Genomic DNA, 51,566 nt, shown 5'->3' on the forward strand with positions numbered 1-51,566 from the left:
GGATAACGCCCGCCGAACCATTGGTATGTGCGGTGACGACCCGTCCACCACAAGCGTTTTCTTCATTGACTGCGATGGCAAAGGCACTCACCCTATCCATGGATTGAAAGTCTGCTGACAACTTGCCGCCCACCGTGCTGGCCTGTTGGTAGAGTTTATGTGCCCGCCGGTCTACGTTCAGATTTCCAGGCAGTTTGCCGGTGGCGACCAGACCGCGTTCAATGCTGGCCTGCATCACCTCCCATACCTGTAATAACTTGGCGCGGGTGGTGCTGGCATCCTGATACTTCATCTCGTTTTGCCATACCATCTCGGCAATGGAAAGCTTGTGTTGAGCACCTAGCCGTAATAAATCTGCCGCGCTGCCAAACCAGTAGGGCGCGCTTCGCAAATCCTTCACCACGTTGTCGGTTTTTGCTTTTGTGCTGGCGATGATTTCTTTTTCGTCCAGCACCGCGCCACCGCCAATTGAAAAATAGACATTGCGATGCAGCAAATCACCATCATCATAAAAGGCTTGCAATATCAGGCCATTAGGATGTTGCGGCAGGGTTTGCTGCGGATGAAAGACCAAATCTTGCTGGTAATCAAAGGGGATATCCAACTCGCCCATGAGCTTGAGATGCCCGGTGGTTTTGATTGACTCAACCAGTGGATCGATCGTTAGCGGATCGACCTCATCCGGCAGTGCGCCGACCAGACCCGCCAGTACGGCGCGGTCGGTACCATGGCCTATGCCGGTGAGTGCCAGCGAACCATAAAGGTGGACTTGCACTTGCGCAACTTGCTGCAGTAATTCACGGTGTTTGATTTCTAACAGAAAACGGTTCACCGCGCTCATGGGACCCACCGTATGTGAGCTGGAGGGCCCAATCCCGATGCGGAAAACCTCAAATACGCTGTAGTTCATCGTTCCGCGCCTGCCACAATGCCCAATCCATACGGCTCGGCACTGCGCTCCAGATATCGCCAGATGTAATCGGCAAAACTACGACGAAACAGCAGGCAATAGCCCTCCCCTTCGCGGTATAAATATAGCGACAGTTTGCCAAAAGTCGTACCGACCACCTTGCCTGACTTAAGTGCGTTGAGGTCATACACCGTACAGTGCTGCAGCACATCACTGGCTCGTTCTCCCTTGAGCAGTACCGAGGTATAGCCGCCGGAATTATCAACAACTTGGCTGTGAATACCAGTCAGTGCGTACGTCAATGCAGATTGCAAGGCTTCGCGTTGTGCGCGTTCACAAATGAGCAGCCACTCATCAGGGGACAACCAAAGAACAGCCCCCCATGACGTATATTGCAGGCCGCACGGTTGTGTGGGTAACTTTGTGTCCAGCGCCCGATTGGCTGCTTCGACAAACGCAGCATTTTCGGCATTGCCACGCAAGCTGATATACCCCAACAGCGATTTTTCGCTGATCCATGCGCCCTTCGAGGCGTTGAATGGTTCGGCACGGGCGGCAAGATTGAAATGCTGCAAGGGAGATTGCATGGATGGGTTGAATTCAGGTTCAAACATTGTGTCGCGCTCCTTCAGCATCAACAAATACGGAGGAAACCAGTTTGACCTTGGTGGCCTTGCCCTCAGCCCAGGCATAGAGCGTATCGCGCGCCGGGTCATCGCGCCGGGCAAAACCGTCTTTGACCAGCGCCATGGCAATGGATCTGCCCAGAAAAGCGCTGTGATAACTGGAGGTCACATGTCCCAACATCGGTACCGGAGGGGCATGTTCGGGCGATTCGATGAGCTGCGCGCCCTCCTTAAGCACTACGGCAGGGTCTTCCGGCACCAGACCAACTAGTTGCTTACGGTCACTACGGGCGGTGTCGCTACGCGCCAGCGAACGTTTGCCGATAAAGCTGAATGGTTTTTTCATACCGACAGCCCAGGGCATACCCAGATCAAACGGAGTAACCGAGCCATCAGTTTCCTGCCCCACGATGATGAAGCCTTTTTCGGCACGAAGTACGTGCATGGTCTCAGTACCATATGGCGTAATATCGAATTCAGCACCTGCTTGCATAAGCGCCTCCCATACGTAGTGGCCATAGCTGGCATCCACGTTGATTTCAAAGGCAAGTTCGCCCGAAAAGCTGATGCGATACACGCGTGCGGGGACACCGGCTACCGTGCCATCGCGCCAATCCATGAACTTGAAAGCCTCTTTGGATAAGTCAATGTCGCTGCATAACTTTGCCAATACTTCGCGGCTTTTCGGCCCTACCAACGCGGCGGTGGCCCAGTGGTCAGTGACCGAGGTCATATAGACTTCCAGCTCAGGCCATTCGGTCTGATGCCACTGTTCCAGCCAACTCATGACGTGGGCAGCACCGCCAGTAGTGGTGGTCATCAGGAAGTGAGTGTCCGAAATACAGGCGGTGACCCCGTCATCCATGACCATGCCATTTTCATCCAGCATTAAACCGTAACGGCATTTCCCAGGGACGAGCTTGCCCCAGGCATTAGCGTAAACACGGTTCAGAAATTCGCGGACATCTTTGCCTTGAATATCAATCTTGCCCAGCGTAGATGCATCCAGCATGGCAACGCCATTACGGGCGGCCAGGCATTCGCGATTGACGGCGGCGTGCAGATCTTCGCCGGGTTTGGCGAAGTACCATGGCCGCATCCATTGGCCGACAGTTTCGAATGCAGCACCACGGCTTTCGTGCGCGGCCTGCATGGCGGTGTAACGTCGAGGCTCAAAGGTGTCACCTACATGGCTGCCGGCCAATGCGGCGAATGAAACCGGCGTGTAGGCCGGGCGATAGGTGGTTGTACCGACTTCAGGTATGGTTTTGCCCAAGGCTTCTGCCGCGATGGCAAAGCCGTTGACATTGGATAGTTTTCCCTGGTCGGTACCAAAGCCGAGTGCCGTGTAGCGTTTGATGTGTTCAATAGAGCGAAAGTTTTCACGCACTGCGAGCTGAATATCTGTCACCGCAACATCATTCTGAAAATCAACAAATGCCTTGGCTCCATGACCTTCAGCCTTGCCATCAGGGATACGGAAGATCGCACGGGCGGGGATGGAAGGCACTTCATCGGTGCTTAAGGGCTGATGGGTATCTGCCGGCGTCTTGCCCAAACCAGTCAGGATTTCCTGCATCATCCCCTGCGTTTTTTCAAGGGCATCCTGCAAGCCAAAAACACCAGTGACAGCGCCTGTGCAATACACGCCTGCGGCAGCACGCCCATCTGCAGACGCGACAAAAGCAAGACGTGACTCGTCCCATTGCGGGCGTCCACCGTCATGGCAGAATAAATGTACGGTGGGCGATAAACCTCCTGAGCTGGCCAGTACATCACAAGAGATAAAGGGGCCGTTGCCAGTCGCCGTATTCTGCGAAGCGTCCAGTTTGACCAGCTGCGCACCTTTTACTTCACCTGAGCCTACCGCTTTAGAAATACCATAGCCGGCATACAGCTTGATTCCCTGCTTTTGAATACGGTTTGCCCATTCGGGGTTAATGCTTTCCCGCGTATCAACGATGGTGACTTCGACGCCGCCGCATGCAAGATCAACCGCACCTTGATAGGCGAGATCATTGCTGGTGAGGATGAGCGCACGCTGTCCACAGGCAACCCCGTAACGGTTGAAATAGGTGGTCAGGGCAGAGACTGTCATGATACCGGGCAAGTCGTTGTTGCCGAACACTAGCGGACGTTCAATCGCACCGGTTGCCAGCATCACCTGTGTGGCACGGATGCGGTGCATGCGTTCACGACGCTCGTCGGTCTGCCGCGCAGTGTGTGGCAGATGATCTTGCATCAGCTCTACCGCCTGAATCAGGTTCATGTCATGCAAGGCAAATGCAGTTGTCCGTTGCAAGATACTGACATTCGGCAAACTGTGTAATTCAGCCACGATCTGGGCGCTCCATGCCGCGGCACTCAGCCCACCAATATTGACATTGGGCATGGAGAGAAGATATCCACCCAGCTCTGCTTGATCATCGACAAGCAGTACGCTTAATCCGCTGCGTCCTGCAAGCAAGGCTGATAGTAAACCACAGGCACCGCCGCCAATAACCAGCAGATCAACATGATGGTGTTTGTGATCGTAACTGTCGGTATCGGCCTCCACGGGAGATTTACCATAACCTGCGGCTTTACGAATGATGTTTTCGTAGAAAGGCCATAATTTAACGGGCGCTTTGAAGGTTTTGTAGTAAAAACCCGCTGGCATGAAGCGCGAGAATTTGCCGCCTATACTTTTTAGATCAAAGGCAAGCGAGGGCCAGCCACTGGTACGTGCAGCGACCAGTCCATCGTACAGCTCAACCTGGGTCGCTTTCAGGTCGGGCGTGGTGCGGGCACCCACATCAATCTGCACCAGGGCATTGGGTTCTTCTGCCCCTGCCCCGATAATGCCGCGGGGGCGGCCATACTTAAAACTGCGCGCAACAAGCTTGACACCATTGGCAAGCAGTGCGGAGGCCAGTGTGTCACCCGCGTAGCCTTGATAGCTTTTGCCATCAAAGGTGAAAGAGATGGGACGCTTTAAATCAACGCGGATATTTTTGTGGAGAATTCTTGATCTCATGCGGTGGCCGCCTCTTTTTCTTCATATGCTGCACGCGCTTCTGCCAGGGTCCAGATGTCGGCTATGGCGTGGTTGGCAGTATTGCGTCTGATGACAAAAACCTTGCGGCAACCTGTACTGTGGCTCCACATTTCCCAGTGCCAGCCTTTGGGATTTTTTTTCATGAACACATAATCTCCCCAGGCTTCATCGTCCAGTTCTTCCGGCGCTGCCGGACGTGCAATAAAGGCCTCGCCAGCGTAGCTGAACTCTTCCTCTTCCCGTGCTTCACAGCAATGCGGACATCGAATCACAAACATGAGAACAACTCCTTAATTAATGCGCAACGCCAGCGGCGCCATGCTCGTCAATCAGGTGGCCGCTATAGAAACGGTCAAGCGAGAATGCGGCATTGAGTGGATGGGCTTGGTCGTTGGCAATGGTGTAGGCAAATACGTTGCCGGAACCGGGAGTGGCCTTGAAGCCGCCAGTGCCCCAGCCGCAATTGAAATACAAGCCCTTGACCTTGGTCTTGCTGATAATCGGGCAAGCATCCGGCGTGATGTCGACGATGCCGCCCCATTGGCGGTTCATGCGCACACGCGAAAACATCGGGAACAGCTCGATAATCGCTGCCGACGTGTGTTCTATGACGTGCGGGCTGCCACGCTGGGCGTAGCTTAAATAAGGGTCAATCCCGGCGCCAATCACCAGTTCACCTTTATCTGACTGACTCACATAGCCATGCACCGCATTAGACATCACGACTGTATCCAGAACAGGCTTGAGCGATTCTGATACAAAAGCCTGTAACGGATGGCTCTCGATGGGCATGCGTATGCCTGCCGCCTTTGCCATGACAGAGGAATGGCCGGCAGTCACACAGCCAACCCTGGATGCCTTGATGTAGCCACGGCTGGTTTGCAGGCCCTTGATGCTGGCGTTTTCAATATCCATGGCGGTGACTTCACAATTCTCGATGATGTCTACGCCATAATTGCTGGCGGCACGGGCAAAGCCCCAAGCCACCGCATCATGGCGCGCAACGCCACCGCGCGGCTGAAAGCTGGCACCCATAATGGGGTAGCGCGTATTGCCAGAAATATTGATCATGGGAATGCGCTCTTTGACTTCTGCCGCGGTGAGAGCGTAAGCATCAATCCCGTTGAGATTGTTGGCGTTGACACGCCGTTCAATGTCGCGCATATCCTGCAAGGTATGCCCCAGGTTGAATACACCTCGCTGGCTGAACATGACATTGAAGTTAATGTCTTCGGTCAGGCCTTCCCACAGCTTGAGTGAGTGCTCGTAGAGCAAGGCGGCTTCATCCCACAGATAATTTGAGCGAACAATGGTGGTGTTACGCGCCGTGTTTCCGCCCCCCAGATAGCCTTTTTCCAGTACAGCAATATTTTTGATGCCATGTTCTTTGGCCAGGTAATAGGCGGTTGCCAGACCATGGCCACCAGCACCCACGATCACTACATCGTAGGATGCTTTTGGCTCTGGGCTGCGCCATACCGGCTCCCAGCCTTCATGATGTTTGAAACCCTGTGTTAGCAATTTCCAAAAGGAATAATCTTTTTTCAAGCCAGCCGCCTCCGAAATATATTCTTGCGCTTAAGGGGAAGTGCTATTTTCTCGATTCGCAGGCTTTGAACTATGCTACATCAGACATTTTCTTTGCTTAATACGACACGTGTCGTTTTGGTCAAAATGGGGGGCGAATGGTGGTGCTGTGCTGACAGCTCGTTTTACCGGTATGGCTTAACACAATAAATCTGGAAACCTCAGTTTCACCACAGAAATGGAATGGTTCGCTTCGTTTCTGCTTCTTGTTAAATGTGGCTCCATTCCGGCACTTCGATGCCGTCTATGGAGCGGGACGGACCATTCCATTTCTGTGGTGCGGAATTTAGGGTAAAAAAGTCACCAGCATTGATTGATGCCAGTGACTAAATGAAGGTGTGTAGCAATACAATGCGACGCAATACTCAGGCCGCGCTATCTCATATAGATGCGTCGACGAACGAATTTGTAGATGCGTCGCCGAACGAATTTTTCAGGGGCATTGGGTCACACTGACGCCGTTCCATGCTAGGCGAACAGCCGAACAAAGCGCGGTAGGACTTGCTGAAATGGCAGGCGGATTGAAACCCGCAGGCGACAGTGATGCTCATGACAGACATCTCGGTTTGCAGCAGCAGCGCCCGAGCACGTCGTAGTCTGATGTTGAGGTAATACTGCATGGGAGTCACGCCGAGGGTCTGGCGGAACATACGTTGCAGATGGCGTTGTGATAAACCGGCCAGGCTGGCGAGTTCATCAAGAGACAGCGGTTCTTCAATATTAGCTTCCATCAGTGCAGATACCTCTATCAATGCTTTATGGCTATATCCGACACGTGCCGCAACGGGAATATGCTGCTGGTCTTTGCTGTCGCGTGCACGAACCAGCATGAACTGGTCTGAAATTTCGGCCTCCAGATTCTTGCCAAAACGTGCCGAAACGAATGCCAACATAAGATCCAGCGGCGCCGTTCCTCCTGCACAGGTGCAACGATCGCGATCAATGACGAACAACTCCTCCAGGGGTTGGATGTGAGGGAATTCTTCGCACAAGCCAGCCATATTTTCCCAATGAATCGTGCATTGGTAGCCATCGAGCAAACCGGCTTTCACCAACGCATAACTGCCTGTACAAAGACTTCCTAACCAAATATCGTGTTTGCTGACCTGTTTCAGAAGCTGAATAACAGCTGGGACAGTCGCAGCCTGCACATCGACACCGCCACAGACCAGCAGCATATCGGGCGTATTGGAGGTTTCCAGTGTTGTTGTTTCGAGGAATGAAAGACCATTGCTTGCTTGCACGGGTCGCCCGTCCGGCGTGATGACGGACCATCGGTAGGCTTCCTCCCCGAGGAGGTAATTTGCCATGCGCAATATCTCAATAGCATTTGAGAATGCGACCATCGAGAAGTTATTTAAGGTCAAAAAACTGACATGTTTGACCTGTGTCATTGTTTTGTAGGACATGTGGTCCCCTTGAATTTATTGCTATGTCTATCGCTCGCTCGCGTGTTCAACAGGCAGTGCGTAGTAACGTGGGGGGGGGGGTTAATTTACTACTACGAACCGTGATTCTTGTCAAATTCTTTTTTTCAGTTTCGCCCAGAAATCTATCGGACTTAGGTGTGTTTTGTTGCTTTAATATAATGAGCAATAAATTTGCGGCCAGTGTCTAGACTGCTGACATCTTCGCTTTCTCTAAGCTGCTGACTTTACTTCAGTTTACGATACAGGTATAAGAAACCGAGCACCATAGAACCTAACGAGGAGCAACACTAGGCAATACCCTTCTAACCATAATAACGAGGTAAGACTTATGACGTCACTCAGCTACGTCCCGGCAATTTTGGGAATATTCGGACTATTTTGTGCTTTTCTGGTTTACAACAAGGTCAAAACCCATTCACCCGGTACCGGCAAAGTGGTTGAGATCGGCGATCAGATTCATCTTGGTGCAATGGTCTTTATGCGGGCTGAGTATTCACGTCTCGCCATCTTCTGCCTTGTCTGCATTATTGCACTCGGTTTATCCGACTTGGGCTGGCATACCGCGCTGGCCTTTTTTATAGGTGCCATATGCTCGGCATCAGCCGGTTTCATCGGTATGTACGCTGCCACTAAAGCCAATGTCAGAACGGCCATTGCCGCCCGTGATAAAGGGGCGGCAGAGGCTTTGACCGTGGCTTTTTTCGGCGGCTCGGTCATGGGGCTGACTGTGGCCGCCATGGGCTTGCTGGGACTGGGTATTCTGTACCTGCTTTATGGCGGTGATCCCCATACTGCACATATCATTCACGGATTCGGGATGGGCGCCTCTTCAGTGGCTTTATTCTCTCGTGTTGGTGGCGGCATTTTCACCAAAAGTGCTGATGTCGGCGCTGATCTGGTCGGCAAGGTCGAGGCCGGTATCCCGGAAGATGATCCGCGTAATCCGGGCGTTATCGCTGACAATGTCGGTGACAATGTCGGTGATGTTGCCGGCATGGGCTCGGATATCTTCGAATCTTACTGTGGCGCGATGATCGCCAGTATTGCCATTGCATCCACCATGAGCGCAATAGCGGTCAGTCAGCTGGCAGACAGCCAGCAAACGCTGATGTTTATGCCGCTGGCGCTGTCCTCCATCGGCCTGCTGTGTTCAGTTGCCGGCATTCTGACAGTTAAAGTCTTTTCCCGGAAAAGCGCTGAAGTCGCGCTACGAATCGGCACCATGGGGGCTTCTTTACTGTTTATTATCGTCTCCTGGTTCCTGATAACCCTGCTTGGCGGTGAAACCAACCTCTGGCTTGCGGTATTGGTCGGCGCTGTCGGCGGCATTATTATTGGCCTGATAACTGAGTATTACACCGGTGGCGCGCCGGTCAGAAAACTGGCAGCCAGTGGTGAAACCGGCCCCGCCACCATTATGATCGGCGGTCTGGCTCTGGGTATGCAATCGGTGACTATTCCGGTCATTACCATCGCTACTATCATCTTTACCGCCAGCCATTTTGCCGGACTCTACGGTGTCGGCATTGCCGCTGTGGGCATGCTGGCAACCGTCGGTATTACCATGGCTATCGATGCTTATGGTCCGGTTGCTGACAATGCCGGCGGCATTGCCGAAATGGCGGGAATGGGTAAAGCCACCCGTGACATCACCGATTCCCTGGATGAATTGGGTAATACCACGGCAGCGATTGGTAAAGGTTTTGCCATCGGTGCTGCGGCGCTGGCAGCGCTGGCAATTATCAGTGCCTATATCGAAACCGTTAGTCACGGTGATCCCAATTTCGCCCTGCTCATCAATAACCCGGTGGTATTGATGGGCATGTTCCTCGGCGGTATTTTCCCGTTCCTGGTCAGCTCTTTGACCATGACAGCGGTCGGTGATGCCGCTTTTGACATGATTCATGAAATCCGTCGGCAGTTCAAAGAAATTCCGGGATTACTGGAAGGGACTGCCAAACCGGATACCGCGCGCTGCGTGGATATTGCCACCAAGGCCGCTTTGAACAAGATGATCCTGCCCGGGTCGCTGGCGGTATTAGCGCCGGTTGTCGTGGGTTTCGGCCTCGGCCCTGAAGCGCTGGGAGGTTTGCTGGGCGGTGCCTTAATCTGTTGTGTAATGATGGCTTTGATGATGGCTAATGCCGGCGGCGCCTGGGATAATGCCAAAAAACACGTTGAAAAAGGCAACCATGGCGGCAAAGGCTCAGATGTTCATAAAGCAACGGTTGTCGGTGACACTGTCGGCGATCCGATGAAAGACACCTCCGGCCCGTCGATGAACATTCTGATCAATGTAATGGCGATTGTCAGTTTGGTGATTGCGCCGCTGTTGATCTGAAGTCAACAACGACATAGCCCGCCAGGACGGGTTCCGTCATTCCCACGAAGGCGGGAATCCAGAAACAACAAGGCCACCTACGGGTGGCCTGACTTTCTATAATAGTTCCAGTTAAAAACGGGAGTATGACCGGCCTCTTTAGTCAACTTCCTGATTTCTGTCTTCAAGTAGAAATTTTCTCAGTTCCCTTTCTCCACGCATGACATAAAGGATAAAAACCTTTTTGCCTTCTATGCGATAGAACACTCTGCAAGGCCCAATGACAATCTCTCGATAGTCGGTATTCTGTAGCTCAGAAGGTGCTTTACCGGATTCAGGAAAATCTTTGAGACGCTTTGTGGATTGAAAAACTTGCCGAACTAACTTTTTTGCAGCGCTGGGCTTGTCCAACGCTATGTATTCAGCTATTTCGTTTAAATCGTTGAGCGCTGACTCCGTCCATATTATTTGAGCCATTTACCCATTTTCTCTTCAGCTTCCGATTCTGAATATACATGGCCTTCAAAAACTGCTCTTTCGCCCCGAGCTATACCTTCCAGAATACGCATTCTATTTTGCATAAGCTCATAATCTTCAACATCAACCAAATACGCAGAAGGTTGGCCATGCTCAGTAATCAGAACAGGCTCTTTAGTGCTGTGAAGATCAGCAAGTATTTTAGTCGCTTGCCGTTTTAGTGTGGTTACGAGTTCTGTTTTCATAAAAGTGATACTATTCTATCACTTTGGGCATTGCAATACTTTTTCAGCTAACACCGCAAATCACTGGCGGCAATGGTTTTCAAGTACTACGACCCCTTGATTCCAGAGTAAACAATATTCTCTATGGTCTTGCGGTTCGGCCTCTTGGCCTGTGTTGCGAGAACGTTTTTTGCATAGTCCAACACGGCTTGATGTTGACGACAGTTTGATTCGAACGACCAATTGGCAGCGCCCATTACCAAGATGTTGGCAGCGCCACTTTGAGCATCGAGATCGCCTACTTGATCGATAATCTTGTCAAGATAACCTGTGTCGCCGGTGGCAAAAAAGCTTGTCCACCAGATATCTAGCCTTGTGGGACTAATTTGAGCATCGTTCCACACGAATCGGGAAAACTCTGATTTATCCCGGGCAGCGATTGAGCGTGCTCCATCATCGAGCATTCCAAGATCCATGATCGACCAGCCGTGCTTCATCTGAACTTTGCCGAGAAAGACCGCCATCAGCTTTGCGGTCTCTTCTGTGCCTGTTGACAATTCCTTGAGATTTATACTGATCCCGACTTGGATCGCATCGAATTCGGCTTTGCTGGGTTTGGAGTAGAAAAACGTCATTCGCTGCCCGAGCTCCTCAATTGTGAGGTCCGTATTCTCAGCGTGTACCGGAACAAATGCTCCGAGGAGGGCTATTGTGAGCAGAATATTCTTCATCGTTTCTTTGTGTGGCTAACGCTTCATTCAGCCGACGCGTTAGCGGTCGGCTGCGATGGCTTGTTAGTTGTTGAATTTTTTGCCAAACCATAATCCTTAAATAGCTCAACAGTTTTTAGTGTCTTTTGACTCTCCGTGAGAGAGTTGTCACAGCTGATAGCATCAAGCTTCTGCAGGATTTCTTTGTTTCTTTTCAATAATCGAACTTGTTTTCTTCCTTCCTTCCAACCTTTAAATGCCTTGGGAATATGGATTACTATCCAGATAATGTCACGGAGAAACCACCATAAAAATATTAATGCCCCTATTGTTAGACATAGTGCGATTATCACTGAAATAAATGGCGCAAAAGTTTTAACGAATGAGATCTTCGTTTCGAACACAATTAAACCTAGTAAAACCGAGCCAAAAATAAGGCTGGCTGATAAGTAGAGAAGTCCATTTCTTCCAGGTTTCATGTTTTTCCTATGTCAACTAACGCCAAGCTCAGCCGAGGAGGCGTGATAGCGCCGACGTCGGCTGAAGCGACGTGTTGGGCGCCAAAGTTTCTGACCCGCGGAGGGACTCGATTGCCGGGTATCTCGCCGAGCACTTCGGCTTCCGCGCGTGTCGTTCTGTATTCGATCTCGCGCGTCAGTTCAAGACGTGACGTATTTCTCGAACAGCGCAACGCCATCGGCAATGTATTTATCTGCGCTTTTCCTACAGTTTGCCGTCAGTTCGTAGCGAGTCCTGGCCCGCCAAAGCAACGTATGCGGCATAGTCGTAAAGTGCAAACTGAGGCCCGCCTGTTCTCATCGACAGAGCAATTGCAGTCGATCGGATTCGCATCGAGCCTTGTTTTGAAACTTTAGTCCCGCATCGTTGCATGTCTTATACATTAGTTGAACAAACGTCCCGGCATTATTAGAATCGCTCAACGATTTTTGAGCGATTGGAAGTATCGCCATGCAACTTGTGTCGGCTTCGAATGGTTTCTTGCCGGCATTGAGCGCATCCATCTGGATTTGCGATCTATACGCTTGTTCCACATTCCCTGCAACGAACCATTTATCGCCGCTACTCGCGAAAGATTCTTGGCTCTTTGCAGAAGATTCGTCATTTCCGCAACCAGTTATCGCTGCGGTTGCGAACGCCAATATTACTGAATGGAGAATCTTGCTCCGTGAATTCTTCATATCGTTTCTCCTCTGTCGCTGGATCTGCCCTGTGACCGCGGTTTCTTTCTGTCCGTTGTAGTAGCTTGCGCACCAACAGCTTCAATTAAACCAGATGTTTCCATATGATATACCTTTTTACGCCCAACGCCCCGCGTAACGGGCTGGTTTGTAGCGCCAGCGGAAAACCAGTCCCCGTTGACGCGTTTGTTACGTTTACGCTCTACCGTAGAGCACGTCGTTTCGATGATCCCAAAAATCATGTAATGAGAACCGCGTCTTTATGATGAGCTCGATTATTCTTTGAAGGGATTCTTCGTCGAACTGAACGTACTCTTGATGCATACCATTCTTGGACATTTTTAGCCGAACGTATGTATACCCCTGGTCGTCTGTAGATTCCCAGTTGGCATGAACCACCAAATTTCTTAGACGTGAGGACTCCCTTAGATCGCTTAAAAGCTGTTCGTAGCCCTTTAACTCTCGGTTCAATCCGGTCTGGAAGTCGTCGCAGAAGCGCTTTAGAAGGTCAACTTTTGCCGAGTAATTCATTTTGTTTAAGACAATAAGCCCGGTCGAATCGGTTCTGTCTGTGAAGTTCTCACACAAAACCGAGTCTAAGGAGCTTTCCAGAGAATTGAAGTACATGACAATAAGACCGATCGACGGCAAAGCGTTATCTAAGTATTCCTCCGCCTTATCTTCATCCTCTACCTCGTGGTAGAGATGCTGAATAAACTCTTTCAATCTAGTTTTCATGGTATCCGAATCTTATGAAACGTAACGCTTCATTCAGCCGACGCGGTAGCGGTCGGCTGCAGTGACTTGTTAGCTATTACCTTTTTTTCTAAAAAAATTATAGCTGCCCGCCAGTAAAATTAAACTGAACACAACTAAATACCAAGCTTTAAACTCAATTAACGAGAGTTTAAAGGCAATAACTATTATCGAGAGTGACGAAAGAAATAAATCAAAACTGACTAGACCAAACAGAACGGAAATAGCGCCTATTATCATAGTCAGCATAACCAACATTGGAACAATGATGATCATAAGAAAAGATGATAAATCTCGATTCCCGTCTAAACTAGCAATCCAACCAAAAAAGAACATAGCCATCGGGCAAATAATGAATGAGAAGATATAGGAGTAATAGATTGCAGGTACAACTTTCTCTCTCCATGGTTTTAGGTAGTTTTTCATTTCACGTCCATGAGTTTATGAATAGCTAACGCCCAAAGCAGCGAGCGCCGCTTTTTGGCGTCCGCTGCCTTTGCTTGTTAGCGATGGAACATTTTTGCGGTTTTGACATTAGACTCACCAAGAACTCCCTTAAGCTGACTGGCTATTTTATCCATAGTTTCAAAGCCCTCCAGTTTAGTGATGCCACCACCTGAGCTGTATATGACTATAGATTTGATTTTACCGTGGATAGGCTGAAGAACAGCTTTAGTAATTCTGTTGACTTTCAAAGAGCGAGCCTCATTGAAATCAAATACAGATACAACTTCATGATTGATTTCTAGAGATATTTTGCTGTTATTTACTTCCCAGTATTTGAGTTCCTTGACTTTTTTAAAGCCTACATAGATCAAGAAAATACCAAATAAAAACTTCCAGTCATTTTCAATAACCATTGAATATGTGAGCATTATCCCGACAGTCAGAAAAGCCAAGCCAATGGCAATTATTTTCAATTTGGTACGTCTTAGAAATTTTTTATCGAGTTTGTATGTCATATCCGTACTTTACTTGTAGATCGCTAACGCTACATTCAGCCGACGCGTTAGCGGTCGGCTGCAGTGACTGGTTAGGCATTTCTGACTCCTTTCAGCTTTTGAACCGCAAAACCAAGCAAAATAAATATGAGTAAAATCTCTGACCATTCAATAATGATGAGATAAGCACTGGCCCCTGATAGTCCGAAGGCACTGTAATGGATGTAGATTGCAGCATTAACTAGCACTATAGCTAATGCGACCAAAATAGCTCTGGAAAGCACAGAAAACGGATAAAAAATGCTTAGCAGGTAGACCGAAAAACTCGCTAGTAATGTAATACCAATAAGACTGGCTAAGCTAAGTTTTAGAATCGCAATTAATTTTGATGAGCCAGTAGTGACATTGAGATGCTGAAAATAGAGTGATGCCCAAAACTCCATAAATAGGTTGTAGGCAAATGGTGCCACAATCAAGATGCCCACAAATACTGTACGTTTCCATGTACTTTCATTCATTGTTTTATATGCCTAACGTTCGCCATAACCGGCGTACAAAAGCAGAGCGAAGCGACGCTTTTGGACGTCCGAGTTGATGGGGTTGTTAGAGCTCAATCTATTTCCTTCCAACTGCGATGTATACAAAGCCACCATATACTTCTGTCATCGTTACGTTCTTGAAATACCTATTCATCACCTCCCACGGTCTTTGTTCTGTAAGGTCCAATGACACGCCAAACGGTTTGGTGATTGCGACGCCTATTTTTGCCATCCAAAGTGGCCAGCGCTCAGGCTTCTTGAGATCCAATATGACAAATCGGCCACCGCTGACAAGACTATTTGCTGCGCGCTTGATAATAGCCTCGTAGTCAGGAATTAGCGTCAATGCTAATGTTGAAATGACGCCTTTTGTGCTGGACGGGAAGACATATTTCGCTGCGTCACTCTGGACTAGTTGCACGTTTTCCCAACCACTTCGCTCGACTCTTTGTTTAGCCTTTTCCAGCATGGCATCCGTGAGGTCAACGCCAATAAGATGGCCGGTATTGCCGATCGATTGAAGTAAATATTTAAAGTTAAGTCCGGTGCCACACCCGATCTCGATTACGGTATCACCGACTTCCAGTGCTAGTTCCGACACCGCCATTTTTCGGTATTTCGTCTCCCGGAAGCCGATAAGATAATAGGCATTTGCCGAAAAGTCGTACCAACCGGCACGCTTCCGGTACAGGCCACGAATAGCTTCTTTGGTTAAGGCCATTGTAGTTGAGCTCTAACAGTGTGTTATACGGCATGCCGTATAGAACCTTTCTAGACTGCATGCCGTATAGATCATTTTTACATGGTTGACAGATAGTATCTGTCACCGCTAATTTCTTTACATATTGTCTTAACTATAAACGAAAGGATTCGTTGATGACATCCCAACAAATATCCCAAGTTATTCCTGCGGAGCTAGTCCAGCCACTTTTCAATAAAATCAATACATTAGCTAAATCACAGAAACATGCGCACTGGTATATGCGTAGGGTTGAGGAATACCTCTCTGTCCGTTCACGCCGCCCAGTGTCTGATCATACCGCTGATGAAATTACCGGCTGGTTTTCCGATCTAGGCCGCAAAGCCACACTAACCGATTGGCAGTTCAGGCAGTGCGTTGAAGCCGTTGGTATTCTGATGCGGGTTGCTCAGGCCCCAGCGTTCAAACAGGTAGATTGGAAATTCTGGTTGTCCGGCGGTAAGCCTCTCGAAACCAATCACTCAACGACCGGTCGTGACAACGCTCCGGTAAAGGCTGTTCTGCCTGCCGCGGATAATCCTCCACAGGTGGAGGGAACAGCCGAAGATTCCGAACTGCTTGACGCCTATATTCGGGCAGTTCGCGTTCAAGGATTGGCTTACAAAACCGAACAAAGCTACAGCATATGGCTGCGAAAGTACTTGTCTTTTTGTACACGACACAGCGTTGACGCACACAGTGCCGACACTGTCCGATCCTTTCTTGAGTATCTGGTGCTTGAGCGTAATGTGGCGGCCAGTACGCAGAATCAGGCATTGAACGCTCTGGTGTTCCTGTTCCGTCATGTATTCAGTACAGAGTTGGGCGAGCTCGGGGAGTTTGCTTACTCGAAGCGCCCCCGCCGTTTGCCAGTTGTACTGACTCGCCAGGAGGTTCAGGCGTTGTTGTCTCAAGTAAGCGGACGTAACGCGATGATGGCGTCGCTGCTCTACGGCACGGGTATGCGGCTGATGGAGGCTGTCCGGCTGCGTGTCCAGGATATTGACTTCGGCTATCGCCAAATTATGGTACGTAACACCAAGGGTAACAAGGACAGGGTAACGCCACTGCCGGAGCGTTTGATCGAACCTTTAATTAGGCACATGGAAAAGACCCGCCAGCTCCACGAGCAGGATCTGGCACAAGGATTCGGTGACGTGTGGCTGCCCGATGCGTTGAGTCGCAAATGGCCGAACGCGGCATCCAGTTGGGAATGGCAGTATGTGTTCCCCAGTGCTCGGCTGGCCGTCGATCCTCGCAGTGGCAAAACGCGGCGTCACCATATGCATGAGTCGGTATTGCAGAAAGCGGTCAAAAGCGCGGCACGGGCAGCAGGTTTGACCAAGCGCGTTAACTGCCACACCTTGCGCCACTCCTTTGCTACGCATCTATTGGAGACAGGTTACGATATCCGCACAGTTCAAGAATTGTTGGGGCATGCGGACGTATCCACGACGATGATCTACACTCATGTGCTGAACCGTGGTGGCGCCGGTGTACGTAGTCCTTTAGATCTGTGAACCCCATACCTCTTACCGGCCTGGATTTTTTGACCGACCACCAGCAGGACAGTCCTACGTATGACTGGGATGGATTGCCAGGATACAAATAATAAAAATTCGCTGAATATAATGAGCCATCATCATTGATGAAGATGGAAACTCAATAGCCTATAGGAAAAACCTTGCAAAACGAAAACGCGAATATCTCCCATAAAAAAGTCTGGGCGATTGCCGGCCCGATGATTCTGGCTAACCTGTCTACGCCGCTTTTAGGCATGGTGGATACTGCCGTGGTCGGTCATCTGCAGTCGCCGATTTATCTGGGGGCAGTCGCTTTAGGCACCGTGTTGTTTAGCTTTTTATTCTGGGGTTTTGGTTTTCTGCGTATGGTCACTACCGGCCTGACATCGCAGGCAAACGGCAAACAAGCTGAAAAGGAACTACACGCGGTACTGGTTCAATCGGGCCTGCTGGCGCTGATCATTGCTGCCTTGCTGCTGTTGTTGCAGTCGCCCATAGCGTGGCTGGCGTTTAAGTTGATTGATGGCAGTCCGCAGGTACTGGAACAGGCACAAATTTATTACCAAATTCGGATCTGGAGCGCACCTGCCACTTTGGTCAACTACGTTATTCTGGGCTGGCTGATCGGGCAGGAGGCTTCTCGTTCCGCGTTACTGATGGTGCTGGTGATCAATCTCAGCAACATTGTTTTTGATCTGCTGCTGGTCAATCAGTTTGGCATGAAAGCCGATGGTGTCGCCTTAGCTTCAGTGATAGCTGAATATACCGGTTTGCTGTTGGCACTGTTCCTGTTGAAAAAGCGTCATATTCACCTGGCAGGCATCAAACTGCTGGCAGAACTCAAACTCCTGCTGATAAACAGACAGGATTTAAACCTGCATGGCAATTTCATGCTGCGGACTTTGTGCCTGATTTTCAGTTTCGCCTTTTTTACCAATCAAGGCGCGCAGCAGGGAGATATTACGCTGGCAGCCAATATGGTACTGCTTAACTTTATTACCTTTATGGCTTATGTGCTGGATGGTTTTGCCAATGCCACCGAAGTCATGAGTGGCAAAGCGATTGGACGTAATGACAAGGCCCAGCTGAAACGCAGTTTGCTTCTGAATGGTTTCTGGTCGGTGCTGGTCGCATTATTGTTCAGCCTCAGTTATTACCTGCTGGGTGACGCTATCATTTCACTGCTGACCAGTATTGAGGAAGTCGCGGCACAGGCCGCAATCTATCTGCCCTGGGTGATGCTGGCACCGGTTATTGGGGTGTGGTCATACCTGTTTGACGGTTTGTTTGTCGGTGCGACACTGGGCCGGGAAATGCGCAATACCATGCTGTTTTCGACGTTTTGCTGCTATTTGCCGGCCTGGTATTTATTGCAACCCTGGGGAAACCATGGTTTATGGGCGGCGTTGATTATATTGCTGGCAGCGCGCGGACTTAGCCAAAGCGTTTATCTACCCAGGATTATGCGCGAGTCTGTCTAACAAGCAGATATAAAAAAACGCCCTGCCCCTAAGGACACGACGTTTTCAGTGATGGACAAGATCAAATCGGCTTATCGTTATCACCCCAGTTATCCTTGCTGCCGCGCCGATCTGCTTTGGTACGTCTGTCATCCTTGTCAGGTTCAAAGCGAATCATGTCACGCCGGTCATCTCCCGAACGGCGCGGACCTTTGCGACGCTCTTCTTCACCGGTGCGGTGCTTGTGAGCTTCTTCCTTCACCCATTCATGATCTTTGTCTGCCATCATTGACCTCCATTAATCTTCTAGCATTGAAACTACTCCCGCCGGGCCGGGATTGTCAATTAACAGGTTAAATGTTTTGGTTTCGCCGGTGAACGGACAGGTAAATGACAAATAATAAGCAGTAAGTTGCAGGTTGTCCTGCTGCAAAGGCTGTCCATAAAGCCTGTCACCGACAACGGGATAGCCCAGATAAGCGGCGTGACGTCGAATCTGATGTTTTCGGCCGGTTTCGATTCTGACATCCAGCAATGAGCGGTTGCGCTCGGCATCAAAACGTAATCTGGTGAAATAGCTGACGGCGCTGCGTCCATCGAGCGCTTCGTCAACGCGCAGCGGCTGCTGCTCGGTGGCCGTTGCCGGAAACGCGCCTTCTACCCATATCCGATAGCGTTTATCAATCTCCCGGCTCTGAAACAACGCAGATAAAGCCGCTGCAGCCTGCTTTTCATGTGCCACGATAATCAAACCGTTGGCCGCCCGATCCAGCCGATGCACCACAAAAGCATTACGTTGCGGCTGCAAATGCTGCTCCGCCCAGCGTGTCACGGTGCAATGATCGCCCCATTTGGAGCCTTGCGACAATAAACCATACGGTTTATTCCAGATACTGTACCGGCCCAGATCCGCTATCAGCTGCGGCGGCACCGGCTCACGCGCCAATACAGCCTGGTCATAATAAAGATGTAGCGTTTCAGATTGATGCAGGCTGCGTTTGGCCCGGCGCAGTCGCTGCGTTTTTTTGCCTTTGCTGATCCAGACAGCGCCTTTGAGCATGATGCTTTTGATCTGCTGCTTGGACAGGCCGCTTGCATCAGCCAGTAAATCAACAGCAAGAATCCCGTTACCGGGTACAGAAATATGTTTCTCAAAACGTTCAGCGTGATCAGACATTTTATGATTGGGCGCTTTGGCGTAGAATTTAGGGTCTGTTAACACTAATTGAATATCCGCTGCTGGAGGTCGTTTTTGTTCCCGGCAAGGCGGAAGGAGTGAAGTCTAGTGATTCTACACGAACGACTGACAACGCCGCTGGGGGCAAAAATGGCCCCAGCCCTACGGGTTGTGGCTAAAATTCCGCCACTTTTCGTTATTCGTCGCTTATTTAGAATAACTAAACCGCACTCCTCATGCCTTAATTGGCAAAATTTTAGTCACAACAGCGAACATTCAATTAGTGTTAACAGACCCTATTATTTAAACGGTGCGAGCTATGGTTATACCTGATTTCAAACAATTTTGCTTTGCTTTGCTGGCATTAGTGTTCTCTTTCTGCGCCAGTGCCGAAATATTCAAATGGGTGGATGAGAACGGCCAAACCCATTATTCCGAGCAACCTCCTGCCGGCCGGGCAGCAGAACAAATCGATGTTCCGCCACCGCCACCCATTGACCCAGAGAGCGCGCAAGAGGAAGTGGATGCCTTGATCGAAAAACAACAGGAAGAGGAGCGCCAGCGTCAGCTCGAACAGCAAAAAGCCGAAAAAGAAGCCCAGCAACAAGCGATTATTGATGAAAATTGCCGCATCGCCAGAGAAAACCTGCAAACCTACCAAAACAACCCCGGACGTCGGATAGTCGATGCTGACGGTAATGTCACCCGCATGGTGGAAGAAGAACGCCAGCAGAAAATGCAGGAATTTCAGCAACAAATAGACCGTTATTGCCAATAAGGAGAACGTTATGCCCTATCTCAATATTGTGACCAATCAGGAAGTCCGGGACCAGGCCGCCTTACTGAAAGCTGCCAGTCAGGCTGTATCCAAAGCATCTGGCAAACCTGAAAGCTATGTGATGGTTGCTGTCGAACAAAAAGCCAATATGCTGTTTGGCGGCACTGATGCCCCAACCGCAATTCTGGATTATCGGGCATTGGGACTGCCGGGAGACCGACAGGCTTTTTCTGACGCCTTGTGTACACTTATCAACGAACAGCTGGGCATAGACGGCGGCCGTGTCTATATCAGCATGACTGACTCCGAACGTCAGAACTGGGGCTGGAATCACAGCACTTTTTAACATAAAGCCAAACCATCATCTTTTGCGGGCACTGCTGAACATATTCAGCAGTGCCTATTATTACAGGAACAACAACAAAACATGCGCGCCTCTAACCTGCTCATTTCCACTCTGAAAGAAACACCCGCTGATGCCGAAATCGTCAGCCATCAGCTGATGCTTCGTGCCGGTCTGATTCGCCGTCTGGCTTCCGGGCTGTATACCTGGTTGCCGATGGGTCTCAAAATTCTCAGAAAAACGGAAGCGATTATCCGTGAAGAAATGGATGCTGCCGGCGCGCAGGAAGTCTTAATGCCCTCTGTGCAACCGGCAGAATTGTGGCAGGAAAGTCAGCGCTGGGAAAAATACGGCCCCGAGCTGCTGCGCCTGACCGATCGTCATCAACGTGAATTCTGCTATGGCCCCACGCATGAAGAAGTCATTACCGATCTGGTGCGCCAGGAAATCCGCAGTTACAAGCAATTACCAGTCAATTTTTACCAGATTCAAACCAAGTTCCGTGATGAAATACGTCCTCGCTTTGGTTTGATGCGTGCCCGCGAGTTTCTGATGAAAGATGCCTATTCGTTCCATCTGGATCAGGCATCCTTGCAGCAAACCTACGATGACATGTTTGCCGCTTATAGCCGCATCTTTTCCCGGATTGGTTTGGATTTCCGTCCGGTACTGGCTGACACCGGCAGCATCGGCGGCAATGCCTCGCATGAGTTCCATGTGCTGGCCAGTTCCGGCGAAGACGCCATTGCCTTCAGTGATAAAAGTGATTACGCCGCCAACGTGGAACTGGCTGAAGCGGTGGCGCCGGCAGGCAAGCGTGCCGCAGCCACAGAAACCATGACCGCTGTCGACACGCCCAAACAACACACCATTGAAGAAGTCAGCGCCTTTCTGAAAAAACCGGCGGCACAATGCTTGAAAACCCTGCTGGTTGAAGGTACAGAAGAAGGCACGGTGGTGGCCCTGGTTATTCGTGGCGATCATGAGTTAAATGCCATTAAAGCCGAGAAACATCCGCTTGTCGCCTCGCCGCTCACCTTTGCCACGCCAGAACAGGTGCATGAATTCTGTGGTGCCAATATCGGCTCAATCGGCCCGGTGGGCCTGACTATTCCGCTATTGGTGGATCATGCCGCTGCCCATACCGCTGATTTTATCTGTGGTGCCAACGAGGACGACAAACATCTGACCGGGGTTAATTGGGGTCGGGACTTGCCTGAACCGCAAACAGCAGATCTGCGTAATGTGGTGGCCGGTGATCCCAGCCCTGATGGTCAGGGCAGTTTGGACATCGCCCGTGGTATTGAGGTCGGCCATATCTTCCAGCTGGGCGACAATTACAGCAGCAAGCTTAACGCGGTGGTATTGACCGAATCCGGTAAATCCCAGGTCATCACCATGGGTTGTTATGGTATCGGCGTGTCACGCGTTGTCGCCGCCGCCATTGAACAGAACAATGATGATCGCGGCATTATCTGGCCAGAGGCGATTGCACCTTACCAAGTGGTCCTGATACCGGTAAATGCCCATAAATCCGCGCGCGTTCGGGAAAAAGCCGAAGAAATATACCAGCAGTTACGCGCTGCCGGTGTTGATGTTTTGCTGGACGATCGCGGCCTGCGGCCGGGTGTTGCCTTTGCCGATATGGAACTGATTGGTATTCCGCACCGCTTGATTCTCGGCGAGCGTGGCCTGGATAGCGGTATGATTGAATATAAATCACGCAAAACCGGTGAAGGCGAAGAACTCCCTATTGATAACGTTATTACCGCCATCACCGCCAAATTGGCAAAAGCTGAGAGTGAAGCCCCTAAACTATCCGAGTGCGATAAAAAACAGGCCATATGATTACCATTACTGAAAACGACTTTATTGACAGCATCGCAGACGCTTTGCAGTTTATCGCCTGCTATCACCCCAAGGATTTTATTCAGGCAATGAGCCGGGCTTATGAACGGGAACAATCACCGGCGGCCAAGGATGCCATTGCCCAGATTCTGGTCAACTCCCGTATGTGCGCAGAAAACAAACGTCCTATTTGTCAGGACACCGGTATCGTCAATGTTTTTGTCAAAGCCGGTATGAACGTACAGTGGCAGACCTCAATGAGCCTCGACGAAATGGTCAACGAAGGCGTGCGCCGGGCTTATCTGCACCCGGACAATGTATTGCGGGCTTCAGTGGTATCCGATCCACTGGGCAGCCGTACCAACACCGGCGATAATACGCCGGCGGTGATTCACACCGAACTGGTACCCGGTGATACGGTTGAAATACACATTGCAGCCAAAGGCGGCGGCAGCGAAAACAAGGCCAAATTCACCATTCTCAACCCCAGTGACAACCTGGTTGACTGGGTACTGGAGACGGTGCCGAAAATGGGGGCTGGCTGGTGCCCGCCGGGCATGCTGGGTATCGGTGTCGGCGGTACCGCTGAAAAAGCCATGTTGATGGCAAAAGAATCGCTGATGCACCCGATTGATATTCAGGACTTGATTGAACGCGGCCCGACTACTGCCGCCGAAAAATTGCGGATAGAGCTTTATGAAAAGGTCAATCAGCTGGGTATCGGTGCACAAGGACTGGGCGGTATGACCACCGTGCTCGACGTCAAGGTGAACGACTACCCGACCCATGCAGCTTCATTACCGGTAGCGATGATTCCTAACTGTGCGGCAACCCGCCATGTGCACTTTACGCTTGATGGCAGTGGCCCGGCACAATTTGAGCCCCCTTCTTTGGCAGACTGGCCGGATATCACCTGGCAGGCAGCGGAGAACACCCGTCATGTGAATCTGGACACCGTCACCCAGGCTGATATTGAACAATGGCAGCCGGGTGAAACGATTCTGTTAAGCGGCCATATGCTGACAGGCCGTGATGCTGCCCATAAAAAAATCGCTGACTTACTGGCTAAAGGTGAAGCCTTGCCGGCAGGGCTCGATTTCCATAATCGCTTTATTTATTATGTGGGTCCGGTCGATCCCATCAAAGGGGAAGTCGTCGGCCCTGCCGGCCCGACCACCGCGACACGGATGGACAAGTTCACCGAAATGATGCTGTCACAAACCGGGCTGCTGGGTATGATTGGCAAAGCCGAACGCGGCAAAGACACGGTTGCCAGTATCAAAAAACATCAATCTGTTTATCTGATTGCCGTCGGTGGCGCGGCTTATCTGGTTTCCAAAGCGATCAAGTCATCACGGATGATTGCTTTCGAAGAACTGGGGATGGAAGCTATTCGGGAATTCTATATTGAGAACATGCCGGTCACCGTTGCTGTCGACAGCCGCGGGCAGTCCGTTCATGAAACCGGCCCGAAAGAATGGCGTACCAAGCTCGCAGAGCTTACAATCAATTCATAACAGCCTGTTCTATCCAAGGAGACGGTCATGAGTATTGCTATCCCGCTTCACATCCTGGCCGCAGTCATCTGGGTCGGCGGTATGTTTTTCGCCTATATGGTACTGCGTCCGGTTGCCGCTGACATGCTGCCTCCCGAACAACGTCTGCCATTGTGGTGTGAAGTGTTCAAACTGTTCTTTGTCTGGGTGTGGGCTGCCATTATTACCTTGCTGGTGACCGGCATCTGGATGATTGTATTGCTAGGCGGCATGGGCGGCGTTGATGGCGTGGGCGTGCATGTACATATCATGCTGCTGGTCGGTGTATTTATGATGCTGATTTTCATGCATGTCTTTTTCAATTCGTTTAAAAAACTGAAATGGAGTGTGGCCGAGCATGATTGGATCAGTGGCCGTAATGCATTGACTCAAATTCGCAAACTGGTATTGCTCAACCTGATACTGGGCCTGCTGGTCAGCATCATCGGTTCCAGTGGACGTTATTGGTTAGGATAGAATGAATCCAGCGCTACTTCCTCTGCCGCTCACTGCTGTTTTACTGTTAGCTGCGGCCCACTTGCAGGCCGGTGGTATTCAGCGTATCGAGAAGGCGGATGGTTCCGTAGAGTTCAGTAACGCCGGTGGCGGCGGACAACAAACGGTTATCTACAAATCGCAAACCGGCCAGGGTTTTGTATTTTCAGATCAAAGACCACAACATGGCAGCTTTGAAGTACTTAAATTCGACTGCTTTGCCTGCAACCCAAACTCCACTATCAACTGGCACACCATCAGCCTCAACACCACCGCTTATGCAACAGACGTCAAACATATTGCTGATAAATATAAAGTGGAGCCGGCTCTGGTGCGGGCTGTGATTCATGCAGAATCGGCTTTCAACGCCAAGGCTTTATCAAAAAAAGGCGCCCAGGGGCTGATGCAATTGATGCCGGCTACGGCAAAAGATTTGGGCGTGGCTAATGCATTCGATGCCAGACAGAACATAGAAGGCGGGGTGAAATATCTGGCCAATCTGTTAGACTTATTCAATGGCGATATAGAACTGGCCACCGCGGCCTATAATGCCGGACCCAATGCAGTGAAAAAATACCAGGGCATCCCCCCCTACTCTGAAACCAAAGTCTATGTGGAGCGCGTAAGCATATTGCACCGACGCTATCAACGTGAAAGTTAAAACAACCAAAAAGCTTCTGGCCGAACACGATCAGTTAACACATTCCACCATGCAAAAAGTGGCTTCGCACGTACAACGCCAAGACGGTGACTGGGTGTTGAATACGGTACTGATTGACGGCTTGGATGTGCCTTTCAAATATAAACGCCGCAAAAAATACAAATCCCTCAAAGGTGCTTGCGTCGATATCATCTATTATCCCGAAGTCGAAACCATTGCCAGAATGGAATTCAAGTATATGAAGGTCATTAAAATCAATTTATCCTAGGGGCTGTTGACCTTTCACACCCTCATTATTCCCGCACCATCAACCTTTTTATCAGGACGTTCAAAACCATGTCCGGACAACAGCCCAATAATCCATTACACAGCATCACGCTGGAAAACATCGTTGTTTCTTTAGTTGATCATTACGGCTGGGAGATGCTGGGAAAATTGATAGATATCCGCTGTTTTAATCACGACCCATCAATCAAATCCAGTCTGAAATTCCTGCGTAAAACACCTTGGGCCCGCGAGAAAGTGGAAAAGCTGTATCTTGATACGCAAAAGCGCAAGAGCATATGGCCTTCGTCAAATTAATCAGGGATCTTTAACGTCAGTGTGCCTTCACGCTGGATAATATCCAGATGTTTCATAAAACTCATGCCTAATAACACCACATCATCGTGCATATGCGGATTGATATTAGCGCGAATATTATTAAGCGTTATGCCGCCCAGCTGTACTGTATCCAGTTCAGTCTGATAGACAGCCACCACACCATTTGCCGTTGACACCATGCTGCGGCGCCCTTCCTTAAGTTCTGCTGCCTGCGCCACCGGCCCCGGCACACTGACATCTGTAGCTCCGGTATCCAGCAAAAATGTCACCGGATGTCCGTTGATTTGACCCGGAGCAATATAGTGACCGGCACGGTTTCGCTGCAGTACGACTTCTTCCCCAGCAAGATCAGTCACAGCCAATGACTGATTCGGATTATCCCGCTGCTGAATATAACCATTAAAAAATAAGGTCAGCGATCCCATTACCATCAGCCAGAACAGAATGGTGATGATTTTTGCTGAAAAAATATTGGATAAATCCGGGGCACTCATTATTTTCATTCCTAAAAGAGTCTTACTTCAGAGACAGTATAAATGCCCGTTTGACTCAATTACGAATTGAAAGTCTGATTACGATAGAATGATCACAGACAAAATTTAGCGGGGTGTCTTATCAAGACCATCAGTATTCTGGGGAGCGGTTGGCTAGGCCGGCCGCTGGCCAAACATTTCGCAGCCAGCGGTTATCAGATCAAGCTCTCTACCCGCTCGCAGCAGAAACAACAGGATTTCAACGCCAACGGACTCAGTGCCTATCTTGTTGATATTGATCAGCCCCTGACCGAAATTGATGATTTTTTCAACGCCGACATATTAATTATCAATATCACTTCAAAAAACATGGATGGTTTCCACCGGCTCAGCGAGAACATCAAGGCCAGTCCGATTCGGCAAGTGCTGTTTATCAGCTCCAGCTCGGTGTACCAGAACCTTAACCGCGACGTTACTGAAGATGAAGGCGCTGAAAATAGCGACAACCTTTTGTTTCAAATCGAAAACCTGTTTCGGAATCAAGCAAAGTTTGAAACTACTATTCTCCGTTTCAGCGGTTTGATCGGTGCCGGCCGGCACCCCGGTCGTTTCTTTGCTCACGGCAAACAGGTTCAACAGGCCTCGGCGCCGGTCAATCTGATCCACATAGCTGACTGTATCGGCATTATCGACGCCATTATCCATCAGGCTGCCTGGAACACCACTTTCAATGGCTGTGCCGACAGCCACCCCAGCAAAAAAGAATTTTACAGCCATGCCAGACAATTACTGGGCATGCCTCCGCCCCTGTTTGCGGCAACAGAATCCCCCGCATTCAAAATAGTCAGTAACCAGAAAATCAAACAGCAACTGCAATATCAGTTGCAATATCCAAACTTGATGGCATTAACATCAGCGCATTATGAAAATTGAATCCCCTTGTCCTTGTCTGAGCGGCAAAACCTACCCAGACTGCTGCCAGCCATTTCATACTGGCGAACGTCAGCCTGAAACGGCCGAACTTTTAATGCGCTCACGCTATAGTGCTTTTAATAAAGGTTTACTATCCTATCTGCTAGTTACCTTGCATCCCGATAAACGTCGATCCGATGATGCGCAAGCCTTGCAGGAAACAATTACATCAACCACCTGGCTGGGATTAAAAGTCATTAATCACAAACAGATGGATGACCATCACGCCGAGGTTGAGTTTATCGCGTTTTATCAGGACAACCCGGTAGGACAACTGCACGAAAACTCACGTTTTATCAAAGAAGAAAATCGCTGGTATTACCTCGACGGCGAGATTTTGCCTCCGATAAAACTGGGTAGGAACGAGACATGTTTCTGTGGCAGCGGCAAAAAGCTCAAACGTTGCCACGGCTGACTTGTTGCCTGTTCGTGGTCCGAGTTGCTGCTATAAGCCGAGATAACGCTTGCGCTTGCTTGCCTTGAGTTTGTTTAGATCCACCATCACCAGACCATCAATACAATGGCCAAAATCGGCGTCAATATTAAAGTCGATAAAACGCACTCCACCTTGCTCACACAGATCTGCGTATTGCTTGTACAAGGCCGGTACAGTTACGTTCATATGGGTGAGCTTCTCCCGCAGAGCGGTAAAATCCTGGTCAGCATCATGACCGGCGAAGGTTTGCTGCACCTGCTCGGCTAAGGCTTCATCCATCATATAAGGGACTCTGGCCGTTGCCAGTTTGTCGGCATCCGCAAAATAATGCTGATAAAAGCGCACAATCAATGCCTGGGCAAAATCCGGATAGCTGTTGCTCAAACTAACCGGGCCGAACAGGTAACGGATTTGCGGATAGCGCTGCAGATAAGCACCAATGCCGTACCAGAGATAATCCAAACTGCGCCTCCCCCAGTATTTCGGGCTGACAAAACTGCGCCCCAACTCAATACCCTGTTCAAAATAAGGCTGTATTTTTGCCAGGTCGTAATCAAACAGTTCCTGACTGTAAATACCGCGGCTGCCATCCTGCTGTCGAATACGTTTGACCTCGCCGATACGATAGGCGCCGGCGATTTCCAGTTCCTGTTCATCCCACAGAATCAGATGGCGATAATCCCGATCGTAACGATCCAAATCCCGTCTCTTGCCCGTTCCCTCGCCCACCTGGCGGAAGGTAAGTTCGCGCAATCTGCCAATTTCATGCATCACGGCCGAATCAGATTTGTAATCAAACAGATAAATCTTTTTATTATCTGCGGTTTCACCGAGCAACGCGGCCTGTTGCAGTTCTTTTTTTATATTACGACGTTCCTGCGGATGGGCAATGGTCTGTTCGGTCACAAACAAAGGCTTTTTGCCTTTTGCCATACGGTACAAATGACGCCGTAACAACTTGGCTTTTTCAGCTTTAACCAGCGGCAGTTGTTCTATTTGCTGGTAGGGGATCGTCTCGCCTACCCGCATAAAAATGCTCTTGGAATTTTTGTTAAACATTTCATGCGCCAGCATCATGCCCGACAATGGTTTGTACACCATGGACGCACTGTAGAACAGCGAGGAATTACGGGCATCGATATATACAGGCAGAATCGGCGCATTGGTTTTCCTGGCAAAGTTCAGAAAGCCGCTATTCCATTTACCATCACGTACGCCGTTGGGCCGTATACGTGACACCTCCCCTGCCGGGAACACGATCACGGCTTCCTCGTTGTTAAGGCTGTCGATAATACGGGCAATACTGCTTTTGCGTGTGGATTTGGATAAATTATCAACCGGCAGAAACAAAGACTCGACTGCGGCAAAATTCATCAACATATCGTTGGCGACAATTTTAACGTCACGCCGTACTTCACCGACTAGTTTCAATAATGACATGCCATCAAGCGCACCCAAGGGATGATTGGCGACAATGACAACACGGCCGGTGGCAGGAATATTATTGCGATCACGGTGATTGATGCTGTAACTGAAATCAAAATAATCCAGCACCTGCTCGATAAAATCAAAACCGTGCAAATCCTGATGCAGTTCCAGAAACCGGTTAACTTCCTGCTCGTGACTGATTCTGCGCAAAAAGCCCAAAGTCGGTTTTTTAATCCAGGGGCTGGTTTTTTGAAAATTGGGGAATTTTTGCTGAACGGCTTGTTCGATATTAAGCATTATCTCTCTCTGGTTTGCCTTTATCCGGCAAGCTTAGAGAGATGCTGTTACAGCTTTATAACGGTTTGATGACGGTTATATGACAGTTAGCAACCTATCGGGCTTAGGACGGCCCTCCTGCAGACAGGCTCCTAATGATCGTCAGGGTGGGAAAAGTACAGGGCCAATGCAATCAGGCCGATGCCACCGGCAAGTGCCAGTAAATCCAGCGCACCATGAAAATCCATACTGATCGCGTGTTCGAAGAAGTTAACAATCAGGATCATCAACACCACACGACCCAAGCGTGCTTTCAGATCATCCAGGCTGTGAATGGCAAGCACATTGAGATTGTCACTATTTTCAGCCTCTTCAATTTTGCTGATAAATAGCTCATAAAGGCCCAGCGAAAAAATGAACAACACGGTCGCCAGCAAATAACCATCGATTACCTCGACCACATGGGTGATGGTTTCGGCGCGGAAAATCTGTCTGGCTTCACCAATCAGATCCGGGGATAGATAATGCCCAAGATGCGTAACCAGATAATAAACATCGACTGTAGCCATGTAGAACATCGCCAATGCAGTCATCAGGCTGGCAATGACTGCGATGAGCACGACAAAGCGGCTATTCCACAGCATTTTTTCGAACATTCTTTCCATGAATTATCTCAGCGAGGAATCAATCAGGCAGCCTGAACCGGAATGGAGTGACGCATATGGGTGATATCGTTGTTTTCATCCAGATACACCAGCGTCGGTTTGAAATTTTCGACTTCTTTTTCATCCATGCTGACATAAGCACAGATAATAATGCGATCACCCGGTGAAGCTTTGTGAGCGGCAGCACCGTTTACCGAAATGATATTCGATCCATCTTCGGCACGGATAGCATACGTAGTGAAACGTTCACCATTGGCGACGTTATAGATCTGGATTTGCTCGTATTCATGAATACCGGCAGCTTCCAGCAATTTGCCATCAATCGCACATGAGCCTTCGTATTCCAGTTCGGAATGGGTGACACAGGCGCGATGTAATTTTGCTTTTAGTAGGGTCAGTTGCATAGCCGACATAATATTGTGAGTAGCACAATATTATCCCTTTTTAGGAAAAATCAGGCAAGGTTACAAGCGACATTATCAATCAGCCGGATTTTACCCAGCTTTACCGCAGCCAGAATACGTAAGTTCTTATCCTGACCTGGCGTAACTGTTTGCAGATCTTCAGCACGGCGGATGTCGATATATTCCGGCTCAAATCCAGCCTCGCTCAGCCGTTGCTGCGCTTGAGACTGCAAAGATGCTAAATCCTGCTCACCAGCTTCCAACGCTGTTTTGATTTCTGTCAGCGTTTGATACAGCAGCGGCGCCTGCACCAATTGTTGCGGTGTCAACAGATTATTACGGGAGCTCATTGCCAGCCCCGTGTCTTCACGGCAAGTCGGTGCGCCAATAATATCCACCGGCAGGTTCAAATCATGGACCAGTTTTTTGATCAGCAATAATTGCTGATAATCTTTCTCGCCAAAAACAGCGATGTCCGCCTGCACCATGTTTAATAGCTTGGCCACCACCGTGGCGACGCCATCAAAGTGCCCCGGGCGTCCCAGACCACAGAGTTTGTCTTCCATACCCGGCACATGAATCCGGGTATGCGCCTGCATGCCCTGCGGATACATCACGTCTTCTGCCGGTGTAAACACCAGATCACAATCCAGCTCAGTCAGCAGATTGATATCTTCACTTAGCGTACGCGGATAGGCATTGAGATCATTTATATCATTGAACTGCAGGGGGTTAACAAAGAGACTGACAACAATCTTGTCCGCCAGCGCCTTGGCCTTGCGCACCAGTGACAGATGCCCCTCATGCAAATTGCCCATGGTAGGGACCAAGGCGATAACTTCACCTTGCTGACGCCAGGTTTTAACCCGCGTGCGCAAGGCGACGATATTGTCGACAATTTGCATCAGTATTGCTGTTCCTGCCTTGGAAACACACCGGATTTTACGTCCTGTACATATTTGGCAATCGCGGCCTGAATAGCGCCGGTATCTGCCAGAAAATCATGACTGAAACGCGGTCTTTTGCCCGGTGTCAGTCCCAGCATATCGTATAAGACCAAGACCTGACCGTCACACTCCTTGCCGGCACCAATGCCAATAACCGGGATACTGAGCTTAGTAGTGATTCTGGCAGCCAACGCCGCGGGGACGCATTCCAGCACCAGCATATCCGCCCCGGCTTGTTGCAAGGCAAGTGCATCAACTATCAATTCTTCTGCAGCCGCGGCTTCTCTGCCCTGAACAATATAACCGCCCAGACGATGTACCGATTGCGGCAATAAACCCAAGTGGGCGCAAACAGGAATACCCCGGCTTGTCAGTTGCTGAACGGTATCGGTGATCACCGCACCGCCTTCAAGCTTGACCATTTGCGCACCACCTTCCGCCATCAAGCGCGCAGCATTATGGATAGCCTGTTCGGCATTGGCATAACTCATAAATGGCATATCAGCAATCACAAAAGCACTATCGCTACCCCGCACTACATTGGCGGTATGGTAGATCATGTCATCAACCGTCACAGGCAAAGTACTTTCCTGCCCCTGCACCACCATACCCAGTGAATCGCCGACCAGGATAACGTCAACCCCGGCCTGCTCCAGAGCATGGCTGAAACTGGCATCATAGGCTGTCAGCACAGCAATCTTCTCCTGCGCGGCTTTCATCTTGCGCAAACTCGTCAGACTCAGACGGCTCATGATTATTTCTTCTCTTTTACCGGTAAGGGATTGTAATAATGGCGACCACTCTGGATGCTACAGATTTGTTCCAGTAGTTGCTGGTAATCGGGTTCACTGTTGACCAGATCAATTTGTTCCGCATTAACGATCAGCAAAGGTGAAGCATCGTAATAATGGAAGAAATCGGCATAAGTATCTGCCAGACGTTTAAGGTAAGCCTCTTCGACATGTTGCTCATAACTGATGCCTCGTTGCGCAATTCTCGCTTTCAGCACCGGCAGGGAGGCCTGCAGATAAATAACCAGATCCGGCGTACGATGATGCACAGTCAGGTTATCGTAAACCATGTTATACAGCGCCAGTTCATCATCATCCAACGATATCTGGGCAAACAGCTTGTCCTTTTCCACCATGAAATCAGCGATATGGAGATCATTGAACAAATCATCCTGATTTAATGTCTTGCTCAGCTTGACCCTTTGCATTAAAAAGCTCAGCTGGGTCGGCAAGGCAGATTGCTTGGGATACAGGTAGAACTTCTCCAAAAACGGATTCTGCTCGGGCTGTTCCAGCAAAAGACTACCGGAGAAACTGTCGGCAATACGTTTGACCAGATGGGTTTTTCCCACACCGATAGGCCCTTCGACCACAATATAGCGATGTGCCAAAGTCTGATTCATAAGCTGATTTTTTCCACTTTCTGTAAACCGTCCTGCGGACATTGTGCCAAGATTTCAGCAAGGCTGCCCATACCGGGAACCGTCAAATCAGGGGCGATTTCTGCTAGCGGATAAACCACAAAAGCCCGCTCCGGCAAGCCCGGATGCGGTATTTTCAGGCGTTCATCATGGAGAATTTGATCGCCGTAAAGCAAAATATCCAGGTCGAGTGTACGCTCGCCCCAATGACGTTTGCGCAGGCGGCCATGTTTTTGTTCAATCTGCTGTAAGGCGTCAAGCAAGGCGTGCGCAGAGAGCAAAGTGTCCATTTCCACAACAGCATTAATATAATCGGGCTGGTCCTGCGGCCCCATCGGTGGACTTTTATAAAGCGAAGAGCTTGCTACCACCTGTGTTTGCGCAATTGATTGTAGATCTTTTATGGCTGTTTTTATCTGAGTCCGTGGCTGTTCCAGATTACTGCCCAGTCCGATATAAACCTGCATTACTGTTCACTCTGTTGCTTTTTGGCAGCGGGTCGTCTGCGGCGCCGGCGGCGAGGTTTTTTACCACCTCCGTCACTGCCCAGCGCATCAACCATTTTCTGCTGGTTGGCCGCGGACTCTTCCTGAAAAGAGGTCCACCATTCAACCAGTTCCGCCAACGGTTCACCGGCATCACTGCGCAGTGCCAGAAAATCATAGGCGGCACGGAATTTGGGATGTAATAAAGAACGAAATGCTCTTTTGCCCTGACGCTTGATCAGTCTGGGCTGCATAGTCCAGATATCCCGGGTCACCAGGCTGTAACGCTTGGGAATAGCCACCCGCTGAATCTGGTCACCAATGACTTCGGAAGCAGCGCGTTGTATCGCAGGAATTTCCGGCAGGCCCTGTTCGGTCAGCAATTGAGTTCGTTGTCTGACCGGTTCCCACAGCAATGCCGCGAATAAAAATGCCGGCGTCACCGGTTTGTCATCGTCTATACGCCGGTCGGTATTTTCCAATGCCTTCATCAGCAAAGTCCGGGGATACCCCTCTTCTTCCTGGTGTAATAAAGCCGCCGTTTGCGGATACATCTGATCAAACAGGCCGTAATGACACAGCAGCTCATGGGTCACCGCCGCATTGCCGCTCAAATAAAGTTTAAGCGTCTCGTCAAACAAACGTGCCGGTGGGATATCCGCCAGCAGATTACTCCATTTGAAAATACCAGCTTCGGTTTTTTTATCCAGCTTCAGACCCAGTTTGGCGACAAAACGCATCGCCCGCAGCATTCTGACCGGGTCTTCACGGTAACGGGTTTCGACATCGCCAATCAGCCGAATCACACCCGCATTCAGGTCGTCAATACCACCTGTATAGTCAATGATAGAAAAGTCTTTGATGCTGTAATACAGCGCGTTCACCGTAAAGTCACGACGCCACGCATCCTGTTCCAGATTGCCATATACATTGTCCTGCATGATACGGCCCTGATCATCAACATGCGTGCCTCCCTGAGGCGGGGCGCGAAAAGTAGCGACTTCGATGACTTCCCGGCCAAAATGCACATGCACCAGTTTGAATCTGCGGCCGATCAGACGGCTGCGTCGGAACAGACGATGTATCTGCTCAGGTAAGGCGTTGGTGGCTACATCAAAATCTTTCGGCTCGTGTCCGAGTAACAAATCACGCACACAGCCGCCTACCAGATAAGCCTCAAAACCAGCATCTTTCAACGTGTAAAGCACTTTAAGTGCATGTTGACTGATTTGTTTACGCGAAATATCGTGCTCAGCACGTGGCACAATTAAAGGCACGCCCGCCTCACGATGAATATTGCCATTTTTGCCTTTAATCAGTTTGTTGAAGATTTTATTTAGTAACAGCATAAGCTGTGAATAATACCATGGCTTTAACCGCTTCTGATGTTTGTTGCTTGAATAAAACCATGGGGATGCAGGTTACCCCGTGATACTTGAAATGCACGATATCAACGCCTGTTGTACTGGTCTGAACGAGCGCCGGTGTATCTCCGTAGGACCCAATTCAATCAAAGCCTGTTGATGTTGTTTGGTCGGATAACCTTTATGTTTGGCAAAACCGTAACCGGGATATAAAGCGTCCATCACCACCATCTCACGGTCCCTGGCGACTTTAGCCAGAATGGAGGCAGCGGCAATAGCCGGTTCTGACTGATCACCCTTGATAACCGTAGTCACCGGACAGGCCAGCTGCGGAGCATGAATACCATCCACTAAAACGTGATGCGGTATCAGCGACAAACTTTCTACCGCTCTTTTCATTGCCAGCAAGGTCGCTTGCAGTATATTAATTTGATCGATTTCATCCGCCTCAGCCCGGCCCACAGCCCAGGCCAGAGCATGTTGTTTGATCAGCGGTTCCAGTTTTTCCCGGTGTTTCTCAGTGAGTTTCTTTGAATCTGCCAGCCCAGCAATCGGATTGTCCGGATCAAGAATCACTGCCGCCGTGACCACTGGCCCCGCCAGCGGCCCTCTGCCCACTTCATCCACACCGGCAATAAAAACCGCTCCTGTCATTTCGTTTTATCCAGCATGGCAATAACTGCCCGGGCTGCATTCTCGGCACCACCGGCGGGACCCAAAGCATGTAATACTTCCTGCCGGATATATTCTGCTCTGGCTTTAGTCTGCGGATCAGTCAGCAATTGCGCCAGGTTTTTGTCCAGATTGTCGGCCGTCACCTCATCCTGTATTAACTCGGTGATCAGTGCTTTTTCCGTCACAATATTACACAGGCCGACATAAGGGATTTTGACCAGACGCTTCAGAATACGGTAGCTCATCGGTGCCACCCGATAGACAATCAGGTGCGGCACCCCTATCAAAGCAATTTCCAAAGTCACCGTGCCGGAAGCAGCGACAATCGCATCACAGCTGCGAATCACATCATAAAAATCAGCCGACACCACTTTAATCGGTAAACTGCTGCGGCTAAGTATCGGCTGGATAAACTCCAAGTCCAATCCCGGCGCCAGTGGCAGCAACACTTCCAAATCAAAATGACGATGATGAATTTTTTCTGCTGCCTGCAACATTACCGGCAATAAGGCTTCTACTTCACTGCGGCGGCTGCCTGGAAAAAGCCCCAACACCCGGCGCTCCGGATCAAAACCCAGCTTGGTTTTAGCCTGTTCTACATTGAGGGTGGATGACACCGCATCAACCAGAGGATGCCCCACACAGCTGACCGGGACACCCGCCTGCTGATAAAGGCTTTGTTCAAACGGGAACAATACCGCCATATGATCGACATAGCGTTTAATGGTTTTTACCCTGCCCGGACGCCAGGCCCACACTTTGGGACTGATGTAATAAAAAACGGGGATCCCCAGTTTATGGGCTTTTTTCGCCAGCTTCAGATTAAAGCCGGGATAATCCACCAGCACCAGCAAATCAGGTTGTTCTGATTCGAGTCGGCTTACCAGTTGATTAAAGATAGTTTTGATGCGGCGGTAGCTTTTCAGTACTTCCACCAGGCCCATCACGGCAAGTTCGGAAAAGTCCGTAAAAATATCGGCTCCTGCCTTGCGCAGGTTGTCGCCGCCAATCCCTGAAACCTCAATCTCAGGTCTGATTGCTTTCAGCGCTGCAATCATTCTGCCGGCATGGGCGTCTCCCGAAGCCTCACCGGCAACGACCACGATCTTGCGGGCTTCTCTCAAAGTTCATCGGCCTCAAGGTAGCCAATCAGCTCCAGACCAAACCCAGACACACCGGTTAATCTGGTCGGCGTACCAATCACCCGCATTTTTTTCACGCCCAGATCAGCTAGAATCTGAGCACCGACACCAAATGTCCTTACATCCCAGCCACCTTTAGTATATAAAGGCGTTTCGTTCTGATCTTCCTGCTGATAACGGGCGATTTTGGCTGCCAGTTGTTTATTTTGTTCCGGCTGACGTAACACTACCAGAATCCCTTTACCGGCCTGCTGAATTTTTTTCATGACCTCCGGAATCGGCCAGTGACTGGGATCACGCATCGAACCGAGCAGATCCCCCAGAGGGTCCTCCATATGCACCCTTACCAGGGTTTCCTGTTCCGGATCGATTTCACCAAAAACCAATGCAAGATGCACCTGACCGTTGACAGTATCCTGGAAGCTGAACAACTCAAAGTCACCATAATCTGTCGGGAACTGGCACTGTGACAGCAGTTTCACCGTCATTTCGTTTTCCAGACGATAACTGATCAGATTGGCAATCGTGCCGATTTTCAAATTATGTGCCTGCGCAAATTTCTCCAGATCGGGGCGGCGAGCCATACTGCCGTCATCATTCAGAATTTCAACAATAACTGCGGCTGGCGACAGGCCCGCCATTTGCGCCAGATCACAACCGGCTTCGGTATGGCCGGCACGGGTCAATACTCCGCCGGGCTGTGCTTTCAACGGGAAAACATGTCCGGGCTGCACCAGATTCGCCGGTTTCGATTCAGGATCCACCGCCACTTTTATAGTGAAGGCCCTGTCAGCCGCCGAGATACCGGTTGTTACCCCCTCAGCCGCTTCAATCGAAACGGTAAAGTTGGTCGAATACGGGGTTTGATTGTCCGACACCATCAACGGCAGACGCAATTCACGGCAACGATCTTCGGTCAAAGTCAGGCAAATGAGGCCACGGCCGAATCGTGCCATAAAGTTAATGGCTTCCGGTGTGACTTTCTCAGCTGCCATCACCAGATCGCCTTCATTTTCCCGATCTTCGTCATCCATGATGATGACCATCTTGCCTTGTCTGAGATCGTCAACAATTTCAGCGGTGGTATTTAACTTCATGTCAGGGCCTAAATATATCCGTGTTTTGCCAATGTATCGCGTGAGATACCGGTATCTTGCCCCGGTAACAATCGTTCCAGATAGCGGGCAATCAGATCCACTTCCAGATTGACGATGGTACCTGCCAGGTATTCACTGATGATGGTTTCCTGCATGGTATGCGGAATGATATTGACTTCAAACCAGCGTTCCCCGACCTTGTTCACGGTCAGACTGACACCATCAATACAAATGGAACCTTTTTCTGCAATATAACGTTCCAGCGCGGCCGGCACTTCAATACGGAATGTAACTGAGCGTGCCGACGGTTCCATCAGGATGATCTTACCCAGGCCATCGACATGACCGCTGACGATATGACCACCCAGTCTGTCGCCTACAGCCAGCGCTTTTTCCAGATTGACTTTTGAACCGGGCCTGGCTTGTCCGAGGCTGGTGCGATCCAGACTCTCGCGCGACACATCAAAACTGACTTGTGCATTATTCATAGCCACCACGGTCAGGCAAACACCATTGACAGCAATACTGTCACCCAGTCCCACATCGGATAAATCCAGTTTGTGGGTAGCGATTTGCAAACGCAAATCACCGCCACTGGCTTGTACAGATTCCACACTGCCGATCGCAGCAATAATGCCGGTAAACATGACTCAAAAATCCTCGTTGTATTCAGGAACCGCCGTAATACGCCAATCACGGCCAATCGCTCTCATGTCAGTGACGTGTAGCGAGATATTTTGTGACATGGCATCCATTCCGGGCAGATGAAACACGCCGCGCGCCATATCACCCATAATTTTGGGTGCCATATAGATAACCAGTTCATCTATCAACCTGGCCTTTAATAAAGCACCGTTGAGTACTGCACCCGCTTCAACCATCAATTCGTTGATCTCTCGCTGTGCCAGTACTGACATCAATGCAGTCAAATCAATAATATCACCATGCGTCGGTAACACGATGCTCTCAGCTCCGTGTGGCGCATGTCTGTCAACTGCAGTCACCAGCAAGACTTTCTCTTCCTGAAGAATACGGGCATCTGCTGGCATACGCATCTGGCTGTCGACTATTACACGCAAAGGCTGTCTGACTTTCTGCCCGCGGGGATACCATTCCATTTCACCCTGTTCAGGTCTGACATTGAGCAAGGGATTGTCTGCCAGCACAGTGCCAATGCCGGTCATAATTGCCGAGCTGCGCGCGCGTAATTTTTGCACATCGGCACGCGCCTGCGGACCGGTAATCCACTTGCTCTCACCGGAAGCCATCGCAGTGCGGCCATCCAGACTCATCGCCAGTTTACTGCGTACAAACGGTCTGCCGACCTGCATGCGCTGGCAAAATCCAGGATTCAGTTTCTCTGCCTGAGCGGCCATGATGCCGACATTCACTTCAATACCGGCGTTCCGCAACCGTTCAATACCGGTGCCGGAAACAACCGGGTTGGGATCGGTCATCGCTACAAACACACGTTTGACTTGTGCTTTAATCAGCGCATCAACACAAGGAGGGGTGCGTCCAAAATGACTGCAGGGTTCAAGGGTGACATAGCAATCCGCTTCTTGTGCCTGGACACCGGCATCATGCAATGCGTTGACTTCGGCATGACCTTCTCCGGCACGCTGATGCCAGCCCTCACCGATAATTTCACCGTTCTTGACCAGCACACAACCGACACGGGGGTTGGGGTCAGCGGTATACAGGCCACGCTCAGCCAGTTGTAATGCTCGCGCCATAAAATGTTCATGTGTTGGCATAACAATCTCTTGCTCAGCGGGATAAATGTCTAATCTGGTGTTCAGCCACCGGCAACTGAAGGCACGGCTGGATATCAATCAGATAATTGATGCCGGCTGTGCAACCCATTATTTGTCCTTGGTTTCAGGATCGGACTGGTTTTCCATACGTTCAATTTCTTCGCGGAAAGCATTGACGTCCTGAAAGCTGCGATAAACCGAGGCAAAGCGTACATAGGCCACTTCGTCCAATTCCCGCAACGCATCCATCACCCAGTCACCGACCAGACGGCTGTCGACTTCGCGCTCTCCGGTGGCCCACAGACGACGAATAATACCTTTCACCGCAGTATCGACATCATCAATGCTGACCGGGCGTTTTTCCAGTGCACGCATAATACCGGCCCGCAGTTTGTTCTCATCGAACAAGGCGCGTGACCTGTCGCGTTTGATCAGTCTCGGCAGACTTAATTCCGCAGTCTCATAAGTGGTGAAGCGCTCATTGCATTCCACACACATACGCCGCCGGCGGATAGCATCGCCTTCCGCCGACAAACGTGAGTCAATTACTTTTGAATCGTCAGCACCACAAAATGGACAACGCATTTTTAATCCATGGGTTACGAGTAAACCGGCAAACGGTCACACACCGCGACCACTTTGCTTTTCACTTCGTTAATGACTTTATCGCCGCCTCCGGCATCTATCACATCACACATCCAGTTCGCCAGATCGCGGCATTCCGCTTCTTTGAAACCCCGTGTTGTTACCGCAGGAGTACCAACACGAATCCCTGAAGTCACAAACGGAGATTGCGGGTCATTTGGTACGGCATTTTTATTAACGGTGATATGTGCCGCGCCCAACCAGGCATCAACTTCCTTACCGGTCAGGCCCGCTTCAATAAAGCTGACCAGGAACAGGTGGTCATCGGTACCGTTGGAAACGACATCATAGCCACGAGTCATAAACACGTCCGCCATCACACGGGCATTCTTAATGACCTGCTCCTGATAGGTCTTGAACTCAGGCAACATGGCTTCCTTGAAAGCCACCGCCTTGGCCGCAATCACATGCATCAAGGGACCGCCCTGGAAGCCGGGGAAGACGGCAGAGTTAAGTTTTTTCTCGATTTCCTCATTGGCTTTAGCCAGGATCAAACCACCACGCGGACCACGCAAGGTTTTGTGTGTGGTGGTGGTCGTAACATCAGCAATTTTCACCGGATTGGGATACAGACCCGCCGCTACCAAACCGGCAACATGCGCCATATCAACCAGCAAATAGGCACCGACTGAGTCGGCAATGTTGCGGAAGCGTTGCCAGTCAATCACGCGTGAATAAGCCGAAAACCCGGCCACAACCATTTTTGGCTGGTGCTCTTTTGCCAGTCTTTCCACTTCGTCGTAATCAATTTCACCGGTTTCAGTATTGATGCCATAGGACACTGAGTTATAAATCTTACCGGATGCACTGACTTTAGCGCCGTGGGTCAGGTGACCACCGTGCGCCAGGCTCATACCCAAAATTGTATCCCCCGGTTGCAGCAATGCCAGATATACTGCTGCGTTGGCCTGCGAACCGGAATGCGGCTGAACATTGGCATAATCAGCACCGAACAGTTCTTTAGCTCGGGTAATCGCGATATTTTCGACAGTATCGACGTGTTCACAACCACCATAATAACGCTTGCCGGGATAACCCTCGGCATATTTATTGGTCAAAGATGAGCCCTGTGCTGCCATTACACGTGGACTGGTGTAGTTTTCAGATGCAATCAGTTCGATATGATCTTCCTGACGCTGATCTTCCGCCGAAATTGCATTGAACACTTCATCGTCAAAGCCAGCGATGGTCATGTTTTTCTTATACACAGTATTCCCCTGTCTCTACTGTAAAATGGGACATTATTCTATCTCACAACGTCACGGGCATCTATGGCATAGTGGCAGTTTTATTTACTGAGGAATTCATTCTTTAGCCATGAAAACCGGATTAATTGGCACAGGCCTGATGGGACAAGCGCTGGCACAACATTTACTGGCTGAAAATCAGCCGCTTGTTGTCTATAACCGCAGTCCGGAAAAAATTGCAGAACTGACAGAAAACGGGGCCGAAGTGGCCTCTTCTGCGCAACAGGTTATGGAAGAAAGCAACATCTGCATTTTGTTTCTCAGTGATTCCGAAGCAATTCATATGGTATTTGATTCGATTGCACCGGCCGCTTTCAACCGTTCACTGATTATCCAGATGGGCACCATCGCGCCGGATGAATCCAGAGCCCTGGCAAACCAAGTCAGAGCCATGAATGGCCGTTATCTGGAATGTCCAGTGCTGGGCAGTCTGCCAGAAGCCCGTAGCGGTAAGTTAATCCTGATGGCAGGCGGCAAAGAAGATGATTACCTGACCGCCTTACCATTGCTCAGGCTTATCGGCCCTGATCCTCAGCATATCGGGGATATCGGTCAGGCTGCGACGGTTAAACTGGCGATGAATCAGCTGATTGCGGGACTGACAGCCAGTTTTGCTCTGAGTCTGGCTCTGGTGGAAAAAGAAGGCATCGAAACCGAACAGTTTATGCAAATCGTTCGCGGCAGTGCTTTATATGCCCCCACATTCGATAAGAAACTGACGCGTATGCTTGAGCGGGACTTTGATAACCCCAATTTTCCTACCAAGCATCTGGCCAAAGATACCCGTCTGTTTCTTTCTGTTGCCGAAAACCTCGGACTTGATACCCGTGCTTTGCAGGGCATCGAAAGTCTGTTACAAAAAACGCTGGATATGGGATTGGACAACACCGACTATTCCGCACTAATGGCGGCTGTATCTCCCAATCATAAGTAACCTGGGCCAACGCTGAAAATCGGTGGAAAGTAGACAGCTCAACCTCAGCGTATCTGACGAACAGTCAAAGGGTGAGACGGACCGTTAGTTTTTTTGTTGTTGCATTGAATACATAAAATATACCTAAAAAAATGCCCTCTGGCTGAGGGCATTTTCTATTAGCTTTAAACGCTGAACAGGTCTCGACGCACAATCGTTTCACAACGGTCCGGGCCAGTTGAAATAATATCGACAGGCACCCCGGCCAGACTTTCCACTTTCTCGATATAGGTTCTGGCATTGACGGGCAAAGCATCATAGTCGGTGATGCCCAAAGTGGATTCCTGCCAGCCCGGCATATCAATATAGACAGGCTTGCAGCCTTCGAACTCATCGGCACTCAATGGCAGAATCTCCACCGGTTTGCCATCACGTTCGTAAGCGACACAAAGGCGAATGGTTTCCAGACCATCCAGCACATCCAGCTTGGTCAGACATAAACCGGTAATACTATTGATCCAGCTGGCACGATTCAATGCCACCATATCCAACCAGCCGCAACGGCGGTCACGACCTGTGGTTGCGCCTTTTTCCATGCCTTTCTCAGCCAGATGCTTACCGACTCCATCAAACAGTTCTGACGGAAACGGGCCACCACCGACACGGGTCGTATAAGCTTTGGTAATACCCAGTACATAATCAATATGGCATGGCCCCACACCGGCACCGGTAGCACTGCCGCCGGCTGTTGTATTCGATGAGGTGACATAGGGGTAAGTGCCATGGTCGATGTCCAGCAAAGCACCTTGTGCACCTTCAAACATGACTCTATCACCGGCGTTATGATAGGTTTGCAACATTGCGGGAATATCAGCAATCAGCGGCAGCAACACATCGCGCATTGCCAGCGTTTGTTCAAGCACTTGTTCAAAGCTGACAGGATCGACCTGATAATAGTTAACCAGCGAGAAATTATGGAACTCCATGACCTCTTCCAGTTTCCGGGCGAAGCTTTTTTCATCGAACAAGTCACCGACGCGCAAGCCGCGACGAGCCACTTTATCTTCATAAGCCGGGCCGATACCGCGACCGGTAGTACCAATCGCCGACTTACCACGGCGTAACTCACGGGCCTGATCCAGAGCAATATGATAAGGCAGGATTAACGGACAGGCCGCACTGATTTTAAGACGCTCACGCACAGGAATACCATTGGCTTCCAGTTCGGTCATTTCTTCCAGTAAGGCTTCCGGACACAATACAACGCCATTACCTATCAGGCACTGAACATTCTCACGCAAAATACCTGATGGAATCAGATGCAGGACGGTTTTTTTACCATCAATAACCAGCGTATGGCCGGCATTATGGCCGCCCTGAAACCGCACTACAGCAGAGACATTATCGGTCAGCAGATCGACCAGTTTACCTTTACCCTCATCGCCCCACTGGGAGCCAATTACAACGATATTTTTAGCCACGTGTTTGTGTTCCTGTTTCCGTCACTTGCCAGTGACCATTTTGTTTTGTCAGTGTAAATGTTGTTGAAATTTCTGAACCCGGCAGCTGGTAAACAACGACTTTGCCTTCGCTACGCAGAGATTCGACTAGTTGTTGCAGATCGGCATCATCCTGCCATACCGCCCCAATAATATCGCTTTCAGTCTGATTGGCTGGCAGTTGCGTGGCCAGCTTTTTCAGATCCATACTGAAGCCGGTTGCTGGCTGCGCATAACCAAAGTCTTCACCGATATCATCATAACGGCCACCGGCAGCCACTGCCTGCGCGGATCCCGGTTGATAAGCCGCAAACACCACGCCGGTGTGATAGTGATAACCGCGTAGTTCTGCCAGATCAAAGTTAATCGCTATCTCCGGCAGACGTTGTGACAGCATGGCGGCAATTTGATTCAATGTGGCCAAAGCCTGTTGTACTGAATCCGGCGCCTGGGCAAGTTGGCTCTGTGCCTGCGCTAATATCGACACATCACCATTCAGTTCAGCCAGCGCCAGCAACATGTTTTCTGCTTCAGTGCCAAGCTGATAACTGCTCAGCAGCGACTCGATTTCTGCGGCTGCCTTACGCTGCAAAGCAGAAAACAATTCCTGCTCCTGCTCATCGCTAAGTCCCGCATAGGCGGCTAAACCGCGATAAATACCCACATGGCCGATATCAAGCGCAATATCGGAGACTGCGCCGGTCACGTTAAGCAAATCCACCATCAGCTCTATGCTTTCGACATCGCTTTCCGGACCGGCATGCCCATAAATTTCGGCACCCAGTTGAATCGGGTTACGTGAAGCACCCTGACCTTCGGGCAAAGTGTGTAGCACACTGCCGATATAACAAAGACGCAGAATCTGTTGCTGATGACGCAGTTTGTGGGCGGCAATACGTGCCACCTGTGGAGTCATATCAGCGCGAATACCGAGCATACGCCCTGACATCTGGTCAATAAGCTTGAATGTTTGTAAATCCAGCGTTTTTGCGGTGCCGGTCAACAGTGAATCGAGATATTCCACCAATGGCGGCACAACCAGCTGGTAACCCCAGCTACGCATTCTGTCGACCAGAGAGCGATGCAGATTTTCCAGCTGTGATGCTTCCTCAGGCATCAGTTCATCGATACCTTCAGGCAGCAGCCAACTCTCTTTGATTGTCATGATGAGTTAATTAATCCAGTATAAAAAAATCAGCCCGAAGATCATGCTGAGCAAGCCAATGAGCCGCAATTGCCGATCGGGCATAGCTGCCATTTGCAGCAGAGCGCGTTTGAACACAGCCGGATTGAGAAACGGCATGATGCCTTCAATGATCAGCATCAATGCCGCTGCAACCCAGAGGCTGTGTATCAAATCAACGCTCACTACTACTGTTCAGTCAAGGTTGGATCACCGAAACGATTGAAGAAGTCTCCTTTCGGTTCAATCACCAGCATATCGTCACCTTTGAAAATGTTCTGATAAGCCGTCAGACGACGATACAGAGAATAGAATTTCTGGTCTTGCCCAAAAGCATCGGCGTAAATTTGAGTTGCGCGCGCGTCACCTTCACCTCGTAACTCTTCGGCCTGACGTCGTGCCTCAGCCAAAATAACAGCACGCTGGCGATCGGCGTCGGAACGAATTTTTTCCGCTTCCTCGGCACCTTGTGAACGCAACTCTTTAGCAACCCGCTCACGCTCTGCCTCCATCCGGGAGAACACTGAAGCGCTGACCTCAGACGGCAAATCAATACGTTTTATCCGCACATTGGAGATAGCAATACCAAAGCGCTCGGCAACACGGTTTGCATCCTTCAGAATGTCCTTCACTATGACCTGACGATCACCAGATACCACTTCCTGGATAGTACGACGACCGAATTCGCCTCGAAGATTATCTTTGATAATTTGCGACAGTCGTATCGCAGCACGCTCTTCATCACCACCCATGGACGTGTAATAAGTAGCCACATCAGCAATGCGCCACATGATAAACGAGTCAACAATAACGTTTTTCTTTTCCCCGGTCAGGTAACGGGCCGGCTGCGCATCCAAAGCCATTTCACGGGCTTCAAAACGGCGTACTTCATTCACAAACGGAATTTTAAAATGAATACCGGGCTCAAAATCTGAACGTTCAATTTGCCCCAGACGCAGCAGCAAAGCTTTCTGACGTTCATCGACAAAGAACACTGACGAACTCAATGCCACCAGTGCCAAAACGGCTATAAATAGAACCAGAATCGTACGTGAACTCATCTTAGCGACCTCCTCTGCTACGAACGTCATCACGTGACGAGCTGGATGAACTTTTTGTACTGCTATCAGTGCCCGGATAATTAAGACTGTCCAGGTCTATTCGCGCCGGACTGCTACTGCCGCTACGCATGCGATCCAATGGTAGATACAAGACATTGTTGCCGCCCTTCTCAACATCCACCATGACTTTCTGGCTGTTGGAATAAACCGATTCCATCGCATCCAGATAGAGACGTTCGATAGTGATTTCAGGTGCTTTGCTGTATTCACGCACCACCTGGGTAAAGCGGCTGGCATCACCTTCTGCTTTGGCGGTAATCTGGCTCTTATAAGCTTCGGCTTCCTGCACGATACGGAATGCCTGACCCCGTGCTTTTGGCAGAATATCGTTAGAATACGCTTCTGCCTGATTCTTTTGGCGAACCTCATCCTCACGCGCTTTAACCACATCAGCAAACGCAGACTGAACCTGTTCAGGTGGCTGTACATCCTGCATATTGACACTGGTTATCAGCAAACCGGTGTTATGTGCATCCAGCATTGATTGCAGCAGTTGTTCTGTACTGTTGGCAACCACACTTCGACCTTCTGTCAATACAAAGTCCATCTTGGAACGACCAACGGTTTCACGCACAGCACTCTCCATCATCTGACGCAGAATCAGATCTGGACCTCGCACATTGAACAAATACATCGCTGCGTCTTGAACGCGATATTGCACCGCCACTTTCAGATCAATAATATTTTCATCTTTAGTCAACATCAAAGACTCGGAAAGAATCGTGCTGCCAGTGCGGGAACCGGTTGACCGATAACCTAATTCAGCAGTACGAATTTCCTCAACATTGACGACTTCGACTCTCTCGATGGGATAAGGCAAATGCCAGTGCGGGCCGGGCATTGTAGACGTTACATATTGCCCGAATCGAAGCACGACACCACGTTCGGCCGGATCTACGATGTAAATGCCCGACAGTAGCCAGATAATACCGGCAATAGCCAGAATAACCCCCAAACCAAAGCCGCCTTGACCTGAGCTGTTACCCCCCCCTGTCTTGCCTTTGCCACCGAATATGCCACCCAGTTTACGTTGCATATTACGGACAACTTCGTCCAGATCGGGTGGCCCGCCATTACCGCGGTTACCCCACGGGTCTTTATCACCACTACCGGGTTCATTCCAAGCCATGTAGCTCTCCAAAATGAGAAAATAGAGAAAATTACTCTAAAAAAACGACTATTTTACGGAGATGGCCAGTATTCGCAACCAAAACCGTATTGATCAATTTATATATCCAGGCTGCTCGACGTGTGGAAAATATTCCTGCAGAGCCTGTCGTAACAGGTCGAGTCCTTCACCGGTTTTGGCCGAGAGCCAGATTCGGCTGATTTCACCCTCGGCATTGCGCTCCAATCTGGGCTTCATGCCATCGACTTGATCAATTTTGTTGTAGACGATTAACTGCGGCACTTCATCCGCTTTTATTTGCGTGAGCACGTCGTTGACATGATGAATCAGATCATCACGATCCTCAGCACCACAATCAACAATATGCAACAGCAAAGCCGCATCACGGGTTTCTTCCAGTGTTGAACTGAATGATTCCACCAGATCATGCGGTAACTGACGGATAAAACCGACCGTATCAGCCAGAATCAGCGTTTCCGTGTCATGCAACCGAATCCTGCGCAGAGTCGGATCCAGCGTCGCAAACAAACGGTTATCGGCATAAACGTCAGCCGAAGTGACTTTGTTAAACAGGGTAGATTTACCCATATTGGTATAACCGACCAGCGAGATAACCGGAACACCGCCGCGTTGCCTGGAGCGTCTGCCCTGTTCACGCTGAGAACGGACTTTATCCAAACGTTTTTTCAAAGATTTGATTCGTTGCCCCAGCAAACGGCGATCCGTTTCCAGCTGGGTTTCACCCGGGCCACGCAGACCAATCCCCCCTTTTTGTCTTTCAAGGTGAGTCCAGCCACGAACCAGGCGAGTGGAAAGATGCTGTAACTGCGCCAGCTCAACCTGCAGTTTGCCTTCATGTGAGCGGGCACGGCGGGCAAAGATATCGAGAATCAGGCCAGTACGTCCGAGTACACGACATTTCAACTTGTGCTCAAGATTACGTTCCTGGCTGGGTGACAACTCATGATTGAAGATTACCAAAGCGGCATGCGCTGCCAGCACTTGCTCGGCGACTTCATCAACCTTGCCGCTGCCGGCAAAATATTTAGGATCGGGACGATGGCGTTTACCCTGCACAATGGCAGCTATCCGGGCTCCTGTAGAACCGACCAGTTCGATGAACTCCTGCTGAGACTCATCATAATCGGGATCATTGAAATTAAGATGAACGAGTACAACGGCTTCTTTGTTCGATGATTCGTCAAAAGCGGCTTTACTATCTGGACGATCAAACAATCAATACGCTCCTATTCTTCCTGATTAAAGTTAACATTACGGGAAGGAACGATGGTGGAAATAGCATGTTTGTATACCATCTGGTTAACTGAGTTTTTCAGCAAAATGACAAACTGGTCAAAAGAATCGATTTGTCCTTGTAACTTGATACCGTTGACCAGATAAATGGAAACAGGAATATTTTCACGTCGTAATGCATTTAAAAAAGGGTCTTGAAGAGTCTGCGCTTTGGCCATTACTCACTCCACTATTGTTATTATTTTTCAAATAAGTGCTTATTTAAAATTCATTCTAAAAGCCCAGCCAGAATCGTCAAGCTTTATTCATTAATTCTGGGACTTGCTCGGCCACATATTTGTTCACTTGTTGTACTGGTAATTCGACTGTACTGTCGAACCAGACGCCGTCTGGCTGCGCCCTAAGCCAGGTCAGCTGTCGCTTTGCCATTTGTCTGGTGGCGACGATAGCCTTGTAGATAAATGTCTCCTGGTCATAGTCACCCGCCAAATACGACCAGGCCTGGCGATAGCCTACCGCCCGTATTGATGGCAATTGCGGATGGCAATCGCCCCGCCGGTACAGCTTTTTGACTTCATCAATAAACCCGCCCTGCATCATGTTTTGATAACGGACAGCAATGCGCTGGTGTAAAACAGCACGATCAAAAGGTGCCAGGATAATTTTAATTACGCGGTAAGGTAAGGCCGGCTCTGTGTGCTGCGTCAGTTCTGTCAGAGATTTACCGGTCAGTTCATAGACTTCCAAAGCGCGTTGCAAACGCTGCGGATCATTAATATGAATACGTTTCGCCGACACAGGATCGACTTCCACCAATCTCTGATGCAAAAACGCCCATCCCTTTTCAGCCGCTTCAAGTTCAAGTCGGGTACGCACTTCGGCATCGGCTGTCGGCAAGTCTGCCAGCCCCTGTTGTAACGCCTTGAAATAAAGCATCGTGCCCCCAACCAGCAAAGGCACTTTACCTCGAGCCGTAATGTCCGCCATGAGGGCCAATGCATCATCCCGAAACTGCCCGGCTGAATAGGGTTCAATCGGGTCGCGTATATCAACCAGATGATGTGGGAATGCTGTCAGTATTTGTGGTTCGGGTTTGGCCGTTCCAATATCCATGCCTCGATAAACCAGCGCCGAATCGACACTGATGATCTCCACCGGGAAAGTCCTGGCTAATGCCAGGGCCAGCTCTGTTTTGCCCGCTGCGGTGGGGCCCATAATAAAAATGACAGGCGGCAATGGACTTACACTATCGCGCTTAATTGTTAGCCCTGTTTCATCGAATCAAAAAATTCTTGATTGGTTTTGGTCGACTTCAGTCGATCCATCAGGAATTCCATAGCTTCGACCGGTTCCATCTGAGCAATCAGTTTTCTCAGAATCCACAGTTTCTGCAAATCATCTTCTGATGTCAGCAGCTCTTCACGGCGTGTGCCGGAGCGAGTGACATTAATAGCAGGATAGATACGACGGTCAGCCAGTTTACGTTCCAGCAATACTTCCATATTACCGGTCCCTTTAAACTCTTCGAAGATAACCTCATCCATGCGTGAACCGGTTTCAATCAGAGCTGTCGCGATAATCGTCAGACTGCCGCCTTCTTCAATATTACGAGCCGCACCAAAGAAACGTTTCGGCCGTTGTAAAGCATTGGCATCAACACCACCCGTCAACACCTTACCTGATGATGGTGCAACCGTGTTATAAGCACGGGCAAGACGGGTAATTGAGTCGAGCAAAATCACCACATCGTGTTTATGTTCAACTAGGCGTTTGGCCTTCTCAATAACCATTTCAGCTACCTGAACATGGCGTGATGCGGGTTCATCAAAAGTACTGGAAACGACTTCACCACGAACGGAACGTGCCATTTCGGTCACTTCTTCCGGACGTTCGTCTATCAACAGTACGATAAGGTCGCTATCTGGATAGTTAGTGGTAATCGACTGAGCGATGGCCTGCAAAATCATGGTCTTACCAGACTTTGGTGGTGCCACTACCAGACCGCGCTGACCTTTACCAATTGGCGAAGCCAAATCGATAATTCTGGGAGTTAAATCTTCGGTACTGCCATTACCACGCTCCAGCATGTAACGTTCATTGGCGAACAGCGGGGTCAGATTTTCAAAGGGAACTTTGTTTTTGGACTTGTCTGGTGTTTCGTAGTTGATTTCCTCAACTTTAACCAGCGCAAAATAACGCTCACTGTCCTTAGGCGGGCGAACTTTACCTTTAATGGTATCACCCGTTCGCAGGTGAAAGCGGCGGATCTGGCTGGGAGAAACATACACATCATCCGGACCGGCCACATAAGAATCTTCTGGTGAGCGCAGGAAACCAAAACCATCCGGTAATAATTCCAAAACCCCCGTGGTATATACATCCTCGCCCTGCTTGGCATGCGCCTTCACGATAGCGAAAATCAACTCTTGTTTTCGATTCCTTGCTAAGCCCTCAAGATTCATGGAAAGGGCGAGATCCATTAATTCAGCAGCGGACTGCTTTTTCAATTCTGTCAGATTCATGTATTACCTAGAATGGGATTTTGTATATAGAAAACCTTGAAAATACGCCAGCTAGGCGTATTGAGTCTGTGTATTAGGGAGGAGTTTTGGAAAAAACTGTGGGCAAGAATAACAGTAATAATCATAGGCGTCCAGCCTAAACCACAAAAAAATTAACAAAACTCGGGAAAACCAGATTACGGTGGATGTTTGATTATAAAGATAGCATAAATAAGGGATGCTTGCTTCGAGAAAGTTATTTGGGTTGTGGGCTCGTTTAGTATACAAGGACAGCAAGTTAATCTGCATGACGGTCAAGCCACTATCACTATCCTGCTACCGCACACTTGAATATCCTTGCCCATCGTCGCCGCCCATACAGGAACAATTGGCGGTCAATCGGGATTTTCCCGATTCAAGACAATCCCAAACCTCAAGACAAAAAGATACCTGGACCTCAGTGAGGACCGGGTATCTTTTTGTATTAAAGCCTGACAGTTATTTACATGGATGTAATGTATGCCGATAACGCAGGAGGCAGTAATCGGTGACCTACTTTATCAGCCACATCCCTGTGGCTGAACTTCAAATAAAAAAACACCC

General features: G+C 49.8%; 57 protein-coding genes. 14 read left to right on the forward strand and 43 right to left on the reverse strand.

Features of this window, described 5'->3' with window-relative positions; genetic code table 11:
• The 6 genes from OMP95_RS08160 to OMP95_RS08185 all read right to left on the reverse strand — a co-directional run.
• Positions 1 to 841: serine dehydratase beta chain (locus OMP95_RS08160; protein WP_266327745.1), on the reverse strand; the 841-nt coding region annotated here is incomplete at its 3' end.
• A gap of 65 nt (positions 842 to 906) precedes the next feature.
• Positions 907 to 1,524 carry a sarcosine oxidase subunit gamma gene (locus tag OMP95_RS08165; protein WP_266327747.1) on the reverse strand — a complete coding sequence of 206 codons (618 nt, stop codon included), beginning with the start codon at positions 1,522 to 1,524 and terminating at the stop codon, positions 907 to 909.
• Positions 1,517 to 4,552, reverse strand: a complete 3,036-nt coding sequence (locus OMP95_RS08170; protein WP_266327749.1) for a sarcosine oxidase subunit alpha family protein — start codon at positions 4,550 to 4,552, stop codon at positions 1,517 to 1,519. Before OMP95_RS08170 ends, OMP95_RS08165 begins: the two co-directional genes overlap by 8 nt.
• Entirely contained in the window at positions 4,549 to 4,851 is a 303-nt protein-coding gene (locus tag OMP95_RS08175; RefSeq protein ID WP_266327751.1) for a sarcosine oxidase subunit delta, read from the reverse strand. Before OMP95_RS08175 ends, OMP95_RS08170 begins: the two co-directional genes overlap by 4 nt.
• Before the next feature lie 16 nt (positions 4,852 to 4,867).
• The gene (locus tag OMP95_RS08180) at positions 4,868 to 6,121 is read right to left on the reverse strand and encodes a sarcosine oxidase subunit beta family protein (protein ID WP_266327753.1); all 1,254 of its coding nucleotides are present in this window, start codon (positions 6,119 to 6,121) and stop codon (positions 4,868 to 4,870) included.
• Between the two features lie 419 nt (positions 6,122 to 6,540).
• Positions 6,541 to 7,569, reverse strand: coding sequence for a GlxA family transcriptional regulator (locus tag OMP95_RS08185; RefSeq protein ID WP_266327755.1), 1,029 nt, complete (start codon positions 7,567 to 7,569; stop codon positions 6,541 to 6,543).
• Positions 7,570 to 7,918: 349 nt separating this feature from the next.
• Between OMP95_RS08185 and OMP95_RS08190 the strand changes: the two genes are divergently transcribed.
• Complete coding sequence (locus OMP95_RS08190) at positions 7,919 to 9,931, forward strand: sodium-translocating pyrophosphatase (protein ID WP_266327757.1); 2,013 nt, start codon at positions 7,919 to 7,921, stop codon at positions 9,929 to 9,931.
• Between the two features lie 138 nt (positions 9,932 to 10,069).
• On the opposite strand, the gene OMP95_RS08195 is transcribed toward OMP95_RS08190, so the two are convergent.
• From OMP95_RS08195 to OMP95_RS08240, 10 genes are all read right to left on the reverse strand, one after another.
• Positions 10,070 to 10,387: a type II toxin-antitoxin system RelE/ParE family toxin gene (locus tag OMP95_RS08195; RefSeq protein ID WP_266327759.1), complete on the reverse strand. Its 318-nt coding sequence runs from the start codon at positions 10,385 to 10,387 to the stop codon at positions 10,070 to 10,072.
• Complete coding sequence (locus OMP95_RS08200; RefSeq protein WP_266327761.1) at positions 10,375 to 10,632, reverse strand: type II toxin-antitoxin system Phd/YefM family antitoxin; 258 nt, start codon at positions 10,630 to 10,632, stop codon at positions 10,375 to 10,377. The genes OMP95_RS08195 and OMP95_RS08200 overlap by 13 nt, the downstream gene beginning before the upstream one ends.
• An 86-nt stretch (positions 10,633 to 10,718) precedes the next feature.
• Complete coding sequence (locus OMP95_RS08205; protein ID WP_266327763.1) at positions 10,719 to 11,342, reverse strand: hypothetical protein; 624 nt, start codon at positions 11,340 to 11,342, stop codon at positions 10,719 to 10,721.
• Between the two features lie 23 nt (positions 11,343 to 11,365).
• A complete protein-coding gene (locus tag OMP95_RS08210) occupies positions 11,366 to 11,800 on the reverse strand; it encodes a hypothetical protein (RefSeq protein WP_266327765.1) in 435 nt (144 codons plus the stop codon).
• A gap of 336 nt (positions 11,801 to 12,136) precedes the next feature.
• Positions 12,137 to 12,520 (reverse strand): hypothetical protein, encoded by a 384-nt coding sequence (locus OMP95_RS08215; RefSeq protein ID WP_266327766.1) that lies wholly within the window; start codon positions 12,518 to 12,520, stop codon positions 12,137 to 12,139.
• A 195-nt stretch (positions 12,521 to 12,715) separates the two neighbouring features.
• Positions 12,716 to 13,258 (reverse strand): hypothetical protein, encoded by a 543-nt coding sequence (locus OMP95_RS08220; RefSeq protein ID WP_266327768.1) that lies wholly within the window; start codon positions 13,256 to 13,258, stop codon positions 12,716 to 12,718.
• 69 nt (positions 13,259 to 13,327) lie between these two features.
• The gene (locus OMP95_RS08225; protein WP_266327770.1) at positions 13,328 to 13,702 is read right to left on the reverse strand and encodes a hypothetical protein; all 375 of its coding nucleotides are present in this window, start codon (positions 13,700 to 13,702) and stop codon (positions 13,328 to 13,330) included.
• 77 nt (positions 13,703 to 13,779) lie between these two features.
• Positions 13,780 to 14,238, reverse strand: coding sequence for a hypothetical protein (locus tag OMP95_RS08230; RefSeq protein ID WP_266327772.1), 459 nt, complete (start codon positions 14,236 to 14,238; stop codon positions 13,780 to 13,782).
• 71 nt (positions 14,239 to 14,309) lie between these two features.
• Complete coding sequence (locus tag OMP95_RS08235; RefSeq protein ID WP_266327774.1) at positions 14,310 to 14,735, reverse strand: hypothetical protein; 426 nt, start codon at positions 14,733 to 14,735, stop codon at positions 14,310 to 14,312.
• 97 nt (positions 14,736 to 14,832) lie between these two features.
• Entirely contained in the window at positions 14,833 to 15,477 is a 645-nt protein-coding gene (locus OMP95_RS08240) for a class I SAM-dependent methyltransferase (RefSeq protein ID WP_266327776.1), read from the reverse strand.
• 155 nt (positions 15,478 to 15,632) lie between these two features.
• Here OMP95_RS08240 and OMP95_RS08245 point away from each other — a divergent pair, with 155 nt between their 5' ends.
• Together OMP95_RS08245 and OMP95_RS08250 are read left to right on the forward strand one after the other, a co-directional pair.
• Positions 15,633 to 17,015 (forward strand): integron integrase, encoded by a 1,383-nt coding sequence (locus OMP95_RS08245; RefSeq protein ID WP_266327778.1) that lies wholly within the window; start codon positions 15,633 to 15,635, stop codon positions 17,013 to 17,015.
• A 164-nt stretch (positions 17,016 to 17,179) separates the two neighbouring features.
• Complete coding sequence (locus OMP95_RS08250) at positions 17,180 to 18,499, forward strand: MATE family efflux transporter (RefSeq protein WP_266327780.1); 1,320 nt, start codon at positions 17,180 to 17,182, stop codon at positions 18,497 to 18,499.
• A gap of 61 nt (positions 18,500 to 18,560) precedes the next feature.
• Here OMP95_RS08250 and OMP95_RS08255 read toward each other — a convergent pair whose 3' ends face one another.
• Positions 18,561 to 18,767: a hypothetical protein gene (locus tag OMP95_RS08255; protein WP_266327782.1), complete on the reverse strand. Its 207-nt coding sequence runs from the start codon at positions 18,765 to 18,767 to the stop codon at positions 18,561 to 18,563.
• Between the two features lie 9 nt (positions 18,768 to 18,776).
• Positions 18,777 to 19,700, reverse strand: coding sequence for an RluA family pseudouridine synthase (locus tag OMP95_RS08260; protein WP_266327784.1), 924 nt, complete (start codon positions 19,698 to 19,700; stop codon positions 18,777 to 18,779).
• A 274-nt stretch (positions 19,701 to 19,974) separates the two neighbouring features.
• On the opposite strand from OMP95_RS08260, the gene OMP95_RS08265 reads away from it, so the two are divergent.
• The 8 genes from OMP95_RS08265 to OMP95_RS08300 all read left to right on the forward strand — a co-directional run bounded on the left by OMP95_RS08265 (position 19,975) and on the right by OMP95_RS08300 (position 25,897).
• Positions 19,975 to 20,433 (forward strand): DUF4124 domain-containing protein, encoded by a 459-nt coding sequence (locus OMP95_RS08265; protein ID WP_266327786.1) that lies wholly within the window; start codon positions 19,975 to 19,977, stop codon positions 20,431 to 20,433.
• Positions 20,434 to 20,443: 10 nt separating this feature from the next.
• Positions 20,444 to 20,779 carry a phenylpyruvate tautomerase MIF-related protein gene (locus tag OMP95_RS08270; RefSeq protein ID WP_266327788.1) on the forward strand — a complete coding sequence of 112 codons (336 nt, stop codon included), beginning with the start codon at positions 20,444 to 20,446 and terminating at the stop codon, positions 20,777 to 20,779.
• A gap of 81 nt (positions 20,780 to 20,860) precedes the next feature.
• A complete protein-coding gene (locus tag OMP95_RS08275) occupies positions 20,861 to 22,624 on the forward strand; it encodes a proline--tRNA ligase (RefSeq protein ID WP_266327790.1) in 1,764 nt (587 codons plus the stop codon).
• Positions 22,621 to 24,141 (forward strand): fumarate hydratase, encoded by a 1,521-nt coding sequence (locus OMP95_RS08280; protein WP_266327792.1) that lies wholly within the window; start codon positions 22,621 to 22,623, stop codon positions 24,139 to 24,141. Before OMP95_RS08275 ends, OMP95_RS08280 begins: the two co-directional genes overlap by 4 nt.
• Before the next feature lie 27 nt (positions 24,142 to 24,168).
• The gene (locus tag OMP95_RS08285) at positions 24,169 to 24,636 is read left to right on the forward strand and encodes a CopD family protein (protein WP_266327795.1); all 468 of its coding nucleotides are present in this window, start codon (positions 24,169 to 24,171) and stop codon (positions 24,634 to 24,636) included.
• A gap of 1 nt (position 24,637) precedes the next feature.
• Entirely contained in the window at positions 24,638 to 25,315 is a 678-nt protein-coding gene (locus OMP95_RS08290; protein ID WP_266327796.1) for a lytic transglycosylase domain-containing protein, read from the forward strand.
• Positions 25,305 to 25,583, forward strand: a complete 279-nt coding sequence (locus OMP95_RS08295) for a hypothetical protein (RefSeq protein ID WP_266327797.1) — start codon at positions 25,305 to 25,307, stop codon at positions 25,581 to 25,583. Before OMP95_RS08290 ends, OMP95_RS08295 begins: the two co-directional genes overlap by 11 nt.
• 68 nt (positions 25,584 to 25,651) lie before the next feature.
• Positions 25,652 to 25,897, forward strand: a complete 246-nt coding sequence (locus tag OMP95_RS08300) for a VF530 family protein (RefSeq protein WP_266327799.1) — start codon at positions 25,652 to 25,654, stop codon at positions 25,895 to 25,897.
• On the opposite strand, the gene OMP95_RS08305 is transcribed toward OMP95_RS08300, so the two are convergent.
• A complete protein-coding gene (locus tag OMP95_RS08305) occupies positions 25,894 to 26,412 on the reverse strand; it encodes a retropepsin-like aspartic protease family protein (RefSeq protein ID WP_266327800.1) in 519 nt (172 codons plus the stop codon). The two genes, OMP95_RS08300 and OMP95_RS08305, sit on opposite strands and share 4 nt — an antisense overlap.
• A 138-nt stretch (positions 26,413 to 26,550) precedes the next feature.
• Between OMP95_RS08305 and OMP95_RS08310 the strand changes: the two genes are divergently transcribed.
• Together OMP95_RS08310 and OMP95_RS08315 are read left to right on the forward strand one after the other, a co-directional pair.
• On the forward strand, positions 26,551 to 27,324 hold the full coding sequence (locus tag OMP95_RS08310) for an NAD(P)H-binding protein (protein ID WP_266327827.1): 774 nt from the start codon (positions 26,551 to 26,553) through the stop codon (positions 27,322 to 27,324).
• Positions 27,314 to 27,778 carry a YchJ family protein gene (locus tag OMP95_RS08315; protein ID WP_266327801.1) on the forward strand — a complete coding sequence of 155 codons (465 nt, stop codon included), beginning with the start codon at positions 27,314 to 27,316 and terminating at the stop codon, positions 27,776 to 27,778. The genes OMP95_RS08310 and OMP95_RS08315 overlap by 11 nt, the downstream gene beginning before the upstream one ends.
• Before the next feature lie 30 nt (positions 27,779 to 27,808).
• On the opposite strand, the gene OMP95_RS08320 is transcribed toward OMP95_RS08315, so the two are convergent.
• From OMP95_RS08320 to glyA, 15 genes are all read right to left on the reverse strand, one after another.
• A complete protein-coding gene (locus OMP95_RS08320) occupies positions 27,809 to 29,524 on the reverse strand; it encodes a lysophospholipid acyltransferase family protein (protein WP_266327802.1) in 1,716 nt (571 codons plus the stop codon).
• Between the two features lie 131 nt (positions 29,525 to 29,655).
• Entirely contained in the window at positions 29,656 to 30,168 is a 513-nt protein-coding gene (locus OMP95_RS08325) for a YqhA family protein (protein ID WP_266327803.1), read from the reverse strand.
• 23 nt (positions 30,169 to 30,191) lie between these two features.
• Positions 30,192 to 30,572: an aspartate 1-decarboxylase gene (gene panD / locus OMP95_RS08330; protein WP_266327804.1), complete on the reverse strand. Its 381-nt coding sequence runs from the start codon at positions 30,570 to 30,572 to the stop codon at positions 30,192 to 30,194.
• A gap of 50 nt (positions 30,573 to 30,622) precedes the next feature.
• Positions 30,623 to 31,477, reverse strand: coding sequence for a pantoate--beta-alanine ligase (gene panC / locus OMP95_RS08335; protein ID WP_266327805.1), 855 nt, complete (start codon positions 31,475 to 31,477; stop codon positions 30,623 to 30,625).
• Positions 31,477 to 32,271, reverse strand: coding sequence for a 3-methyl-2-oxobutanoate hydroxymethyltransferase (panB, locus tag OMP95_RS08340; RefSeq protein WP_266327806.1), 795 nt, complete (start codon positions 32,269 to 32,271; stop codon positions 31,477 to 31,479). The genes panC and panB overlap by 1 nt, the downstream gene beginning before the upstream one ends.
• Before the next feature lie 2 nt (positions 32,272 to 32,273).
• Positions 32,274 to 32,933, reverse strand: a complete 660-nt coding sequence (locus OMP95_RS08345) for a deoxynucleoside kinase (protein WP_266327807.1) — start codon at positions 32,931 to 32,933, stop codon at positions 32,274 to 32,276.
• Positions 32,930 to 33,418, reverse strand: coding sequence for a 2-amino-4-hydroxy-6-hydroxymethyldihydropteridine diphosphokinase (gene folK / locus OMP95_RS08350; RefSeq protein WP_266327808.1), 489 nt, complete (start codon positions 33,416 to 33,418; stop codon positions 32,930 to 32,932). The genes OMP95_RS08345 and folK overlap by 4 nt, the downstream gene beginning before the upstream one ends.
• Positions 33,418 to 34,785, reverse strand: a complete 1,368-nt coding sequence (gene pcnB, locus OMP95_RS08355) for a polynucleotide adenylyltransferase PcnB (RefSeq protein ID WP_266327809.1) — start codon at positions 34,783 to 34,785, stop codon at positions 33,418 to 33,420. The genes folK and pcnB overlap by 1 nt, the downstream gene beginning before the upstream one ends.
• Positions 34,786 to 34,857: 72 nt before the next feature.
• A complete protein-coding gene (rnhB, locus tag OMP95_RS08360) occupies positions 34,858 to 35,454 on the reverse strand; it encodes a ribonuclease HII (RefSeq protein WP_266327810.1) in 597 nt (198 codons plus the stop codon).
• The gene (lpxB, locus tag OMP95_RS08365; RefSeq protein ID WP_266327811.1) at positions 35,451 to 36,599 is read right to left on the reverse strand and encodes a lipid-A-disaccharide synthase; all 1,149 of its coding nucleotides are present in this window, start codon (positions 36,597 to 36,599) and stop codon (positions 35,451 to 35,453) included. Before lpxB ends, rnhB begins: the two co-directional genes overlap by 4 nt.
• Positions 36,596 to 37,714 (reverse strand): bifunctional 3,4-dihydroxy-2-butanone-4-phosphate synthase/GTP cyclohydrolase II, encoded by a 1,119-nt coding sequence (ribBA, locus tag OMP95_RS08370; RefSeq protein WP_266327812.1) that lies wholly within the window; start codon positions 37,712 to 37,714, stop codon positions 36,596 to 36,598. The genes lpxB and ribBA overlap by 4 nt, the downstream gene beginning before the upstream one ends.
• An 8-nt stretch (positions 37,715 to 37,722) precedes the next feature.
• On the reverse strand, positions 37,723 to 38,361 hold the full coding sequence (locus OMP95_RS08375) for a riboflavin synthase (RefSeq protein ID WP_266327813.1): 639 nt from the start codon (positions 38,359 to 38,361) through the stop codon (positions 37,723 to 37,725).
• A 3-nt stretch (positions 38,362 to 38,364) separates the two neighbouring features.
• On the reverse strand, positions 38,365 to 39,471 hold the full coding sequence (ribD, locus tag OMP95_RS08380; RefSeq protein WP_266327814.1) for a bifunctional diaminohydroxyphosphoribosylaminopyrimidine deaminase/5-amino-6-(5-phosphoribosylamino)uracil reductase RibD: 1,107 nt from the start codon (positions 39,469 to 39,471) through the stop codon (positions 38,365 to 38,367).
• Between the two features lie 108 nt (positions 39,472 to 39,579).
• On the reverse strand, positions 39,580 to 40,056 hold the full coding sequence (nrdR, locus tag OMP95_RS08385; protein ID WP_266327815.1) for a transcriptional regulator NrdR: 477 nt from the start codon (positions 40,054 to 40,056) through the stop codon (positions 39,580 to 39,582).
• 14 nt (positions 40,057 to 40,070) lie between these two features.
• The gene (glyA, locus tag OMP95_RS08390) at positions 40,071 to 41,324 is read right to left on the reverse strand and encodes a serine hydroxymethyltransferase (protein WP_266327816.1); all 1,254 of its coding nucleotides are present in this window, start codon (positions 41,322 to 41,324) and stop codon (positions 40,071 to 40,073) included.
• 109 nt (positions 41,325 to 41,433) lie between these two features.
• Here glyA and OMP95_RS08395 point away from each other — a divergent pair, with 109 nt between their 5' ends.
• Entirely contained in the window at positions 41,434 to 42,297 is an 864-nt protein-coding gene (locus OMP95_RS08395) for an NAD(P)-dependent oxidoreductase (protein ID WP_266327817.1), read from the forward strand.
• Positions 42,298 to 42,461: 164 nt separating this feature from the next.
• Here the strand turns inward: OMP95_RS08395 and OMP95_RS08400 are convergent, their stop codons facing one another.
• The 9 genes from OMP95_RS08400 to rho form a co-directional block, all read right to left on the reverse strand.
• Complete coding sequence (locus OMP95_RS08400) at positions 42,462 to 43,757, reverse strand: adenylosuccinate synthase (protein WP_266327818.1); 1,296 nt, start codon at positions 43,755 to 43,757, stop codon at positions 42,462 to 42,464.
• Positions 43,750 to 44,940 carry an ATP phosphoribosyltransferase regulatory subunit gene (locus tag OMP95_RS08405; protein ID WP_266327819.1) on the reverse strand — a complete coding sequence of 397 codons (1,191 nt, stop codon included), beginning with the start codon at positions 44,938 to 44,940 and terminating at the stop codon, positions 43,750 to 43,752. Before OMP95_RS08405 ends, OMP95_RS08400 begins: the two co-directional genes overlap by 8 nt.
• Before the next feature lie 6 nt (positions 44,941 to 44,946).
• Entirely contained in the window at positions 44,947 to 45,144 is a 198-nt protein-coding gene (locus OMP95_RS08410) for a DUF2065 domain-containing protein (RefSeq protein ID WP_266327820.1), read from the reverse strand.
• Between the two features lie 2 nt (positions 45,145 to 45,146).
• Positions 45,147 to 46,019 carry a protease modulator HflC gene (gene hflC / locus OMP95_RS08415; protein WP_266327821.1) on the reverse strand — a complete coding sequence of 291 codons (873 nt, stop codon included), beginning with the start codon at positions 46,017 to 46,019 and terminating at the stop codon, positions 45,147 to 45,149.
• A 1-nt stretch (position 46,020) separates the two neighbouring features.
• Positions 46,021 to 47,208 (reverse strand): FtsH protease activity modulator HflK, encoded by a 1,188-nt coding sequence (gene hflK / locus OMP95_RS08420; RefSeq protein WP_266327822.1) that lies wholly within the window; start codon positions 47,206 to 47,208, stop codon positions 46,021 to 46,023.
• A gap of 93 nt (positions 47,209 to 47,301) precedes the next feature.
• Complete coding sequence (hflX, locus tag OMP95_RS08425; protein ID WP_266327823.1) at positions 47,302 to 48,444, reverse strand: ribosome rescue GTPase HflX; 1,143 nt, start codon at positions 48,442 to 48,444, stop codon at positions 47,302 to 47,304.
• Between the two features lie 11 nt (positions 48,445 to 48,455).
• The gene (hfq, locus tag OMP95_RS08430) at positions 48,456 to 48,680 is read right to left on the reverse strand and encodes an RNA chaperone Hfq (RefSeq protein WP_266327824.1); all 225 of its coding nucleotides are present in this window, start codon (positions 48,678 to 48,680) and stop codon (positions 48,456 to 48,458) included.
• 76 nt (positions 48,681 to 48,756) lie between these two features.
• On the reverse strand, positions 48,757 to 49,677 hold the full coding sequence (miaA, locus tag OMP95_RS08435) for a tRNA (adenosine(37)-N6)-dimethylallyltransferase MiaA (RefSeq protein WP_266327825.1): 921 nt from the start codon (positions 49,675 to 49,677) through the stop codon (positions 48,757 to 48,759).
• 47 nt (positions 49,678 to 49,724) lie between these two features.
• Entirely contained in the window at positions 49,725 to 50,984 is a 1,260-nt protein-coding gene (gene rho / locus OMP95_RS08440; RefSeq protein ID WP_266327826.1) for a transcription termination factor Rho, read from the reverse strand.
• Positions 50,985 to 51,566: the final 582 nt, after the last annotated feature.

Origin of the sequence: Methylophaga sp. OBS4, assembly GCF_026319305.1 — a bacterium.
In the GTDB taxonomy this organism is placed as follows: domain Bacteria; phylum Pseudomonadota; class Gammaproteobacteria; order Nitrosococcales; family Methylophagaceae; genus Methylophaga.

Coding starts and splice junctions, on each gene's coding strand:
- pcnB (WP_266327809.1), bottom strand. CDS start 34,785: ATGCTGTTACTAAATAAAATCTTCAACAAACTGATTAAAGGCAAAAAT.
- OMP95_RS08320 (WP_266327802.1), bottom strand. CDS start 29,524: ATGCTTAATATCGAACAAGCCGTTCAGCAAAAATTCCCCAATTTTCAA.
- ribBA (WP_266327812.1), bottom strand. CDS start 37,714: ATGAAGTTAAATACCACCGCTGAAATTGTTGACGATCTCAGACAAGGC.
- nrdR (WP_266327815.1), bottom strand. CDS start 40,056: ATGCGTTGTCCATTTTGTGGTGCTGACGATTCAAAAGTAATTGACTCA.
- OMP95_RS08315 (WP_266327801.1), top strand. CDS start 27,314: ATGAAAATTGAATCCCCTTGTCCTTGTCTGAGCGGCAAAACCTACCCA.
- OMP95_RS08395 (WP_266327817.1), top strand. CDS start 41,434: ATGAAAACCGGATTAATTGGCACAGGCCTGATGGGACAAGCGCTGGCA.
- OMP95_RS08245 (WP_266327778.1), top strand. CDS start 15,633: ATGACATCCCAACAAATATCCCAAGTTATTCCTGCGGAGCTAGTCCAG.
- OMP95_RS08255 (WP_266327782.1), bottom strand. CDS start 18,767: ATGATGGCAGACAAAGATCATGAATGGGTGAAGGAAGAAGCTCACAAG.
- rnhB (WP_266327810.1), bottom strand. CDS start 35,454: ATGACAGGAGCGGTTTTTATTGCCGGTGTGGATGAAGTGGGCAGAGGG.
- OMP95_RS08375 (WP_266327813.1), bottom strand. CDS start 38,361: ATGTTTACCGGCATTATTGCTGCGATCGGCAGTGTGGAATCTGTACAA.
- OMP95_RS08215 (WP_266327766.1), bottom strand. CDS start 12,520: ATGAAGAATTCACGGAGCAAGATTCTCCATTCAGTAATATTGGCGTTC.
- miaA (WP_266327825.1), bottom strand. CDS start 49,677: ATGGGCCCCACCGCAGCGGGCAAAACAGAGCTGGCCCTGGCATTAGCC.
- OMP95_RS08220 (WP_266327768.1), bottom strand. CDS start 13,258: ATGAAAACTAGATTGAAAGAGTTTATTCAGCATCTCTACCACGAGGTA.
- OMP95_RS08285 (WP_266327795.1), top strand. CDS start 24,169: ATGAGTATTGCTATCCCGCTTCACATCCTGGCCGCAGTCATCTGGGTC.
- OMP95_RS08405 (WP_266327819.1), bottom strand. CDS start 44,940: ATGACAATCAAAGAGAGTTGGCTGCTGCCTGAAGGTATCGATGAACTG.
- ribD (WP_266327814.1), bottom strand. CDS start 39,471: ATGCCAACACATGAACATTTTATGGCGCGAGCATTACAACTGGCTGAG.
- OMP95_RS08265 (WP_266327786.1), top strand. CDS start 19,975: ATGGTTATACCTGATTTCAAACAATTTTGCTTTGCTTTGCTGGCATTA.
- OMP95_RS08190 (WP_266327757.1), top strand. CDS start 7,919: ATGACGTCACTCAGCTACGTCCCGGCAATTTTGGGAATATTCGGACTA.
- OMP95_RS08305 (WP_266327800.1), bottom strand. CDS start 26,412: ATGAGTGCCCCGGATTTATCCAATATTTTTTCAGCAAAAATCATCACC.
- OMP95_RS08205 (WP_266327763.1), bottom strand. CDS start 11,342: ATGAAGAATATTCTGCTCACAATAGCCCTCCTCGGAGCATTTGTTCCG.
- OMP95_RS08175 (WP_266327751.1), bottom strand. CDS start 4,851: ATGTTTGTGATTCGATGTCCGCATTGCTGTGAAGCACGGGAAGAGGAA.
- OMP95_RS08230 (WP_266327772.1), bottom strand. CDS start 14,238: ATGACATACAAACTCGATAAAAAATTTCTAAGACGTACCAAATTGAAA.
- hflC (WP_266327821.1), bottom strand. CDS start 46,019: ATGAGTTCACGTACGATTCTGGTTCTATTTATAGCCGTTTTGGCACTG.
- OMP95_RS08270 (WP_266327788.1), top strand. CDS start 20,444: ATGCCCTATCTCAATATTGTGACCAATCAGGAAGTCCGGGACCAGGCC.
- panC (WP_266327805.1), bottom strand. CDS start 31,477: ATGCAAATTGTCGACAATATCGTCGCCTTGCGCACGCGGGTTAAAACC.
- OMP95_RS08165 (WP_266327747.1), bottom strand. CDS start 1,524: ATGTTTGAACCTGAATTCAACCCATCCATGCAATCTCCCTTGCAGCAT.
- OMP95_RS08200 (WP_266327761.1), bottom strand. CDS start 10,632: ATGAAAACAGAACTCGTAACCACACTAAAACGGCAAGCGACTAAAATA.
- OMP95_RS08195 (WP_266327759.1), bottom strand. CDS start 10,387: ATGGCTCAAATAATATGGACGGAGTCAGCGCTCAACGATTTAAACGAA.
- OMP95_RS08185 (WP_266327755.1), bottom strand. CDS start 7,569: ATGTCCTACAAAACAATGACACAGGTCAAACATGTCAGTTTTTTGACC.
- OMP95_RS08210 (WP_266327765.1), bottom strand. CDS start 11,800: ATGAAACCTGGAAGAAATGGACTTCTCTACTTATCAGCCAGCCTTATT.
- OMP95_RS08235 (WP_266327774.1), bottom strand. CDS start 14,735: ATGAATGAAAGTACATGGAAACGTACAGTATTTGTGGGCATCTTGATT.
- OMP95_RS08280 (WP_266327792.1), top strand. CDS start 22,621: ATGATTACCATTACTGAAAACGACTTTATTGACAGCATCGCAGACGCT.
- hfq (WP_266327824.1), bottom strand. CDS start 48,680: ATGGCCAAAGCGCAGACTCTTCAAGACCCTTTTTTAAATGCATTACGA.
- hflK (WP_266327822.1), bottom strand. CDS start 47,208: ATGGCTTGGAATGAACCCGGTAGTGGTGATAAAGACCCGTGGGGTAAC.
- panB (WP_266327806.1), bottom strand. CDS start 32,271: ATGAGCCGTCTGAGTCTGACGAGTTTGCGCAAGATGAAAGCCGCGCAG.
- OMP95_RS08225 (WP_266327770.1), bottom strand. CDS start 13,702: ATGAAAAACTACCTAAAACCATGGAGAGAGAAAGTTGTACCTGCAATC.
- OMP95_RS08275 (WP_266327790.1), top strand. CDS start 20,861: ATGCGCGCCTCTAACCTGCTCATTTCCACTCTGAAAGAAACACCCGCT.
- OMP95_RS08170 (WP_266327749.1), bottom strand. CDS start 4,552: ATGAGATCAAGAATTCTCCACAAAAATATCCGCGTTGATTTAAAGCGT.
- panD (WP_266327804.1), bottom strand. CDS start 30,572: ATGCAACTGACCCTACTAAAAGCAAAATTACATCGCGCCTGTGTCACC.
- rho (WP_266327826.1), bottom strand. CDS start 50,984: ATGAATCTGACAGAATTGAAAAAGCAGTCCGCTGCTGAATTAATGGAT.
- OMP95_RS08325 (WP_266327803.1), bottom strand. CDS start 30,168: ATGGAAAGAATGTTCGAAAAAATGCTGTGGAATAGCCGCTTTGTCGTG.
- OMP95_RS08345 (WP_266327807.1), bottom strand. CDS start 32,933: ATGAATCAGACTTTGGCACATCGCTATATTGTGGTCGAAGGGCCTATC.
- OMP95_RS08290 (WP_266327796.1), top strand. CDS start 24,638: ATGAATCCAGCGCTACTTCCTCTGCCGCTCACTGCTGTTTTACTGTTA.
- OMP95_RS08300 (WP_266327799.1), top strand. CDS start 25,652: ATGTCCGGACAACAGCCCAATAATCCATTACACAGCATCACGCTGGAA.
- OMP95_RS08240 (WP_266327776.1), bottom strand. CDS start 15,477: ATGGCCTTAACCAAAGAAGCTATTCGTGGCCTGTACCGGAAGCGTGCC.
- folK (WP_266327808.1), bottom strand. CDS start 33,418: ATGCAGGTTTATATCGGACTGGGCAGTAATCTGGAACAGCCACGGACT.